Origin of the sequence: Oligoflexus sp., assembly GCF_035712445.1 — a bacterium.
GTDB lineage: Bacteria > Bdellovibrionota_B > Oligoflexia > Oligoflexales > Oligoflexaceae > Oligoflexus.
Genome location: NZ_DASTAT010000140.1, coordinates 1 through 57,671, shown reverse-complemented (window position 1 = coordinate 57,671; position 57,671 = coordinate 1). Strand labels below are relative to the sequence as shown.

At 53.4% G+C, this 57,671-nt stretch carries 53 protein-coding genes (1 of these 53 running past the window's edge); 24 read left to right on the top strand and 29 right to left on the bottom strand.

The genetic code is table 11. The annotated features are described in order from the left end of the window. On the top strand, positions 1–528 hold the 3' end of the coding sequence (locus tag VFO10_RS29280; RefSeq protein WP_325145577.1) for a DUF262 domain-containing protein. The gene continues 1,272 nt to the left of window position 1, outside the view; only the last 528 of its 1,800 coding nucleotides appear in the window; its start codon lies off the left edge, out of view; its stop codon occupies positions 526–528. Between the two features lie 328 nt (positions 529–856). Here the strand turns inward: VFO10_RS29280 and VFO10_RS29275 are convergent, their stop codons facing one another. Then, positions 857–1,693: a CPBP family intramembrane glutamic endopeptidase gene (locus tag VFO10_RS29275; protein WP_325145576.1), complete on the bottom strand. Its 837-nt coding sequence runs from the start codon at positions 1,691–1,693 to the stop codon at positions 857–859. A gap of 30 nt (positions 1,694–1,723) precedes the next feature. Beyond that, the gene (locus tag VFO10_RS29270) at positions 1,724–2,422 is read right to left on the bottom strand and encodes a hypothetical protein (protein WP_325145575.1); all 699 of its coding nucleotides are present in this window, start codon (positions 2,420–2,422) and stop codon (positions 1,724–1,726) included. A 294-nt stretch (positions 2,423–2,716) separates the two neighbouring features. Between VFO10_RS29270 and VFO10_RS29265 the strand changes: the two genes are divergently transcribed. The 3 genes from VFO10_RS29265 to VFO10_RS29255 all read left to right on the top strand — a co-directional run bounded on the left by VFO10_RS29265 (position 2,717) and on the right by VFO10_RS29255 (position 5,940). Then, positions 2,717–3,445 carry a hypothetical protein gene (locus tag VFO10_RS29265; RefSeq protein ID WP_325145574.1) on the top strand — a complete coding sequence of 243 codons (729 nt, stop codon included), beginning with the start codon at positions 2,717–2,719 and terminating at the stop codon, positions 3,443–3,445. A gap of 629 nt (positions 3,446–4,074) precedes the next feature. Next, positions 4,075–4,989 (top strand): hypothetical protein, encoded by a 915-nt coding sequence (locus VFO10_RS29260; RefSeq protein ID WP_325145573.1) that lies wholly within the window; start codon positions 4,075–4,077, stop codon positions 4,987–4,989. Positions 4,990–5,325: 336 nt separating this feature from the next. Then, positions 5,326–5,940, top strand: coding sequence for a glutathione S-transferase (locus VFO10_RS29255; protein WP_325145572.1), 615 nt, complete (start codon positions 5,326–5,328; stop codon positions 5,938–5,940). Positions 5,941–5,971: 31 nt separating this feature from the next. Here VFO10_RS29255 and VFO10_RS29250 read toward each other — a convergent pair whose 3' ends face one another. The 13 genes from VFO10_RS29250 to rpmH form a co-directional block, all read right to left on the bottom strand. Continuing rightward, a complete protein-coding gene (locus VFO10_RS29250; RefSeq protein WP_325145571.1) occupies positions 5,972–8,224 on the bottom strand; it encodes a xanthine dehydrogenase family protein molybdopterin-binding subunit in 2,253 nt (750 codons plus the stop codon). Between the two features lie 2 nt (positions 8,225–8,226). Further along, positions 8,227–9,219, bottom strand: a complete 993-nt coding sequence (locus VFO10_RS29245; RefSeq protein ID WP_325145570.1) for a xanthine dehydrogenase family protein subunit M — start codon at positions 9,217–9,219, stop codon at positions 8,227–8,229. Beyond that, positions 9,206–9,856 carry a (2Fe-2S)-binding protein gene (locus VFO10_RS31360; RefSeq protein ID WP_414697047.1) on the bottom strand — a complete coding sequence of 217 codons (651 nt, stop codon included), beginning with the start codon at positions 9,854–9,856 and terminating at the stop codon, positions 9,206–9,208. Before VFO10_RS31360 ends, VFO10_RS29245 begins: the two co-directional genes overlap by 14 nt. Before the next feature lie 638 nt (positions 9,857–10,494). Continuing rightward, positions 10,495–11,439, bottom strand: coding sequence for an SGNH/GDSL hydrolase family protein (locus tag VFO10_RS29235; protein ID WP_325145568.1), 945 nt, complete (start codon positions 11,437–11,439; stop codon positions 10,495–10,497). Positions 11,440–11,621: 182 nt separating this feature from the next. Further along, on the bottom strand, positions 11,622–12,494 hold the full coding sequence (locus VFO10_RS29230) for an outer membrane beta-barrel domain-containing protein (RefSeq protein ID WP_325145567.1): 873 nt from the start codon (positions 12,492–12,494) through the stop codon (positions 11,622–11,624). Positions 12,495–12,765: 271 nt separating this feature from the next. Beyond that, the gene (locus tag VFO10_RS29225) at positions 12,766–14,544 is read right to left on the bottom strand and encodes a phospho-sugar mutase (RefSeq protein WP_325145566.1); all 1,779 of its coding nucleotides are present in this window, start codon (positions 14,542–14,544) and stop codon (positions 12,766–12,768) included. A gap of 81 nt (positions 14,545–14,625) precedes the next feature. Continuing rightward, on the bottom strand, positions 14,626–16,158 hold the full coding sequence (locus tag VFO10_RS29220) for an aldehyde dehydrogenase family protein (protein ID WP_325145565.1): 1,533 nt from the start codon (positions 16,156–16,158) through the stop codon (positions 14,626–14,628). A gap of 178 nt (positions 16,159–16,336) precedes the next feature. Further along, positions 16,337–17,764 carry a tRNA uridine-5-carboxymethylaminomethyl(34) synthesis GTPase MnmE gene (gene mnmE, locus VFO10_RS29215; RefSeq protein ID WP_325145564.1) on the bottom strand — a complete coding sequence of 476 codons (1,428 nt, stop codon included), beginning with the start codon at positions 17,762–17,764 and terminating at the stop codon, positions 16,337–16,339. Continuing rightward, on the bottom strand, positions 17,754–18,503 hold the full coding sequence (locus VFO10_RS29210; RefSeq protein ID WP_325145563.1) for a R3H domain-containing nucleic acid-binding protein: 750 nt from the start codon (positions 18,501–18,503) through the stop codon (positions 17,754–17,756). The genes mnmE and VFO10_RS29210 overlap by 11 nt, the downstream gene beginning before the upstream one ends. 71 nt (positions 18,504–18,574) lie before the next feature. Beyond that, on the bottom strand, positions 18,575–20,248 hold the full coding sequence (gene yidC, locus VFO10_RS29205) for a membrane protein insertase YidC (protein WP_325145562.1): 1,674 nt from the start codon (positions 20,246–20,248) through the stop codon (positions 18,575–18,577). Beyond that, positions 20,245–20,454, bottom strand: coding sequence for a membrane protein insertion efficiency factor YidD (yidD, locus tag VFO10_RS31355; RefSeq protein ID WP_141730913.1), 210 nt, complete (start codon positions 20,452–20,454; stop codon positions 20,245–20,247). The genes yidC and yidD overlap by 4 nt, the downstream gene beginning before the upstream one ends. A 54-nt stretch (positions 20,455–20,508) precedes the next feature. Then, complete coding sequence (rnpA, locus tag VFO10_RS29200; protein WP_325145561.1) at positions 20,509–20,898, bottom strand: ribonuclease P protein component; 390 nt, start codon at positions 20,896–20,898, stop codon at positions 20,509–20,511. Between the two features lie 21 nt (positions 20,899–20,919). After that, complete coding sequence (gene rpmH, locus VFO10_RS29195; RefSeq protein ID WP_141730911.1) at positions 20,920–21,069, bottom strand: 50S ribosomal protein L34; 150 nt, start codon at positions 21,067–21,069, stop codon at positions 20,920–20,922. Between the two features lie 212 nt (positions 21,070–21,281). Between rpmH and VFO10_RS29190 the strand changes: the two genes are divergently transcribed. The 3 genes from VFO10_RS29190 to VFO10_RS29180 are packed head-to-tail and all read left to right on the top strand — an operon-like array spanning position 21,282 to position 24,001. Beyond that, entirely contained in the window at positions 21,282–22,466 is a 1,185-nt protein-coding gene (locus tag VFO10_RS29190; RefSeq protein ID WP_325145560.1) for a hypothetical protein, read from the top strand. 15 nt (positions 22,467–22,481) lie between these two features. Continuing rightward, entirely contained in the window at positions 22,482–23,609 is a 1,128-nt protein-coding gene (alr, locus tag VFO10_RS29185; protein WP_325145559.1) for an alanine racemase, read from the top strand. After that, complete coding sequence (locus VFO10_RS29180; RefSeq protein WP_325145558.1) at positions 23,606–24,001, top strand: hypothetical protein; 396 nt, start codon at positions 23,606–23,608, stop codon at positions 23,999–24,001. The genes alr and VFO10_RS29180 overlap by 4 nt, the downstream gene beginning before the upstream one ends. Here VFO10_RS29180 and VFO10_RS29175 read toward each other — a convergent pair. Beyond that, the gene (locus VFO10_RS29175; RefSeq protein WP_325145557.1) at positions 23,998–24,744 is read right to left on the bottom strand and encodes a HEAT repeat domain-containing protein; all 747 of its coding nucleotides are present in this window, start codon (positions 24,742–24,744) and stop codon (positions 23,998–24,000) included. The two genes, VFO10_RS29180 and VFO10_RS29175, sit on opposite strands and share 4 nt — an antisense overlap. Positions 24,745–24,775: 31 nt before the next feature. Continuing rightward, positions 24,776–25,201 (bottom strand): NifU family protein, encoded by a 426-nt coding sequence (locus VFO10_RS29170; protein ID WP_325145556.1) that lies wholly within the window; start codon positions 25,199–25,201, stop codon positions 24,776–24,778. Between the two features lie 170 nt (positions 25,202–25,371). Here VFO10_RS29170 and VFO10_RS29165 point away from each other — a divergent pair, with 170 nt between their 5' ends. The 5 genes from VFO10_RS29165 (at position 25,372) to VFO10_RS29145 (ending at position 31,946) form a co-directional block, all read left to right on the top strand. Beyond that, a complete protein-coding gene (locus VFO10_RS29165) occupies positions 25,372–26,409 on the top strand; it encodes an NTP transferase domain-containing protein (protein WP_325145555.1) in 1,038 nt (345 codons plus the stop codon). 22 nt (positions 26,410–26,431) lie between these two features. Then, positions 26,432–28,264: a glutamine--fructose-6-phosphate transaminase (isomerizing) gene (gene glmS / locus VFO10_RS29160; protein WP_325145554.1), complete on the top strand. Its 1,833-nt coding sequence runs from the start codon at positions 26,432–26,434 to the stop codon at positions 28,262–28,264. A gap of 4 nt (positions 28,265–28,268) precedes the next feature. Then, the gene (locus VFO10_RS29155; RefSeq protein WP_325145553.1) at positions 28,269–30,416 is read left to right on the top strand and encodes an ATP-dependent helicase; all 2,148 of its coding nucleotides are present in this window, start codon (positions 28,269–28,271) and stop codon (positions 30,414–30,416) included. 73 nt (positions 30,417–30,489) lie between these two features. Then, on the top strand, positions 30,490–30,756 hold the full coding sequence (locus VFO10_RS29150; protein WP_325145552.1) for a septum formation initiator family protein: 267 nt from the start codon (positions 30,490–30,492) through the stop codon (positions 30,754–30,756). 14 nt (positions 30,757–30,770) lie between these two features. Then, positions 30,771–31,946 carry a hypothetical protein gene (locus tag VFO10_RS29145; RefSeq protein ID WP_325145551.1) on the top strand — a complete coding sequence of 392 codons (1,176 nt, stop codon included), beginning with the start codon at positions 30,771–30,773 and terminating at the stop codon, positions 31,944–31,946. 54 nt (positions 31,947–32,000) lie between these two features. On the opposite strand, the gene VFO10_RS29140 is transcribed toward VFO10_RS29145, so the two are convergent. The 9 genes from VFO10_RS29140 to rplU form a co-directional block, all read right to left on the bottom strand. Then, a complete protein-coding gene (locus VFO10_RS29140; protein ID WP_325145550.1) occupies positions 32,001–32,426 on the bottom strand; it encodes a TraR/DksA family transcriptional regulator in 426 nt (141 codons plus the stop codon). Between the two features lie 100 nt (positions 32,427–32,526). Then, a complete protein-coding gene (mutS, locus tag VFO10_RS29135; RefSeq protein WP_325145549.1) occupies positions 32,527–35,232 on the bottom strand; it encodes a DNA mismatch repair protein MutS in 2,706 nt (901 codons plus the stop codon). Then, positions 35,226–35,891 carry a hypothetical protein gene (locus VFO10_RS29130; RefSeq protein WP_325145548.1) on the bottom strand — a complete coding sequence of 222 codons (666 nt, stop codon included), beginning with the start codon at positions 35,889–35,891 and terminating at the stop codon, positions 35,226–35,228. The genes mutS and VFO10_RS29130 overlap by 7 nt, the downstream gene beginning before the upstream one ends. Positions 35,892–36,022: 131 nt before the next feature. Next, the gene (locus tag VFO10_RS29125) at positions 36,023–36,481 is read right to left on the bottom strand and encodes a 23S rRNA (pseudouridine(1915)-N(3))-methyltransferase RlmH (RefSeq protein ID WP_325145547.1); all 459 of its coding nucleotides are present in this window, start codon (positions 36,479–36,481) and stop codon (positions 36,023–36,025) included. 6 nt (positions 36,482–36,487) lie between these two features. Next, a complete protein-coding gene (gene rsfS / locus VFO10_RS29120; protein WP_325145546.1) occupies positions 36,488–36,832 on the bottom strand; it encodes a ribosome silencing factor in 345 nt (114 codons plus the stop codon). Positions 36,833–36,841: 9 nt separating this feature from the next. Further along, a complete protein-coding gene (locus tag VFO10_RS29115; RefSeq protein ID WP_325145545.1) occupies positions 36,842–37,534 on the bottom strand; it encodes a nicotinate-nicotinamide nucleotide adenylyltransferase in 693 nt (230 codons plus the stop codon). After that, the gene (gene obgE / locus VFO10_RS29110) at positions 37,524–38,645 is read right to left on the bottom strand and encodes a GTPase ObgE (RefSeq protein WP_325145544.1); all 1,122 of its coding nucleotides are present in this window, start codon (positions 38,643–38,645) and stop codon (positions 37,524–37,526) included. The genes VFO10_RS29115 and obgE overlap by 11 nt, the downstream gene beginning before the upstream one ends. 178 nt (positions 38,646–38,823) lie before the next feature. Continuing rightward, complete coding sequence (rpmA, locus tag VFO10_RS29105; RefSeq protein ID WP_325145543.1) at positions 38,824–39,075, bottom strand: 50S ribosomal protein L27; 252 nt, start codon at positions 39,073–39,075, stop codon at positions 38,824–38,826. Positions 39,076–39,100: 25 nt separating this feature from the next. Next, entirely contained in the window at positions 39,101–39,412 is a 312-nt protein-coding gene (rplU, locus tag VFO10_RS29100; RefSeq protein WP_325145542.1) for a 50S ribosomal protein L21, read from the bottom strand. Between the two features lie 354 nt (positions 39,413–39,766). Between rplU and VFO10_RS29095 the strand changes: the two genes are divergently transcribed. The 4 genes from VFO10_RS29095 to VFO10_RS29080 are packed head-to-tail and all read left to right on the top strand — an operon-like array spanning position 39,767 to position 44,559. After that, positions 39,767–42,082: a flagellar hook-length control protein FliK gene (locus VFO10_RS29095; RefSeq protein ID WP_325145541.1), complete on the top strand. Its 2,316-nt coding sequence runs from the start codon at positions 39,767–39,769 to the stop codon at positions 42,080–42,082. Between the two features lie 3 nt (positions 42,083–42,085). Continuing rightward, positions 42,086–43,375 (top strand): flagellar hook assembly protein FlgD, encoded by a 1,290-nt coding sequence (locus tag VFO10_RS29090; RefSeq protein WP_325145540.1) that lies wholly within the window; start codon positions 42,086–42,088, stop codon positions 43,373–43,375. Positions 43,376–43,395: 20 nt separating this feature from the next. After that, positions 43,396–44,223: a hypothetical protein gene (locus VFO10_RS29085; RefSeq protein ID WP_325145539.1), complete on the top strand. Its 828-nt coding sequence runs from the start codon at positions 43,396–43,398 to the stop codon at positions 44,221–44,223. 12 nt (positions 44,224–44,235) lie between these two features. Further along, positions 44,236–44,559, top strand: a complete 324-nt coding sequence (locus VFO10_RS29080; RefSeq protein WP_325145538.1) for a hypothetical protein — start codon at positions 44,236–44,238, stop codon at positions 44,557–44,559. Here VFO10_RS29080 and VFO10_RS29075 read toward each other — a convergent pair whose 3' ends face one another. Genes VFO10_RS29075 through VFO10_RS29065 form a run of 3 tightly spaced genes read right to left on the bottom strand, consistent with a single transcriptional unit; the run spans position 44,560 to position 48,565 of the window. Next, positions 44,560–46,071: an Rne/Rng family ribonuclease gene (locus tag VFO10_RS29075; RefSeq protein ID WP_325145537.1), complete on the bottom strand. Its 1,512-nt coding sequence runs from the start codon at positions 46,069–46,071 to the stop codon at positions 44,560–44,562. Positions 46,072–46,107: 36 nt separating this feature from the next. Further along, positions 46,108–47,427 (bottom strand): 3-deoxy-D-manno-octulosonic acid transferase, encoded by a 1,320-nt coding sequence (locus tag VFO10_RS29070; RefSeq protein ID WP_325145536.1) that lies wholly within the window; start codon positions 47,425–47,427, stop codon positions 46,108–46,110. After that, entirely contained in the window at positions 47,414–48,565 is a 1,152-nt protein-coding gene (locus VFO10_RS29065; protein ID WP_325145535.1) for a glycosyltransferase family 9 protein, read from the bottom strand. The genes VFO10_RS29070 and VFO10_RS29065 overlap by 14 nt, the downstream gene beginning before the upstream one ends. A 243-nt stretch (positions 48,566–48,808) precedes the next feature. Here VFO10_RS29065 and VFO10_RS29060 point away from each other — a divergent pair, with 243 nt between their 5' ends. The 8 genes from VFO10_RS29060 to VFO10_RS29025 form a co-directional block, all read left to right on the top strand. Beyond that, complete coding sequence (locus tag VFO10_RS29060; protein ID WP_325145534.1) at positions 48,809–49,807, top strand: hypothetical protein; 999 nt, start codon at positions 48,809–48,811, stop codon at positions 49,805–49,807. A gap of 103 nt (positions 49,808–49,910) precedes the next feature. After that, a complete protein-coding gene (locus VFO10_RS29055) occupies positions 49,911–52,823 on the top strand; it encodes a PEGA domain-containing protein (protein WP_325145533.1) in 2,913 nt (970 codons plus the stop codon). 10 nt (positions 52,824–52,833) lie between these two features. Next, positions 52,834–53,730 (top strand): PilZ domain-containing protein, encoded by an 897-nt coding sequence (locus VFO10_RS29050; RefSeq protein WP_325145532.1) that lies wholly within the window; start codon positions 52,834–52,836, stop codon positions 53,728–53,730. Positions 53,731–53,868: 138 nt separating this feature from the next. Next, a complete protein-coding gene (locus tag VFO10_RS29045) occupies positions 53,869–54,849 on the top strand; it encodes a HAMP domain-containing sensor histidine kinase (RefSeq protein WP_325145531.1) in 981 nt (326 codons plus the stop codon). Between the two features lie 73 nt (positions 54,850–54,922). After that, positions 54,923–55,654 (top strand): response regulator transcription factor, encoded by a 732-nt coding sequence (locus VFO10_RS29040; RefSeq protein ID WP_325145530.1) that lies wholly within the window; start codon positions 54,923–54,925, stop codon positions 55,652–55,654. Further along, positions 55,654–56,604 (top strand): diaminopimelate epimerase, encoded by a 951-nt coding sequence (gene dapF, locus VFO10_RS29035; protein WP_325145529.1) that lies wholly within the window; start codon positions 55,654–55,656, stop codon positions 56,602–56,604. The genes VFO10_RS29040 and dapF overlap by 1 nt, the downstream gene beginning before the upstream one ends. A gap of 11 nt (positions 56,605–56,615) precedes the next feature. Further along, positions 56,616–57,347: a lysophospholipid acyltransferase family protein gene (locus VFO10_RS29030; RefSeq protein WP_325145528.1), complete on the top strand. Its 732-nt coding sequence runs from the start codon at positions 56,616–56,618 to the stop codon at positions 57,345–57,347. Between the two features lies 1 nt (position 57,348). Beyond that, positions 57,349–57,671: hypothetical protein (locus VFO10_RS29025; RefSeq protein ID WP_325145527.1), on the top strand; the 323-nt coding region annotated here is incomplete at its 3' end.

Genomic DNA, 57,671 nt, shown 5'->3' with positions numbered 1-57,671 from the left:
ACTGCCGCTTTTGAATGCAAACAAGGCATCGTCACTCTAGACAAGGCAAGAACTATCGAGACCGGCCTCCTGGACAGGATAGTAAATACCATTTGTGCAATCGCAAACATTGGTCCAGACTCTGAAGGAGCAATATTTTTGGGTGTCGCTGACAATGAAAAAGATAAAGAAAGGATCAAAGAGATTGATAGTGTTTCCGCATTAAACGTTGGACAAAGGTTTGTAGTTGGGATTGATCGTGAGGCTAAAATACTGGGCATAGACCTTGACGCATATAAGAAAAAAATAGTCTCTCACATTTACAACTCCAAGTTGAGTGAGCATTTGAAAACATCCGTACAATCTTCGGTAGACTGTATCAATTACAGAGGACATTCGGTCATTTGTATTTGGATTCCACCTCAAAAGGAGGCGTCTGAAGTAAACGACAAGCTATACATTCGTGTCGGGTCCGATACAGTTGTGGCTGAAGGGCTTGCTAAAATGCGGGCCGTAGAGGCACTATTTAAATCAAAGGAGAATAAGTAGCTAGGCCTATGGTCTAGACTATAGCGTAGACGACAACTTCAAAATGCCAAGCAAACCTTACAATCATATATAGGACAAAAAGGTTGCTGGGCAGACGGATAGCTTTGCCAGACGTTTGTTCTTTACAAATTTCTACAGTATGCGTCCATAAACGAGATTTTCGTTTTAATATTGCCACCTTGAGATACTATGCCACTTTTTATTGCAAACTACCGTTCTGATGAACGAGTCTTAAAGCAAGCACGTTAGCTTGGTCGCGCTCACGCGCGACAGGACTTACACAGAGGCCGCCTCCGGCGGCCAAAACCATGACCAAAGTCTGCAAGACTCACCTACACAGGAATAACCCTGGCTCCAGGCAAGATTTCGGTTTTGCAGCGTTTTTTCGAGTCAACCACAGAGTGGGTGGCAGCACGACAAACGTGACAAACACCGATCCCCACAAGATCCAATCTACAATAAAGTCATATTCATCGTAGGCAAATACACGGACCAGGTTTCCTACAAAATGTACGAACACCGAAGCCGGCAATCCGTACCAGATGAATGCAATGCCCGAGTAAACGCCAATTGCGAATGTCGGAAGCAAACGCATCAGACCCCACTCCAAATTCCCAAGCGCAATTGGAAAAACCAAGTGTATCGCCGCAAAGAACATGCTGGAAATAAATACCGCCTGTGGCCTCGAAAATGTCAAAAGTAAAGCACCCAGGACAATCCAGCGAAAGATAATTTCCTCTGACGTCACATCCATCAGCTCGTGCGCCACCCGCTTTGTTTGCGAAAGGGAATTGGCCTGATCTGGTGTCAATCGTGTTCCCAGAAGTTCATCGGTCCTGCCATGCTGTTCTTCATATGCGACTTTTGAAGAATCACCAGTATAAAAGTGACCAAACAATTGCCTCTGGGTCAGCTGCAAAAGTACGTTGGACGTCATGGAGCCGAGGAGCAGACTGATTGTGATAACCATGCCCCTAAAGCTTAAACTAGCTCGTAAATCTAGTTTCCTCTTAATGACTGTCTTTGAAACAATCAACGCCAGGATCACCAAAACCATCAGGTTCAAAAACGTCGGGCCTATGCCCAGCCAGTTCATCTTGAACCGCAGCAACATAACAGCAAGATCGAAAATAATAATTCCGAGAACAACAAGAATCTGCGGCATTAAATCATCTCCGTCCTTGAACCTCATTAATCAGCGAGCGGCAGCTACCTGAAGCAATTGCCAAGTAAGATCTTCCATCGTGTCGAAGATTAAAGATAGAGTCTGTTTATCAACAACCTCTGCATAATACCCGCTGGGTTCAGCTTCATAATGTATTGGATTATAACGAGCCTCGACAACAGAGAGGGTAAACACCCAACGTTCGACTCCGTCAGTTGGATCTGTGAAAAGCTCGATCTTTTGCTGTGTGCACTTAATTCCATTAGAAGCCAAAGGTCCACCGGGCTTGCATTCCTCGATTGTAACTTCATTCCCGTTTGAGTCTTTCTCTTTGGCCTGATAGCGCACACCAGTATCCATCGCCTGCCGCCAGGTTAAACCAAGCTCATGAATAAGTGTCTGCAGGACACCAGGATTTCCTTGCGTAACCTCTTGAAATTCGTTTGCCTGCTGCTGGGTCTCATCCTTTTTCTCATTAGCTTTGGACTTTTGCTCTGCAGCTTTTTTTGCAGCGGCTTTGAGCGCTGCGCCTTTCAACGTTGCCGAACCACCCGACGCAGCAGCACCAGCTGCACCAACCCAGCCGGTGAGCATTCCCAGGCTGCCTGGCAGCGGAGTTTGACAACATTCGTTTGGGGCCGCGACTTCCATGTATTCCTCATCGCCAGCAAAAGCTTGTGTCGATACGGACGTCAGAGCCAGAACTGCAATAACAGATTTGATAGACATAGAAAATCCTCTCGTGAAAGGCAAGGCTATAGGCCTTCTCTGCAAAGGGGTTCACTGATATGTGTTGGGTCTATTTTGTCGATTTGGCATGAAGTCATTTACTGATACAAAAAGGCACCGCAAAACCTTCTTCATGAAGCTTCTCCTTTGTGAATTCAATTGAAGTCCACAGCTGGAAATAAACTGTCACAACATGACTCCGCAAATGCTTATCTTGAGCTTTATTGAAGAAATTGATGATTGGTATTAGGATAACAACGATTGTTAATAGATATTTAATTTGGGGTACAGCATATGACGCTCCTGGACGAAGCGCGGGAACTGATCAGAAAGCATCTCTCTGAAAATCCCAATCTCTCGACCGCTTCACTCGCACGAGATTCCAAGCTGCCGTTCTCCACTGTAAGGTCCATTACTCAGGGCGAGGTTAAAAAGACGTCAGTAGAAAATATTACAGCTTTGCTCCAGGTATTTATGGAGTTCAAAGATATTCTCAATCTCATCAATAAGCACAAGGAAGAAGAAAAATTCTGGGCTGGCATTGTCGAAATCTGCTCCGAGAGAAACTCAAAATCCGCCAATCTTGGAGCATTCGACTGGCAGGACCCGGATCAGGAAATTGTTGCTCTCGCTTCATCATCAAACGGAATTTCACGGGAACGAATTCTTACCTTGTACGGGTCAGAGCACGGGGGAAGAAGACTCCAGGCTTTGTTAGATGCTGGGATTCTGAAGGAGATAAATAATCGAATCAAGCAATCCGAAGAATATGTCTGCTATTCAGTCGAGGACAGCAAAGAAAAAGCTGCGCTTCAATCTGCGAGATGGCATCGTGAGCACATGGATGAAGGTGGTTTCCTCTATCATATTACTCAGAACTATTCTGAAGCTGATCACGAGAGGGCCAAGGAAATCACAAGAAAATACATCCTCGATATAACCAATCTGGAAAAAAATTCCAGAGGTGGCGAAAAAGTTCTTATGCTATCGATCGTTGCAAACCTGCTTGACGGGGCAAAATAATGAAAAGACAAATTTTGCTTTCGATATGCTTTATGGCAGTTCCGGTAATATCCTATGCCGGAGGATCGATAGGCGGAGGCGGATTGGGCAAAACGCTTCTCAATGAAGCAATGAGGTCTCTCGTCATGCGAGCCATGCAACCAGATCTTGGTTTGCAAAAGATGGAGATTCCTTCTGATGATTTTCGTCGTGCGAGGCTACGCCTCTCAATCAGCGCAGAGACTACAATCAATCTGTCAGATGAATCACTGGTGGTTAAGGAGAAGGATGGGGGAATAACTGACCTCTCTGAGACTCGTCAGATCCTACCAAAGTAATAACATCCTGTCACACGATGCAAGATAGGAACGTATTGCCTCACTTTGATTCTGGAAAATAGCTTCGCAATAAATTTGAGGACAAGTAAGACACCCACTCTTAGGCAAAGTCGATGCTCATTCTCAGGCGAGGATTAGATAATGAACTTTTTGCTTCTGGAAGAAGCTGATTGATATCACAATAAATTTTGTAGTCTCGAATGAAAAGTAATCCCGTCGATACCCCATTGAAAAACATAAGTAATTTTGACCTTCCTTGAGTATAATAATGACCATAGGCATTCAAAAAACTTCTACTAAAGAGGACAGTCTGTGGGACGTCTACCTGTGCTATTAAATTCGATATGTTCGTCGCTTGATGGACTCACAGACTATAAGACCGATTACGGTCTCATTGTTGCTGCTTCATTTCTTTTATACTCTATAGCGAGGAATCAGAATAAAAAGTTAGCCTTTTCCCTCGCTTACTTTGCCATTGTCATAGCTGTTTATGATCGTGGCTGGTATGAGCAACGAGAAATCCGATTTCAAGGCCTAGTTTTTGGGAGCCTTGTATGCATTGTCCTTCTTTTCTTTTGCTATGAGAACATTCTTAAACTTCTGAACAAAAACTGTAAGTATATGGCCGGAAAAGTCTGGATTTTTCGTGACCACGAAGCCATGAATCATAAAAATTTCTATGGATTCTTGATTGAGGTAAAAGATTGGATATTTCTCGATGATGATCAATACAGAAACTTGACGTCAGTCAAGTTTAAAATATTGATGAGATCTCTTCACAACTTCACACTTCTTACATTATTAGCTTTTTTCAGCACATTTTTATTTAATCTTGGAAAAGTCGAATCATCTTCTATTGTCTATTTGGTTCCAATATTCTTTGTGATTTATCAGTACAATGCAAACCAACACTGGAATCAATGGAAATATTGCGTTGATCTTTATAACTCAATTAGAGCCGGAGATAAGGATTATGATGAAAGAAAATATGCACTTGCGTTAGATATGATTGTGCTAGATATGTGGCCCAACAGGACATTGTACGGATTTTTTAAAGGTGTCTTAGAAAGCGCTGCCGATGAACTAGGACAAACTGAAATTGATTTAACCAATATCAGCTCTATGGATACGTGGAACCTCCTGACCAAAGCCCATTTAAAGGCTGTCGAAAGAGCAAAGTTATCATCTAATTCATCCTCTACACAGACAGAACCATGCTGCTTGTGATTCATTAACTATGTTCTGTGAACTGTTGACTCGATGCTTCATAAATTCATTGTCAAGAATCAAAGCAATATTGAACGAAATAATCTAAGTCTAAAATCTAATTGAAAGGAAATTTTCACAATTCAACTGGAATTTTAGACTTTCCGAATGTATTCATCCAGAAATTAAAGGTTTTAGGATATGCTAAATTTTATGCAAAAGTTCGTTTTGAGAAATGCAAAACCGGCAAGAAGGGCGGTGGAACAACGACCCCCCTATCTTCGAGAAAGCACGCGGTGTTTCTCTTCAAGCAAAAACGAATTTGTACCGTTGGTGAATCACTGAGGAGTCCCCCACATGACATACAAACTCTACGCCGCCCGAGGCTGTGGCAGCGCCATCGTAGAAATCGTCCTGCAGCGCCTTGGAGTCCCCCACACTCTCGAATGGCTGCAATGGGGAAAATTCGGCGAAGGCAACTATCAACAGGCCAACCCACTCCTCCAGGTCCCCACTCTTCAAGTCGGCAATGAGCTCATGACGGAAAGCCTTGCGATCTGCCAGTGGCTGAATTCAAAACACAAAGGAAAGCTCGTCCCCGCGGCCGATGACCCTGCACTTTCCCTTTATTACCGCTGGTCCGTCTACCTCGTCGCCACCATATATCCCACATTCTTTTACGGAGACCATCCCGAACGCTGGGTCAGCTCCGAAGAAAGCCGCAAAGAGCTGCGCAAATCCACGGATGAAGCACGAAAAAAGATGTGGCTGCAGATGGAAAAAGCCGCGCAGGGAGAGAGATATTTCCTGGGCGACAAGGAAAGCCTCATCGACGCCTATATCGCCGTCATGCTCCGCTGGAGACCAGGCCGCGAGTGGTTTCAAACCAACACCCCGCGCCTGAACTCCGTTGCCGAGCATATGGCAGAGGATCCGAAATTAAACTCCATCTTCGCTCAATTTGAGTCCTAGGAAATATCGCCTCCCAACGGAGGCACCAGGTTCAAACCAAAAGCTTATCCGGCGTAATCGGCAGCTGTCGAATCCTTTTCCCCGTCGCATGATAAACCGCATTCGCCACAGCGGCCGCAGCCCCAACGATCGGAATCTCACCTAAACCCCGACTGCCCAACTCATTAAAATTCTTATCCGGCACATTGGTGAAGATCACCTCAATATTCTGAATATCAGCATTCACAGGCACATGGTAATCCGCAAGATTCCGCGTAATCATCCGCCCATTACGCGGATCCACAGCGGTTTCCTCCATCAAAGCCATACCAATCCCCATCACAATCCCACCCAGCCCCTGGCTGCGCGCCGTCTTCTCATTCAACACCCGACCCACATCATAAGCCCCCACAAAGCGGGTCACGCGCACCTGCATGCTGAGGGGATCCACCTCCACCTCCGCAAACTGCGCGCCGAAGGAATGATAGGAATAACACGAAGGATCCTGACTCTGATCCGGTCGGCAATGCTCCTTGGCATCGCCCATCACCATCGCCTGCGTGGATCCTTCCGCCTCCAGGCTCTCCAGATTCGCAGCGCGCAGAATATCCTGATAACTCTGCTTCGCACCCGCATTCTTCACACTCACAAGATGCCCATCCACAGCCTGGATCTGATCAAACGTCAGTTGATAAAGCGGCGAAGCCGCATCCTTGGCAGCAAGCCCCAGAAGCTTCATTTTCAAAGCATTCGCGGCCATCACCACGGCCGGCCCCACACTGGCTGCAGTCATGGATCCGCCAGTAACAGGAGCCTTGGGAAAAAGACTGGATCCCAATTCAAAGCGCACCCGTCCAGGATCCACACCCATCGCCTCCGCTGCGATCTGGGTCATGATCGTATACGTCCCTTGACCAATCTCATGAGTGGCGCTGGCTGCAACAATCGAGGCATCCCGATGAATCCGCATCCGCGCAGAAGCCGGCTGCTTATTCGCAGGATAGGTCGCTGTCGCCACACCCCAACCTACAAGGCGCCCGTTTCTCTGCATGGACTTCGGCGCAGCCTTCCTCTGACTCCAACCGAATAGCTCCGCTCCCTTTTCATAGCATTCCTTCAGCTGCTTCGCGGAAAAGACCTTTCCGCTATCCATATCCTTATCCGCATGATTGATCACCCGCAAAGCCAAAGGATCCATCTCAAGCTTCAAAGCCAGCTCATCCAGGGCGCACTCCAATGCGAAGCTTCCCGACGCCTCTCCCGGGGCCCGCATAAACGTGCTCGTGGGAAGATTCAAACGAGCCAGACGATGACTGAGCTCCAAGCCCGGATTCGCATAAAGCATTCGTGTCAGCAGTGAACTCGGTTCAATGAAATCCTGCAGAAGCGAGGTATGACTCTGCACAGCATGACGAATCGCAGAGATTTTCCCACTCTTATCCGCAGCAAGCGCCACATCCTGAATCGTGCGGGACCGATGCCCCACGCAGTTGCACATGTTCTGGCGCGAGAGCACAAGCTTCACCGGCCGCTGCACCACACGAGCCGCCATGGCCGCCATCACCGTCGGCTGCCAGGTCGATCCTTTCGAACCAAAACCTCCACCCACAAAGTTTGATATGACCTTCACCCGCTCCGGCTTTAAGGAAAAGCATTGAGCCAAACCATTCTGGGTTCCATTCACATACTGGGTCGTTTCATAAACCGTCAGCGCGCCGTCACTCCAGGCCGCAACCGTCGCATGAGGTTCCATCGGGTGATGATGCTCAAGCGGAGTCTCATAACGGGCTTCAACAGTCACAGACGCCTCGGAGAAGGCCGCATCCGGCTCGCCGCGCTTCCCCTGCAAGGGCTTACCGAAGCGATCCTTCGGCATGATCGAAGGCGCATCTTTATCTTCAAGATTTAAAAAGGCGGCGGCCTTTCCATAAGACACCTTGATCAGGGCCAAGGCCGCACGCGCCTCTTCCAAACTCTCCGCCACGACCAACCCAATGGGCTCGCCGTTGTAATGAATCTTGTTGCTCTGAAGAGCCAAATGCCCTTCACTGGTAATCCCGGAAGGCTCCTTCTCCGGCGCCTTGAGTTTAGGCGCATTGGTGCTCGTGATGATCGTCACAACACCAGGCGAGCGCATCGCTGCTCTCGTATCCATACTTTGAATGGTTCCGCTCGCAACGCTCGATTCGATCAGCACAGCATACGTCATGCGCGGCAGCATAATATCGCCCGTATAGCGCGCCCCGCCTGTCACCTTCAGCTTGCCTTCCACACGATCCAAAGGACGACCTAATGAATTTTTCATGTTCACCCCCAACGCTGGCCCGAACTGGCTTCCTGCAGCGCCCGACGCAGGGCTCGCTTGGCCAGATCTATTTTAAAAGCATTCATCTTCCGAGGCACAGCGCCCTGCATGGCGGCATCGGCCGCTTTCTGAAAGACAGCATCCTCAGCACGCCCTCCCTTCAGAATCGCTTCCGCCGAGCTTGCAGGCCAGGGGCGCGTCGCCACTCCTCCCAGAGCCACACGACTCTCGCGAATCGTCGACCCGTCCATGACAAGGACGGTGGCCGCGGATACGAGGGCAAAAGCATAGGAACTGCGATCACGGACCTTCACATAGCGCGAGGTCTGTCCTTTCAGAGGCTCCGCAAGCTCGACCCCCAGAATCAGTTCATCGCGATTCAAGACCGTCTCCTTCTGCGGCGTATCACCCGGTTCCAGATGAAAACTGCGAATCGGTATGCGTCGCTCCTGCGTCGGACCTTGAATCACAACTTCACCGTCCAATGCGTTCAACGCCACGGCCATATCCGAAGGATGTGTGGCAATGCAATGGGGGCTTGTTCCCAGGACAGCATGCTGTCGCGTCCATCCCTCCAGGGCGGAACAACCCGATCCGGGATTTCTTTTGTTGCAGGCAAACGTCGGATCATTGAAGTAAACACAGCGGGTCTTTTGCAGAAGATTCCCGCCCACCGTCGCCATATTGCGAAGCTGCGGAGACGCTCCGGCCAAAAGCGCTTCGGCCAGGAGCGGATAGTTACGCTGCACGGTTTCATTCTGGGCGACATCACTATTCAAAGCCAAGGCCCCGATGAAAAACCTCTTGTTCCGCATCTGCATGGTCCTAAGAGGCAAAGCATTGATATCAATCAAGACCTCGGGCTCCGCCACGTGAAGTTTCATAAGATCAAGAAGGTTGGTTCCACCGGCAATGAACATGGCTTTTTCATGCGCACGCATAAGATCCATGGCGCCCTGTACATCCTTGGGCTGGAAATATTTAAAGGCTTGCATGCTTTCCGCCTCCTGTCCGCACATCCTGAATCGCAGCGACAATGTTCGTGTAGCATCCACAGCGGCAAAGATTCCCGCTCATGGCCTCCCGAACATCCGCGTCCTCCGGCCCACAGCGTTCCTGCAGCAAGCCGGCCGCTGCCATGATCTGGCCCGAAGTGCAGTAGCCGCATTGAAAACCGTCATGCTTGATGAAGGCTTCCTGGATAGGGTGCAGAGTCTCCCCCTGAGCCAGGCCTTCAATGCTGGTGATCCGACGACCCTGATTCATGACGGCCAGGGTCAAACAGGAATTGATGCGCCGCCCATCCACGAGAACCGTGCAGGCGCCGCACTGTCCATGATCACAGCCTTTCTTCGATCCCGTCAGATTCAAATGATTGCGCAAAGCATCCAGCAGCGTCACGCGCAGATCCAAATTCAAACTATGAACAACGCCGTTGACCTGCAGCTTCATCGGCGTCCCGATCGCAGGTCCTGGCTCCTGAGCGGGGGAATTGCCTGCATTCTGGCTGAACCCCGAATCATTCCAACCCAAAGCCGCGAGACTTGCCAGGGCCAAACCGGTCAAGACAAAATGCCGACGATTCAGATCCAGGAATGAAGAGGTCTGGTTTTGATTCTCGGCTTTCTTCAAAAACGCAAGAGATGAGGTCAGAAACTCAGGCGTCGGTGAGACACCGGGATGGTTCAGATAACGCCAACGGATGACGCCGTCAGCATCCACCACAAAAATCGCTTCCTTGCCTTCAACACCAAATGCCTTCGTAAGAAGACTATGAGCCCGCTTTTCGGTGACTATGGGAAAATGCAGATGTCCCGCGCGGTCTTCCAGGTCGCACGAAAGCCCCTTCGATTGCAGCGTGAGCAGCCGCGCATCGGGTCCAAAAATCTCCACAAGGATATCCTGATAAGACTCCAGCGCTTCCCTGCGAAAAGGATCCCAGCCCGACGATGGAAAGACCAGAAGAAGAGGCTGTCCCAGCAAATCATGCAAAGGTCGCCGCTCTCCATCATACTCGATCAGCACATTCGGAATTCGATCGCCTATGTATAAAATCGACATTTTTCTTTTGCTCCCTGAACATATGCCGTTGGCAAAATCGTTCGCGAATTTTCGCGGAGCCGACTTTGCGCGTCCAGGTGAAAAGCATTCTTTGCCGGGAAAATAAGGATTTATTGACGATGAAGGTCTGCACCTACACGTGAAAGGACGAAAGGATCCCCGACTCAAGCCTAATGAAAGACTGAAGCGGGAATCCTGAACCTCATACTTTACTGTAGTGCTTCCAGAATACGATCAGCAACCTGCTTATGGATGCGCGTGCTGGGATGAAAGTTGTCGAAATAGAAGTAATCAAACGAAGCAGCGACTGAACATCCGTTGACATAACCATCAGCCTGGGACCAGCAGGTATCCGTCCGATTGGTAAAACCTGCAGCAAAGGACGTGGCCTGGATCACATGCGCCTCGTGATAGATATCGAAGAATCTCACCTGACCGGAACCCTGCAGTTCGAGTTCACGCACAAGTTTTTCAAACTGAGTATTAAAACGTTTCGTCAGCTCCTTGACCTGCTTTTTCGCTGAAGGATGGATCTGAGCCATGAGTTCCTGAATATAAGGTGAAGCCTCCAGCTCCGGTGCATTCACCAGCAGCCAATTCCTGGCTCCCAGACTCCGCAGGAAACCCAGCTGCTGCCGCACCGAGGCAATCGCCTGATCAATCTGCTGTTCGGCATCTGCCATATTCTGAGTAACCGCAACAGTCTCAATCGCCGAACGAATATCATTCGCCCCGATCATCACCGTTACCAGATCACTTTCCTGCAGCCCCGCTCCACTCGCCTGCAGCTTCCCAGCTAAAGCATAAACCTGAGCCGGGAAATCAAAAGGAAAGGCATCATGATCCATCTGAGCCTTGGCTCCGATAAACGCATAATTCGTTCCCCCTAAAAAAGAAGGCAGCGCCTGCAATCCCAGCTGATTCGCCACATACTCCATCGCGACGGGACCATTGCTCGCCCGTCCGAGGGGAATGGGATAAAAGCTCTTGGAATATTCTCCCGGCAGGCCGCCGATTCCCTGCTGCAAAAGTGCAATATGCAGGTTACCAGCATCGGACAGACTGTCCCCAAAAACATAGAGGCGGCTGAAATCACCTGCATAACCCTGAGTTGACAAAAAAATGCCCAGCACACCTGATAGGAGTCTTTTCATCAGTGTTCTCTCTATTTGTTGCAGATTTTTAAGAAGATAAATGTTTTATCGGGTTCAGGTCACCGGGAGATAAAGGCGGGCAAAGGAAGACCATCACTCTCATAACTTGCCCCAGCAATTTAAGATTGCCAGGGCATCCATCATTCAAAAATTGTGCGCATAAATTTTCGAATCACGAAACATCAGAAGCGAAACCCAATCCCACCGTAAAGCGCAAACAGGTTTTCAAAACCCTGGTCAGTCGCCAGCAAAGTCATGTTCCGCACATAGATCTTCACATGAAACATCCGACCAAAGTGAAACTTCTGACCCAAACCTAAATTCAAAAGCGGGTTGCTGTCATCCCGAGCCGTAGGCCGACCAGCCTTCCCGTAAAATTGCGGAGTATCCGGCAGCGCCCCGATCTGATTATTATTCTCAGCCGCTTTCACCGGATCGTTAGCCGGATCCGTCGGATCGATATAAACTCCACGCGGCCGTTTCCCGTTCTTGAGAACCTCCTGCTTTTTATAAAACTTCGACTGGGCCAACCCCACGCCCAGCTCCAGGAATAGATCGAAATAACTCGTCGTCCCGCCCAAACTGAAAAGCTGCTTGCCATAAACCGGCGTCCAGATCGCATTCGCCATCAGGATCTGCTGGATCTCGCGAATGGGCACATAAGCGGGTCCAAAGCGCGGAAACTGGTCGTTATTCTTATCCGCCGCCTTCAGGTTATCATTCCCGCAGGCCACGCCCACTTCATTGCTGGGGTCGTAATAGAAGTTCTCGATACAGGTCCGCTCGGCCTTGTCCTGATTCACGCCAGTATTCACGACAAAGGAAAAACCAAGGGTTTCATTCAAAAAATACGAGGCGTCCGCCCCAAGGAGGAAGGTATTCACATAGGACTGGTTCATCACAAAACCAACCGCGGGGAGCCCGAGCTCAAAGCGTTCGGACTTCGGGTAGAGCTTGTTCATCACCACATCGCGGCCTTCGGTGGCTTTTCTATAATCGGCCGATGCGTGGGTTGCCGCACAGAGTAAACCGATTCCAAGCAAAAGTTTTTTCATGAAGGCCTTCCTTGTCAGGGACGCAAAGCCGCGAGGGCTGGGCACTATTTCTTATCCGCGACGCAAAACCACACAGGCGGGGCGCGATCAGACGCCTGATGCCTGCTGAAGCAGGGCGCGACCAAACGCGTGTCACCTGCTTATTGTACCATGGCTAACGCGGACGAGGGATAGGGCTCGCCAGGAACCCGAGGCGGGGTCCCGGCTTTCGATTTGGGGCCTATCGGAAAAAAACGAAAAAACTTGAGCCTTGCCGTAAGAGTCCGCCGCCTCAGGACCGGGCCATCGCGTTGAACGCAGCTTCAAGCTCCGTCAAACGTTTGGCACAACCGGCCTTGGCTGATGATAGCTCAGCCGGCGATGCGGTCTTGCTCAGATTTTCATGAACCGAGAAATAAAATTTGATCTTGGGCTCGGTACCCGAAGGTCGGGCGCTGACTTTGGAGCCATCCGCCAGCACAAACTGCAGAACGTTGGAACGCGGCTGATCGTAAACCTTGGTCGTGGCCTTGCCCTTCTCAAAGCTGATCTCCTTTTGCGCGTCCACATCACGAAGGATGCGAACTTCCGAACCCGCGATCTCACGCGGCGGATCCGAACGCAGCCGTTCCATCATCTGCCGAATGCGATCGGCACCCTCTTTTCCAGGCAGGGTCAGAGTCGCGAGCGACTCCAGATAAACACCATGGCGCAGATAGAGTTCATCGAGCACCATGCTCAGGGTTTTACCCTTGGATTTATAATAGGACACCATCTCGGCCGCGATACAGCACGCGCTCACGGCATCCTTATCCCGCACGAAAGTTCCGGCAAGGAACCCGTAGCTCTCTTCGCCGCCGCACACATACTGGCGATAGGGCTTGCTGCGGCCCTTTTCGATATCATCCACCAGCTGGCAAATCCATTTGAATCCCGTCAGGGTCTCTTCACAGGTCGCACCATAATAATGCGCGATATCCGCCTGCTGATCGGTGGTCACGATCGTTTTGATCACCAAAGGATTGGCCGGCATACGACCGGAATCCTTCATACCGGACAGATAAAAATCAACCAGGAGCGAACCGATCTGATTGCCGTTGAACACCCGATAATCATCGCCTTCCCGCACGACGATACCGATACGGTCCGTATCCGGGTCCGTCCCCAAAACAAGATCGGCCTTCAGCTTCTTGCCAAGTTCAATGGCCATATGCATCGCTTCAGGCTCTTCCGGATTCGGATACTTCACGGTGGGAAAGTTGCCATCCGGTTTCGCTTGCTCGGGCACCACGGTCACATCCTTGAAGCCCCAACGTTTCAAAGCTTCGGTCACGGGATACGCGCCTGTTCCATGCAAAGGCGAATAAACGATCTTGAAGCCTTCCCGTCCCTCTTTGCGAACGGAAAGCTTATCGACTTCCTTGAAGTAAATTTCATCGAATTCCGCGCCGACCTCATGAATCAAACCCTTTTTCACACCTTCCGCAAAGGGCATGAAGCGAATGGATTCATAATTCGTAAGGGCCGAATAGCGCCGAATCACCGCTTCATCATGCGGTGGCACGATCTGCCCGCCAGTTTCCCAGTAAACTTTGTAACCATTGTATTCAGGCGGGTTGTGGCTGGCCGTCACGCAAACGCCACCCTTGCATTTATAATGGCGAACCATAAAGGAAAGCATCGGCGTCGGCCGCAGTTCCTTTGTGATATAAGCATGAATGCCATTGGCCGCCATTACACCGGCCGTGGCTTCCGCAAACTCGCGCGAGAAATGCCGCGAGTCATAGGAAATCGCAATCGCCTTCTGCTCGGGCCCCTTGAAAAAGGCATTCAGCTCATCCGCAAAAGCCTGAGTCGCCTTGCGGACGTTATAAATGTTCATCCGAGCCGTGCCGGCACCGAGGATGCCACGCATCCCGCCTGTACCAAACTCCAGATCCCGGTAGAACCGTTCGGTAAGTTCTTTTTCATTGTTGCTTTGGAGTAGCCCGGCGATTTCCGTGCGGGTCTTTTCGTCGAAAACCTGGGAAGTGGACCAATATTGAGCGAGTCTCTGAATATTGTCTTGCAAGGGGGCACCTCTTTTGCGCTTCGTTGGATCGGTGCTCAACGCACACAAAGCCATAGAAGCACAAAAGGATGCCCGGCTCAATCAGTCTAATTGCGGCCAGGCGGCAAATTCTGACAACTCACGCGCACTGGACTGACACGCTTGTGGATAGGCGAGCAGGTAAGCAATACCTAAGCCATTGAGGCGGTAATCACCACAAAGCTTGCGGCCCGCGACCGGCAGGTTCACATCCATCCCGACAGTCGGCAGATTCAGAAGCACATTCGGCGCCCGAAGCTGACTGACCCAGGGCTTGGTGCGATCAACCGGACCGATCAGCGAAGTGACAAGCGATGCATCTGTATTATTGGCAGCCTGAATGGCCTGATCGACGTCACGATAGGCATAGATCGCCACGTCCGGGCACATCAGCACATTGCTTTGATAGGAACTGCTCGAATCCATATCAGCAAAGAAATGCACGCCCGGCGTTACAAAATAGCCCGCAGTGCCCGCATTGTAGACCTTGCCCCAGACCCAGGTATCGGAAGCTTCGCGCTTTGCCATGGTCTGATAGCGAAGGAACTTATCCACGGCCTTCTGTGCATAAAGAGGACCGAGGTGGGGATTGTCCGTCCCATCGGTTGGACCGATCTTGAGCGCCCGCACCGCACGAACCATTTCCTTTTTGAATTCCTCGATCTGGGATTCATGAATATAAACCCGACTGGTCGAGGTATTCAGCTGACCAGCGTTCTTGATCACGCCATACATCACGCAGCGCACGGATTCTTTGATGTCCGCTTCGCTGTCGATAATCACCGCGTTCTTGCCACCTGACTGCAGCAGCAGTGCCCGCGTAATCTGTCCCATGTAATCACGACGAATCGTATCACAATGTTCCCGTGATCCCGAATAGATCACTGCCTGGATTCTCTTATCCTGCAAGGTCTTCACAAAGGTCTGGTAGTTACCGAAGACAAGGTTCACCGCACCCCTGGGCAGTTCCAGCTGATTCACCACACAACCAAAGAGCACGCCCGACAGCACAGCATGGGATGAAGGCATGGCGAGCAGGGGTGAACCTGCGATCATGGCTCCGGCAAAGCTCTGCACAAAGGTGGCAAGGGGTGTGGAGAAGGGCAGGAACGCAACGGTTATGCCGTTGGACTGCAGGTTGAACTCGGTATCCGGCCAGGCCAGCTGCACAGGGCCGAGCAGCGATTCGCGAATCCGGCCGCTTTCCGCCAAAACCGCATCCAGCTGCTGGCAGGCACTATGAAAGTCGGCCTGGGCCTCCCAGCGCGGTTTCCCGGCCTCAATGCAAAGAGCATCCACGATCAGGCTCTGGTAGTCCGTAATCACCTGCCTGAGGCGTTTCAGATACTCGACGCGCTTTTCCATAGGCAGGGCGGACAGCTCCTTCTGAGCTAAATCTGCCGCGTCTATAGCGGATTCCACAATTTTCTTGCTGACTAAGACTTTGACGATGGCGTCACCGCGGGAGGGATTGAAAGATCCCTGTAATACCTCAGACTTGGAGTCGAGGCTCCATTCGCCACCGATAAAATGCCCCGGAAAATCCAGGGGAAATCGCCGTTCCTGGAGCGCCTGAAAGAAAGCTTCAAAGCCCATGGTCTCCCCCTTATGATTGGCGATTCTGGGCCCCGCGTTTCGAGAAAGGTCGACTGCACGCGTGCCCGACGCCTTTTACGTTTTCGACTTTTTTGCGGAAAATCTCGACTCTCCTCAATTGTATGGGGAGAGCCCATTGAAGTCTAAGCTATTTTTGGCCGGAAAGCATAAGGTCGTTTTATTTCCCGACGCAAAAATCTCGAAAGATTTTATCCAATACGTCCTCGACATCAATGGTGCCAAGGATACTGCTCAAGGCCCGGGCCGCATTTTGCAGCTCAAAGGCCAAAAGCTCATCGTAATGGCCCGCCTCCTCGGCAGTAAAATACGCGATAAGATCCGCCTTGGCGGTTTGCAATGCAGCAAGATGACGAGCGGAACTCACGAAGGGTTCTTCGCTGAGTTTTCCCACAAAACCGTCAACTCTTTTTACAATCTCTTGTTCCAGTTGTTCAAGTCCCCGTTCGGCCTTGCAGGAAATGGTCACATAATTGTTGGCCCACGCGGGAACGCCAAGGTCGGATTTCGTGAGAACGCGCACACAGCGCTCCTGGCCCAGCTCTGACTCCAAACGGTCGGTTTCCGCACGATCTTCGGGCCCGGCATCGGCTGCATTCAAAAGAAGAATAAGATCCGACTCCTGGGCCAGCTCAAGTCCGCGGGCGATACCCACCTTCTCGACCGCATCCTTGGCATCACGCACACCAGCGGTATCCACCAAACGAATCAAGCGGCCTTTGATACGACAAGGCTCTTCCAGGTAATCGCGGGTGGTGCCGGCATGTTCCGTAACGATCGCCCGCTCTTTTCCCAGCAGCGTATTCATCAGCGTGGATTTGCCCATATTCGGTCGGCCCAAAATGGTCACCATCAGGCCCTGCGCGGCCACGCGCCCACTGCCGTAACTCTCTTCGAGCTTTTGAATGCGCTTCATGACTTTTTCCACGCGTTCATGCACCATGGAAAGGTCCACGTCCTGCGTATCGCCCTCATCCGGAAAATCAATGCGCGCTGCGAGATAGGCCATGGATTCCACAAGGCTCGCCCTCAGGTCTTCAATCGTGCGCGCGAAACGTCCGGTCGCCAGCTGCCGCGCCGCGAGCCACTGCTGCTCCGTCTGGGCTTCGACCAGCTGCTTGATGCCTTCCGCCGAACTCAGGTCCATTTTTCCGTGAAGGAAGGCGCGGCGCGTGAATTCCCCAGGTTCCGCCGGACGGAAACCATGGCTATAGAGGATCTTGAGAATGCGGCCCACAATGTAAGGCCCGCCGTGACAGTAAAGCTCCGCCGAGTCCTCGCCGGTAAACGATGCCGGACCATGAAAGACCGCGGTCATCAGCTCATCCACCACGGTTTGCTGCTCAGGATCCATGAAGTGAGCCATCATCATCATACGAGGCGCAGGGGCGGCTTTCGCACGACGGCGCAGAAGTTTTTCCAGAAGGGGAAGACAGCCCTCACCGCTCATGCGGATCAAGGCAACGGCTGAAGCACCAGGGGTGGTGGCCAGTGCAGCGATCGGTTCGCCCACAAAGCGAAGCCCGGCAGATGCCGGGCTTGCAGTTGGCGACGATGTTTCTGACCTTTTCGGATCGTTAGCGTTCATCACCATACTCGGGTTCATCTTTTTTGCGAATCGGCAGGATCATCAACTTGCGGTTGGGACCCGTACCGATGGATTTCGTATAGACGCGATCGTCTTTATCCAGAGCCATATGAATGATCTTGCGATCATACGAGCTTTTGTAATTCAAAACGATAGGGCGCTTGTTTTCGTGCACTTTCTCGGAAAGATCACGAGCCAGCTCCACCAGATCAGTCTCACGCTTGCGGCGCACGCCCTGCACGTCCACGAAAATGCGGAAAGGCAGTTCGCGTTTGATATGCCGGGGTTTTTTGCGCAGGATATGTTCCAGGGCTTCGGCCAGCTTGCTGTTCTTCATCATCTGACCAGCAAGGTATTCATCATCACAATCAAGGATCAGGCGGTTGCCATCGAGTTCCGCTTTCACCGTCACGGGCTTATTGCTGATGGCGCTGCAAATATCCTGACAGAATTTTTGCAGATCGCGCTTCAGAGCATCGACTTCCTCCGGGCTCAAGGCTTCCACTTCGCCTTCGCTTTCCTGACCGTCGTCGGTCATCAGCTCGTCGATGTCGAGATCCTTCTTCCAGGCGGCGATCTCTATTTTTTTGGCAAGAAAGGAGAAAAGGCCCCCGCTTCCCTGCGATACCACTCTGTAATCGAGTTGATTCTGGTCCACTTGCAAACGAGTCGCGGCCTCGGAAAGAGCTTGATCCAAGGTTTTTGCAGTCACGCGAACTTCATTGCCCTTATTCTGCATCGAGTACTCCTCTGTGTTGGGCCCCGGACAGCGGTGGTACGCTGCTCCGGGCCGCATCCGCCCCTCTCGGCTCAACTAAACTGCTTGGCCAACTTCCTATTGAGCCACTGCTGCTGAATGATCGATACCATTGTATTGGTGATCATATACAGTACCATACCCGCTGGCAGCGACAGCATCATCACGCCGAAAATTACTGGCATCATTAACATGATCTTTTCTTGATTCTTATCCATACCGGGGTTGGGAGTCAATTTTTGTTGCAAAAACATACCCACGGCCAGCAGGATGGGGGTGATGTAATAAGGATCGCGAGACGCCAGATCCGTTATCCAGCCGAAGAAAGGCGCGTGCCGCAGCTCGATAGTCTGTGACAGCAGGTTATAGAAGGCAATGAAGACCGGAATCTGAGGCAGGATCGGCAAACAACCTTTAAATGGGTTCACCTTATTCTGTGACATGAATGCCATCAGTTCCCGTTGCTGACGTTGCGGGTCATCCTTGAACTTTTCACGGATAGCCGTCATCTGCGGCTGCAGCTTCTGCATTTTTTTCATCGATACGGCGGCCGACTTTGTCAATGGATAAAACAAAATCTTGAGCAGAATGGTGATGACAATAATCGCAAGGCCCCAGTTGTGAAGAAGTTTATGCAATTCCTTCAGAACGGCCATAAGCGGATGCGCAAAAAACGAAAACCAGCCGAGTTTGATGCTGTGTGTGAGCGCAGGATCGTGCGCCGCGAGAATGTCCCTTTGCTTTGGTCCGAAATATCCCGTGAGGTCGACGGAAACCGTGGATCCTGCATCGACCAGACCGAATTTCTGCCAGGCCAGGATCGTGGTCGGGCAGAAAAGGGCATTGGCTTCCGCTGAGCGCTGCAAGAGATAATTCATCGGCTGACCTTTCGCCCACAAGAACGAAAGGAAGTAGTGACGATCGATTCCGATGTAATCAAGCTTCTCGCCGCTCAGGTTGAAAGCCGTGGGATCCGCATCTTCCTTGCAAAGGTCATGAACCAGCATGTCATGCGTCTTGCCGTTCAGGCTGTACACATAACTCGTGGCGCTGGCGGGATTGCCTCCGAAAAGTCCACCAAAAAAACCGCCGGCCTTGGGAGGCTGAGCCACGTTTTCCTGGATCAGAGCGCCACCGGAAAGTTCCTGGGGAACCGCGGCCGTGTTCTTGAAATTCACCTTCACCTGCATACCATAGCCATCATCGGGAATGGTGAAGATCTGCTCGATGGCCCAGTTATTTTCCGCGCGACTGAAGGTGATGGTATTGCCTTCACGTTTCGCGGCGAAACCTTTGTTTCCGAGTTTATCCTGAATGTTGGTCGTGCCCTGCACCACCAGCGGACTGTCGAGCATTTCCACCTGGTAGCCGGATTTTTGATCCTGAGCGTAATCCTTCAACTGAATGCTGCTGACAGCGCCAAGGTTCTGATCGAAACGAATCACCCGGGTCTTGGTGTCGAAGGTCAGCTCCTGGGGAGTCAGCGCCGCAACTTGAGCCGGAGCCAGTGCAGCAGCCGCTTCCGGAGTCGATGCTGCCGGAGTCGCAGGCGCCGCTGCGTTCGGTGCAGGTGTCGTCGGCGTTGGAGCCGGCACAGGTTCTTCGACTACCTCACCGCGATTGCCCGCGTAAAAGTCGGGATACTTGCTCTGCAGATAGGTCATGTAACCCATAAACAGAAGCGTACAGATAAACACAGCGACAATAGACTTCTTATCCCAATTCATGGAAGGTCCACTCCTCCTGGGTGCCACGGATGACACTTAAGTATGCGACAACAGATTTTCTTGATGGCTACGGAAAAGGGGTCCTTTTCCAGACAAGCAACGGCGTAGCGGGAGCAGCTCGGATAAAACCGGCAGCGTGGTCCCAGGAGCGGCGCCAGGCAAATCTGGTAGATTCTGATGGGCACGATGAAGATACGCCCAATCATGCACAACGCTCCCCGATGTGGCGTGAAAAGATAAAAGCAGGGGGCTGGCATCAATCAAGACAGCGGCTGAACGGGACTCAGCATCTTTCCACCCGCCGGACGCTGCAGTCGATTCTGCAAACGGTCCAGTGCCGAATGAAAAGAACGCGCGACCTCGTCAAAGTCAGCTTCCGCCGCCAAACCACGTGCGATCACGACAAGGTCGAGACCCTCAGGTTTGTGCAGCCGTGTCCGATAGATTTCGCGGAGGCGCCGCTTCACCAGGTTTCTGATGACAGCACTCCCGACTTTCTTCGACACGATAAAGCCGATTTTCGACAAAGTCTCATCATTGCGTCGACCGATCAAGACCAGATGCGGGGTCACCACTTTGGTGCCAGCATCCATCGTCCTGGTAAACTCGGCTCGGCGCAGCAGTCTTTGCTGTTTTGAAAACTCCAGCATGAATTTCTCTGGAGCGTCAGGTTACTTTTGATAGATCGTTGGAACGAGGCGTTTGCGGCCTTTGGCGCGGCGACGACGCAGAACTTCACGTCCACCAGGGGATTCCATACGGGCACGGAAACCGTGAGTACGTTTACGTTTCAGATTGCTCGGTTGAAAAGTGCGTTTCATTATTTACTCCTTAATAGCAACTGCCCCACGACTCACACATTTTGAATAATGCGCCCTGGAAGAGGCGCTTTACGTTGAGACAGCCGCGAGACTGTATCAGAACCCCTAAGGCATGGCAAGTTCTCTGAAAACCCTGAGGCCCATCATTTTCCACTTGAAATAAGTCAAAAAAGCTACTAAACATAGCCAAAACGACATTGGAGTGTGCCACCATGGTAAGAGCACTGGCGTATTTTGTGATATTTTTCAGCATGTTACAAACGCGCTTCGCATCGTTGGATGCTGCTCCCTATGCCCTGGAACTGGAACCTGTTCGCATTCAAGCGGATCTCGATGGAACCGTTAAAGTTGCTTACCTTGAGCCCTGCGGTGCCGAGTTCGCCGGCTTTGCTTATCGGGTCGAGTCAGGCAATGAGCTCAAGGTGGCCATTGTGCTGCGTCGCTATCACGCACGATGCATGGGATTGCTCGGAATGCAGGAGACCACGCTCCCGCTGATTAACGCAGCCAACTATGCCGGCATCACGCCCATGAATCCTAGTCAGGAGCCTTTGATCCTCGCTGCGGCTCCGATTCAAAATCTGCATTTCACGCGCAATTCCAAACAAGATCTCATGGCCACGGGTCATGCCGTCTATACCTCGCAGTGCGGCGAGGCTCGCGCCCTCTTCGTCATGCCGGAAGCCACCGGAATGCGCTTTGGGATCCTGGAAAGCAGCACGACGCGCCCCTCAGCCTGTAACCGCACCACCCAGGTTTATTCCCTGGCTGGCCTTGATACAGCCCAGCTCGGCAGCTTCCAGCTGATGCAGACGCCCACGGCTGAAAAAAGCCCCGACTATACGCTGCGCCGCGTTCCTGTTCAGCTCCTGAGCACCAATGCCGTCGAACCCCTGACCAAACGCTACGAAGTTTACTATCTGCGCCGCTGTAACGAGGCTCCCATCGGACTCGTCCAGCAGAACGACAAGAATAAACTTCAGGTTTCCATGCTGGTCGCTCATTACCCTGACATGAGCTGCTCCGATGATGTTCCGAAAAAAATCTGGACGGCCTTTGAGCCCGGCCTCACGGTGCCAAGCCCCAAGGTGGCCCAGGGCCTGAGACAGAGTCCCCAGGAGGACCTTACTCTGGTGCGCCCCACAAGCTTTCGCTGGAATGAAACGAAAACTGTCAGCGGTCGCGCGAATTTGGAAATTTTCACACTGAGCACCTGCAATCGCGATCTGGGTTTGGTCAGCCGTCCCAATGAGGCCGGATTGGCCGTTGGCATCCTCCAGCTGCAGAGTGCCGAACCGTGCAATTCACCGCTGAAAAAGGTAAGCTACGCGTATGACCTGGAACTTCGTCCTGAGGCCAGTCGCGATGTGAAACCTTTGCAGCTGCTTGGGACCTGATGCAAAGGAAAGTCTGTGCGCTGCTGGATCGAACTCAATGCCGCCGCTCTGAAACGTAACATCGCAGTCTTCCACAAACTCGCCGGCACAGCCATCATGGTGCCGGTGGTCAAGTCCAACGCTTACGGCCATGGCCTCAAGGAAACTTACGATATACTCGCGAGCACGCAGCCCGAATGGTTCGGCGTGAATTACTTAAGCGAAGCGGCCACGCTGAGGCAGCTCGGCTATAAAAATCGCATCCTCGTCGTGGGACCCATTCATCCCAAAGCCTGCGCGGAAGCCTTTGAGCTGGACGCTGATATTTTCCTGGGCGAGGAAAGCACACTCCAGGAGTGGATTCAAACTCCCGCCGCCCAAAAACCCCGCGGCCACCTTAAGATTGATACCGGCATGTCCCGCCAGGGTTTTCTTCCGGATCAGGCTACGTCCTTGATCGCACGTCTTTCACCTCACAAGGAAAAACTCGTGGGCATCTGCAGTCACTTCTCGAACGTCGAGGACGTTTTGGAACAGACCTATGCCAATCAACAGATGGATGCCTTCACCAGCGTCGTGCATCAGTTCCGCGCGGCCGGCTTTCAGCTGCTTTCCCACATAGCCGCGAGTTCCTCGGCTCTGATCATGCAGGCCAGCCGCTTCGATCTTGTGCGGGTCGGTATTTCAATTTACGGCCTTTGGCCCAGTCGCGCGACGCAGCTGTCCTTTCTGCAAAGCTTCGGCAAGCTCGTCGATCTGGAGCCGGTTTTGAGTTGGAAAACGGAAGTGGCCATCGTCAAAGGCGTGCACGCCGGCCAGTTCATTGGCTACGGCTGTACCTATAAAGCTCTGCGCGACATGACCATTGCCGTCCTGCCCGTGGGTTACTATGAAGGCTATCCGCGGCTCGCCAGCAATCGCGGTCATGTGCTGATTCACGGTCAGCGCTGCCCGATCGTGGGCCGCATCTGTATGAATATGATGATGGTCGACATCTCCCATGTCTCGCATGTGAAGACCGGCGAGCCTGTGACGCTGATCGGCAGCGATGGCCCTGAGCATATCGAAGCCGCGCACATCGGGGAGTGGGCCGACACCATTCATTATGAAATCGTCACGCAATTGAATCCAGCCATTCCACGTCGTGTTGTGAGTTCATCATGATCCATCCGCACCGTCTTTGCCAGCTGGAGCTGCATTCGGAAAATATTCGGGCCTCGATCGACTTCTTTGCTGAAATCTTCGGCTGGCCTGCGGTTCCGATCGCGATTCATGAATACACCGTGCTGGCCGTGCCGGACGATTGCCGCTTCGGCATCAGCATCGTCGGTCATCTGCCGCAGGAACATCACCCTTATAGTTCGGGCGTGGTGCCTTATTTTGAAGTGGATGGTGATCTGCCCGGAATTTTGGAAAAGGTCGAGCAGTTGGGCGGCAAGCAGGTCTGGGGCCCACGCCCCATGCCGGGTTACGGTCAGCTCTACTGCGTGGAGGATCCGGGCGGGATTCGCATTGGAATCTATGCGCGCGAGGACAAGGCCGCGCCCCCTGATTAGGCGCGAATTTCGAGCATGCCGCGGGAGTTCACGCGAACGCCATCGGCAACATAACCGTCGGCAAATTCCTGGGGATTATCCACGGTCCAGTTGCGATCCACGTAGGCTTGAATGACAGCCTGACGGACGCGGCGGTTTTCCGACGAATCGTCTTTCAGGAATTTTGTGATCTTCGGTTTGATGGCGTCGGTTTTCTGCGCGATCAAAAATTCCGCAGCTGCGAAGCGCACGCGCTCATCAGGATCGTTCAAGAAGTGAGCAATCTGATCCACAGAATCCGGCACCTGGTATTCACGCAGGTAGCAGAGGATGTCGTAATTTTTATCCACGGCTCCCTGATCAAACGCCACATCGTTATAATCCAAGGCCGCTTTCAGGGATTCGACAACCAGCGACTCTTTGCCAAGGGCTTTGAGGCATTTGATGGGCCAGGCAATCCGAGTGGTTTTCTTCAACCAGTCCTGCAGGAAGGGAAGAGCGGCTTCACCGAAGCGGGCAACGCCTTCCTGAGCCAGTTCCTTCTCACGGGTATCGTTGATACCGTGCTCCAGACTGTATTCAAAGCGGTGCAGAAGCAGAGGAACAGCCTGATCAGGCTCCTTCACTTCCCTGGCCAGATATTCCAGGGCAGCCCAGCGATCTTCCCGAATGGCTTTGGCATTGCGTACCAACTTGCCGGCGCGATCAATACGCTTGGTTTTACGGGATGCGAAATATTCCTTGATGCCATCAAAAAGTGCCATGGTTCCTGTCCCTCGTTTGGATCACCAGCCTCTAGTCTAATACTGGAAATACATCCAGCAAGACGTCTTCACCAAATTTATCTTGCAGATCGCGCTTGACGCCGTTCATCAAGGTCAGTCTGGACGAGGGACAACCCTCACATCCACCACCGAGCCTGACCTGGGCAATGCCGTCCTGATAGGCTTCGAGCCGTGCATAACCGGAATGCAGCGCCAGCATATCGGACACAGGACCTTCCAGATAAATTGCAATCTCCTGGGCGATTCCTTCAAAACGATCAGACGTGAAAGGCTCCAGGCTACGACCCGTTGCATCCATGCCCAAAAGCTCTTTCATGGCGGCCAGGACCTCGTCCTCGTTCGTACCTTCGGTGATACGTCCCGATGGTTCATGCACGGCGCGCCAGTGCCCTGGGCTTTCCTGATCGACGGTGACTGCGGGAAGAGAGTTGGTCATGAAACATAATCCTCGAACGAAACGACTCAGGCGGCAAATCCGCCGTTTTATCATACCTTATCTACACCAGCATGGGGCATGGATCAAGGAGACTCTCAAGGATAAAGACTTTTTGAGCCCAGGGCTCTCGGATATAAAGGAGCTTTCAACACTGACCAGGAGTTTGTCTGATGCGTGCTGAATCCCGCCAACTCGCTGCTATTGTTTTGGCCGCAGGCAAAGGGACCCGAATGAAGAGTCAGCTCCCCAAGGTCCTGCATCCTTTGGCTGGCGTCCCTATGGTGGGGCGGGTGGTTTCCACCTTAAATAGCATAGGCATCCAGGACATTTGCGCCGTCATTGGCGGCGAACTGGAGCAGCTCAGTGCCTGCCTGGAAAACTATCAGCCTTTGACCCTGACCGTACAAACCGATCGCCTGGGAACCGGAGAAGCGGTCGCCTGTGCGGGCTTCGGTTTCAATAACACCCCTGTTCCTAATTACGCCAAAGGCTACTGGTGGAGCGGCACGAAACTGGATTGCAAACATGTGCTCATCTGCGCCGGCGACACGCCCGCGCTGGATGGTCAGGTTCTGCGTTCCTTTTTGGATTCCTGCTTTTCCAGGGATAGCCGCCTCGCCGTCCTTGCCATGCGCCATCCCCAGCCGCGCGGCTATGGTCGCATCCTCACCGATGATCAGGGGCAATTGCAGGCTATCGTCGAGGAAAAGGATGCCACCGCAAGCGAGAAAAAAATCGACATCTGCAATTCGGGGGTGATCTTTGCGGAAAAGGATCTCCTCTTTTCTTTGCTGGGCCGTCTCACGACAGCCAATGCGCAGAAGGAATATTATCTGACCGATTGCTTTGCCCTCGCCAGAAAGCAGGGCATCGGCGCGGACGTTTGGGTCACCGATCATTACGAAGCCTTCGATGGCGTCAACGATCGCCGCCAACTGGCTGATTTGGAACAAAGAATTCTGCGCCGCATTCGGGAAAACTGGATGCTGCAGGGCGTCACCTTTCAGCTGGCCGAGAGCACGTATATCGAAGACACTGTCCTCATCGGCGAGGATTCCGTGATCGGACCGCACTGTTCCCTTTTGGGCCGCACGCGAATCGGCAAATCGTGCGAGATCGGTAGCCATGTCTGCTTGAAAGATGTAATCATTCCAGATGGCACGAAGGTTCCCCCTGGAACCATTCAATCCTCTACCACTGCTTCCTGACCCTGTTTGAGGAGTTCCTAAAATGTGCGGAATTATCGGTTATATCGGCTCGCGGAGCTGTTTGGACATCGTTTTTGATGGGCTAAAGCGCCTGGAATATCGCGGTTATGATTCCGCCGGAATTGCAGTGTTGCACGATAGCCACATCTCCATCACCAAGGAAGCAGGAAAGATCGACAACCTGAAACCTGTGCTGACCCAACTTCCGGCCGCCGCACAGATCGGGATCGGTCATACCCGTTGGGCCACGCATGGAACGCCGACCAAGGAAAACGCGCATCCGCATCTTTCCGATCGTCTGGCCCTGATTCATAACGGGATCATTGAAAACTACCGCGAGCTGAAAGAGGAGCTGCAGAAGAAAGGCGTGATCTTCCGCTCGGAAACCGATACGGAAGTGGTCGCGCATCTTTTGGGTCAGGAGCTGAAGGCCGGCACGCATCCGCGTGATGCCCTTATGCGCGTGATCAAACGTCTGGAAGGCGCTTTTTCCCTGGCTTTGATCACCGATCAGGATGATCAGCACATTTATCTCGCAAAGCAGGGTTCGCCGCTTGTGATCGGCCTCGGTCAGGGCGAGAATTTCTTCGGCAGCGACATCACCGCCTTTGTCAGCTACACGCAAAAAGCCGTGTTTCTGCATGATGGTGAATGCGCCTCGGTGGGGCGCAATGAAGTGAAGCTTTGGGACCGCGAAGGTCAGGAGCTTCCTTTGAAAACGACTTTCCTTCAATGGTCGCCAGGCAGCGCGGACAAGCAGGGTTATCGTCATTACATGCTGAAGGAAATCCATGAGCAGCCCCGCGTGATTTCCAAAACCACCCAGGCTTTCGCGCACGAGGGTGTTTTGAATCATGAGGCCCTCGGCGTGAATAGTATTCAGCTGGACAAGGTGAAGAGCATTCATATCGTGGCCTGCGGTACCGCGTATTATGCGGGTATGGTGGCCAAATATTTTATGGAACCGGCGCTCGGCATTCCTGTGAACGTGGAACTCGCGAGTGAATTCCGCTACCGTGATCCCCTACTGATGGGTCAGGGCCAAACGCTGGTGATGGCGATTTCCCAGTCCGGTGAAACGGCTGATACTTTGGCTTCATTGAAACTGGCCAAGGAAAAAGGCTGCCAGATCTTTAGCATCTGTAACGTCGCCTATTCCTCGATTGTACGTGAAAGTCACGGCAGCATTCTGATGCATGCCGGCCCGGAAATCGGCGTGGCTTCGACCAAGGCTTTCACCTCGCAGGTTCTTTGCGCCTATCTTTGGAGCATGGCCGCTGCGGAAAAACTGGGTCGTCTGAGCGCTCAGGAGAAGGAAAAACAGCTGGCGGAACTCAAAAGCCTTCCCCTCTATATGGACCAGGCTTTGAATGCCGAGGAACATATCGCAGAGTTGGCGAACGCACTTTACGAATATCCAAACTTCCTTTTCGTCGGTCGTGGGCCTAATTCCATCATCGCCCTGGAAGGCGCTTTGAAGCTGAAAGAGATCTCCTATATTCATGCCGAAGGCTACGCCGCTGGCGAGCTGAAGCATGGACCGATCGCTTTGATCGACAAGCACATGCCGATCGTCGCGATCGCTCCACATGATTCCTATTATGAGAAAACGCTGAGCAACATCGAAGAGATTCGCGCGCGTGAAGGTCTTGTGATTGGAATCGGTGATGAAAAGGATCAGCGTCTGCGCGCCCTGAGCCAGATGTATATTCCCACACCGAAAATGCAGAATCCTTATTTCCAAGCTATTTTGGCAACGGTTGCCGTTCAGTTCCTCGCCTATTATATTGCAATCAAGCGCGGGACTGATGTGGATCAGCCACGCAACCTGGCCAAATCTGTGACCGTTGAGTGAGTGAATGAGTCTTCTTCTCGAGTCCTTGAATCAAGTGCAGAAAGCGGCCTGTCTCCATCGGGACGGGCCTTTGGTTGTATTCGCAGGAGCCGGCAGCGGCAAGACCCGCATCATCACCACGCGGATTGCGTGGCTGATCGAGCAGGGCGTCCTGCCCTGGGAAATCCTGGCTGTAACCTTCACCAACAAGGCCGCCGAGGAGATGAAACACCGGGCCGAGGCTTTGACGCCCGAAGCCCGGCGCTGTCTTGTCACAACCTTTCACTCCGCCTGTGCCCGCTGGCTTCGCGAGTTCGCGCCCGAGCTGGGCTTTGATTCCAACTTCAGTATTTACGACGATGCCGACAGCAGCAAGGCTCTGAAGAATATTCTGAAGGAAATGGTGCCCAAGGGCGATCTGCCGACGCTGGTGAATGAAATGAAAAGCTTCATTCACTATGCGAAGACCGCCGGTCTTTTTCCACACGAAGCCGAGCAGCTCGCCATTCAGAATCCGACGCTGGTTCCAACCGGCGGCGTCCAGGTTTACCGGCGCTATCAGGAGTATCTGCAGCAGAGCAACGCCATGGACTTTGGCGATCTTCTTCTCAACCTGCTTTTGCTTCTCCGCACCAACAAAAAAGTGCGCGGCGTTTTGAGTCAGCGTTACCGTTACATCATGGTCGATGAGTTTCAGGATACCAACCGCACACAGTTTGAAATCATCCAGATCCTGAGCGAGCAGCATCGAAACCTCATGGTTGTCGGTGATGACGATCAGTCCATCTACAGCTGGCGCGGCGCGACGCCGTCGAATATCATCGACTTTCATCAGACCTATCCGGAAGCCAAACGCGTGGCCTTGGAGCAAAACTACCGCTGCACTGGCAACATTGTAAACGCGGCGAGCAAGCTCGTGGCCAACAACAAACGCCGGGCACCCAAGACTCTTTTCACCGAGGCGGAAGCGGGCGAGCCGATCGAAGTGCATCTGGAAGCCGATGGGGAAATGGAAGCCTATTGGATCGCCGATCGCATCCAGAGCGAAAGGCGTCAGTTTCCTTACGATGACATTGCCATCTTCTATCGCACCAACAGTCAGTCGCGTTCGCTTGAAGAAGCTCTACGGCGGCATAAGATTCCATACACCATCTTCGGCGCCGTGGAATTCTATGAGCGTCTTGAGATCAAGGATCTGCTCGCGTATCTGCGTCTTCTTTTGAACGACAGTGACAACATGAGCTTCCTTCGCGTCATCAATGTCCCGACGCGGGGCGTGGGTGACAAGGCCGTGGAACAGATCGAGCAGTATGCACGCGCGAATAACCTGACTCTGATGCAGGCCGCACGCATGCTGGCCACCACACCCAAGGTCGGTCCCAAGTTGAAATACTTTGTGGATCTGATCGCGGCTCTGCGCATTGATATTCTGAATGCACCCCTGAAGGATGCGATTAAAATTCTTTTGGAAGCGCTCGAATATCCCGACTATCTGAAAAAGAAGTACCCCGATCAGTATCTCGACAAGATCGACAACATTCAGGAATTGGCGGCTGCGCTTGCGGAATTTCAAAAGAAAAACCCCGAAGCCAAGCTTGATGACTGGATGCAGACCATTTCCCTTGTTCGCGAGGATCCCAACGAACAGGACGTCGTCGGGGTTTCCATGATGACCCTTCACATGGCCAAAGGTCTGGAATTTCCCCGGGTCTATATCGCGGGCCTTGAGGATGGGCTGCTGCCGCACAAAAATAGTGCGGACGATCACACCATGGTCGAAGAGGAGCGCCGCCTTCTTTATGTGGGGATTACGCGGGCCAAGGTGAAACTGTCCCTCTCCTGTGCCAAGCGTCGGCGCACGTATAACGCCGAAACCATGAATCCACCTTCACGCTTTTTGCAGGAAATCCCAAAAGAGTATGTGAAGTTCTCCATGAAGGCCGAGGAGGCGTTCAACCCCCAGCCAGCCGCAGGCGCCTATTCCTACGATTACGAGGATGCGGGCGAACCCATTCTGAAGGGCAGCAAGGTCTATCACCCCACCTACGGGCATGGTGTGGTGGAAGGCTTTGACCAGCATCTGGGCCAGAACAAGGCCATCGTCCGTTTCCGCGAGTTTGGGTTCCGCAAAATCCGTCCCAGTCAGCTGCAGAGTCTGGGCGAGCAGGACTGAATCCCAGGGGGCGTACCGCCCCTTTCCCCCTTTATGATACAATAGGCTCATCGCTCTTCATCCCGAGGTTCGCATGGGCGTTCGTATCGTCTTTTGCCTGACGCTGACTGTGCTCATGATCGGCACGCTGCGCGGCGAAGTCTCGATCATGGATTACTTCAAGCTTCGAAAAAGTCTGACTGTTCTGGAAGGAACTGTGGATAAGCTCAAAGCCGACAATCTGGATTTGAGCGAAGAAATCCGGAAGATCAAAAGCTCGCCCGCTTACGCGCGGAAGGTCCTGCGCGATAAATATCATGTCACAGACGCGAACGAGAAGATCATCTTCTTCGCTGATTGAACGGAGGTCCGGAAATGCAAAGGATTGCGACCTTGATGGGTTCCGCCTGGCTCTTGACAGCCTGTGGTGGTACAAACTTCAACGCTTTCTTTACCTCGGAAGAGCAGAAGAAAGCCCAGGACCAGCTGCGCATTGAGGCTCAATACGAGTACGATCAAGGCAACAACGACAAGGCCCTTGAAATCACCGGTCAGATCCTGAAGATGAATCCTTATGAAGAAAAAACCCTGATCCTCCGCTCCTATGCGTTCCTGAGCAAGGCGGGTCTGGATGCTTTCAGCCTTTCCAAAAACCTGATTGATCAGGCCGATAATAAAGACACGAGCAGCACCACGGGTGACAAGACCTCAGACAACCTGAATCAGCTCGCAGACGTCATTGGCCTCAGCGACGCTGATTTCGACGAGCTGGGTACGAAAAACACCAGCACGCTCACGACTCTTTATTATCCGAAGACCCGGGCTGCAGCGCGTGAATCCCTGAGCGAAATCATCTCAAATATTGGCAATGCGGTGGATACGCTGTGCCCCATTATTCAGGCCGGCGCTCCCAAGGATTCCACCAAGGATCCTCGGCATGAATGTGAGGCCAGCCCTCTTGAACTGCAGGGCCGCGCACAGTCGCACTTCGCCTGGGCGCTTGCGCATCTGGGTGAAGCGATCGCATTCTATTCGGTTGTGCTCTATGATGACGGGACCGTTGGTGCGGACGGAAAACCACTGGGCGCCAATCTTCAGCGAGTGTCTGCGAGCCTGAATCCAAACGGTGATGTGAACACGTTCCTGACAGAGCTTACCGCTTTGACGAACGCCATCAATGCCATCTTCCCTACGGGTGATGCGGCAGCTGCCGATTCCATGCTGAACGCCATGTTCAACGACATGAAGGTCACCAGTCTTTCATTTGCAGCGATGGGCGGCGTGCCTGATTCCGTGACGAAATCCATCGACGAATCCATCACCAACCTGGAAGCGAAAATCGCGAAGATATCGTCGTCCACAGATAGCGGTGCAACGTCGGATGCCGCGAAGCAGAATGCAGCTGTGCGGAACGCTTTGACAACGCAGATGGCCGATCAGCTGAATACCAAGATCACGGCTTTGCCTCCGGAACAGAAAACCCAGGCCTGCGAACTTTATAAGTCGATCAACTCGGATCCCGCGAAAAGGCCTACAGGCTGTCCCCCCTAAGCGGACAACGGGAGAACCAACAAAAAAGCCGGGTTGCCCCGGCTTTTTTCGTTTCTACAGTTCGTCCTCGTCACCGACACCACGGCCGGTCTTTTTCATTCGCTCCAGCTGCTCTTTGTATTTCACACTGTGGCGACACCAGGGGCGCACTTCGAGACGACGCTTGGGAATGGGTTCACCCGTTCCTTCGCAGTAGCCATATTCGCCGGTTTTGATTTTTTCCAGCGCATGATCGATTTCACCGAGGAGTTTCCGGTCACGATCAAGGAGTTTGAATGTCAAATTCTGTTCGGTGGTGGCGGAAGCCAAATCCACTTCGTCCAGCATTTCATTCTTATCCAGCTCTATATTTCCAGCCTTCACGAGTTGAGCGGATTTCTCAAGGAGTTTGCCTCTTTCTTCCAGCAACAAGGCGCGGAAGCGTTCGAGCTCCTCTCGTGACAGGAATTCGTGATTGTCTATTGGGTCGTGCGTGGCCATTCACATCATTCCTTTTTCTGAGCGGTCAAAGTCGATGTCTTCTACCGAAGCCCAAACTAGATAACAAATAGTAATTTCTTTGATTCAGGAATTCAAGACATTAGCACAGGTTCGGCGCTTCGGGGAAGAGCGAACCCTGATCTTTTTGTTCCAAATAACCCTTCAATTCATCGAGTATCGTCAACGCCTGGATTGGCGTGGTCTTAAGGATATTCGTACGTTCGAGCCGTTCCAGAATACGCTGCAGAGCGACGCCATGAGCGTGAGAAGGCGGCGCCTTAACGTCCTCAAAGGCAAGCTCCAACGGCGGCAGGGACGGGACTTTCGTGTCAGGAAGGCGCTTTTTCGGCGCTTCCTTCTCCGACCAAAGCTCGGGTTCCGTCATAAGCTGCCTGGCCCGTGCAATAATACTCGCAGGTATTCCGGCTATTTTTGCCACATCCACACCAAACGAACTGCCGCTGGCACCATCTATCAAACGATGTGTGAAGCAAATCGCATCCTCCTCCTCCTGCACCTCAACCTGAGCGATTTTCAGGCTCGGAAATTCAGCGGAGAACGGCACCAGCTCATGGTAGTGGGTTGCGAAGAGAGTATAACAGTGGACTTTCTTTGCAATGTGTTCCAGGATCGCGGCCGCTATGGCCAGACCATCCTGCGTCGAAGTTCCACGACCCACCTCATCCAAAATGACGAGACTACGATCGGTGGCCTGCCGCAGAATGGTGGCCGCTTCCGACATCTCAACCATAAAGGTTGATTGTCCACGCGACAGGTCATCCGCAGCACCCACCCGGGTGAATATTCTATCAAAGAGCGGTAAACTGGCTTCGGCAGCCGGTACAAAACTGCCGATTTGATGCAAAATCGCGGCCAATGCCGTCTGCCGCATGACAGTCGATTTACCCGCCATGTTTGGGCCGGTAATCAGCATCTGTCTCTGCTGATTCGTAAGCTGGACATCGTTCGGCATGAAAGCCTGGGTTCCTACCCAGCGCTCCACAACAGGATGACGACAGGCCTTCAAACGTAAAGACCCATCTTTAGCCATTTTTGGGCGTACATAATTATCCTGAAGAGCCTTCCGCGCAAAGCTTTGATAGACATCAAGTCGCGCCAGTCCTTCCGCGACCCTTCGCAACTCTTCCTGCTGTCCGGCGAGTTTATGCAAAAATTCCTGATAGAGTTTTTGCTCGCGATGAACAGCTTCTTCGGTCGCAGCAGCCAGCGTTTCACCAAGAGCTTCCAGCTCCAGGGTCACGAATCTCTCGTTGTTTACCATAGTCTGGCGCCGAATAAAACCCGTAGGAACCTTGGCTAGATTGGCCTTGGTGATTTCAATCAGAAGTCCATACGACTTGTGCTCTTTAATTTTAAGACTGCTGATACCGGTTTCCTGCCTAAGCTTCTGCTCGTAGGCATCAATCTGCTCCTGCCCGTGCCGGGACAGCCCGCGCAGTCTATCCAGTTCAGCGTCGTATCCTTCCACAAACACGTCCAAACTTCCAAGCGCCGCCGGGAGCGGTGCCAGAGCAGCTTCCATATCTCTGGTAAATGTGGCAGCCAGTTCGAGGTTGCGCTTGATATCACCCCATTCGAGGCCCTTCAAATTCATCGCAAGATCGGCCAGCTGTAAACTCGCCTCCAAACTTTTTTGAATTTGAAGGAGGTCAGGCGGCTGCGCTTTTCCAGACAGCACGCGGGTTGTAAGACGGTCCAGGTCACTGCAGTTTTTCAAAAGCACCTGCATGATGCCCAAGGTTTCCGCGCCCGACTGCAGAAGACTTTGCACTGCTTCCTGACGTTCATGAATCATGACAGGATTCAAAAAGGGTCGCGCCAGGTCATGACGCAAAAGCCGGGCACCCATCGGCGTGCGGGTTGCGTTGATCTCTTTGAAAAGGCTGCCCTCGGTATCCCGACGCCGTGCTGTTTCAAAAAGCTCCAGATCGCGCCGCACGGTTTCATCCAGCTGCATACGATCCGCTTCGCGCAAAGGCCGAATGACGAGAAACTGTACCGTTCTTTTATGCAGATCATGTAAATACTGCAAAACCGAGGCAACCAAGGCCTCGCCTCCGGGCACGGTCCCGCACGGGAGGGTCGTAAGATCGTTCGTGGCGAACTGATCGTGAATGAGTTTCAGCTGAGCGCCTTTGTCTCTCAACAAGGCTTCCGAAAGCTGACCGAAACTGAGGGGCCCGCGCGACATATAATTGCGGATACGTTCCTTCAGTTCATCCTGCATGAAGCGCCGGCATACAAGTTCCTTCGGCTGCAGAATATCCAGCCAGCCGCTCAATTCATCGGGCTGAACCGCACCCAGTCGGAATTCGCCGGTGGAAATATCCAGAGCGGCCAAGGCCCACTGTTTGTCGCTCGGATTTTCATGAAGAGCGACAAGGTAGTTGGGTTGATCCGCTTCCAGACCTTCGAGTTCGTCGATGGATCCGGGTGTCATGACCTGGGAAATATCACGCCGTACAAGGCCCTTGGCTTCCGCAGGATCTTCCATCTGATCGGCGATAGCCACGCGATAGCCGAGCTTCAAAAGCTTCAGCCAGTAGCCTTTTACCGAATGATGGGGCACCCCACAGAAAGGTATGCGTTGTTTATCACCACGCTCCCGACTCGTTAAAACAAGGTCAAGGATCGGTGCGACTTCTTCCGCATCTTCACCAAAAACCTCGTAAAAATCACCCATCCGGAAAAAGAGGATGGCATCCGCTGCTTTCTGCTTCAGTTCAAAGACCTGGCGCATCATCGGCGTCAGTTGTTGCAACTCTTCAGCGGTGATATTCAGCATGCAGGGTCCTTTCCAGGGCGAAAAGCCGAAGCCAGGGTATAAAATTCAACCTCAACCTGCGGAAAGCAGGCCGCCAGTTCACTCAGGGTGTGCCCGGTGGTGACAACGTCATCCACGATCAGCACTTTCAACCTGGCGCTCCGCAAAGGAGTCGGTCTATACGGTTCAAAATACGAAGCATCATAAAGTTTTTGCCGGCTTCTGAATACCCCTCGTCTTTGCGAATGCGTGCGCAAAGCCTGCTTCCGCCAACGAAAGCTGAGCGCCCGAGGGGGCGGGCAAACCAAAAGGCCGGCGTGACGGGCGAGACCCTCCGCCAGCATGGAAGCCAGATCCAGACTGCCGCGCCAACGGCTCCAGAGGCTCGATGGTGCCGGCATGATGACATCGGAGCGGCCCAGGGCTTCCTGCAGCAGTGGGCAGCGCAAACTACGTCTGACCAGCGCTGGCCCTATGCGACGAAAACCCTGACTTTTGCAGGCCAAAACGCAGTCCCGTCCAATGCCACGATAAGCATAGGAACTCAAAACGATACCGTTCGTCGAGGGTAATTTACAAAAACGCCGCTCGCCCACAAGCTCCGCCTCGCGCAGAGCCTCGTCACAAACCGCACAGAAATCCGAGCGACACACGCGGAAACACAGAACGCAAAAATTCACGGCCCACCCCCTGGCCTCTCCTTTACGGAAAGTTGAAGGGTGGGTCCAGGGACATGAGCTTTCGCCAGGTCGGAGTCCTAGCCGGCGTCATCTCGTGCGAGACAGCAGCCCTGAGACTTCAACCCCACTCATTATTCGTGATGATAAGGCGTCCCGCGCAGAATGCTCGCCGCCCGATAAATCTGTTCCCAGACCATGACCCAGGCCAGGTCACTGGGAAAAACGCCTTTTGACAGGCGCCAGACAAAATCCGCCTGCTGGCGCAAGTCGTCAGAAATGCCATAAGGACCACCAATCACAAAACTCAGGGATTTCGTGTGGCCAAGGTCCATTTTGCTTTGAATGAATTGAGCGAGTTCAGGCGAGCTGAGATCCTTGCCGCGCTCATCCAGAACCACCACAGCCTGGTGCGGATCTTCCGTCATTCCCAGCTTGCTCTGCAGTTCCTTGCCGGCCCTCTCGGATCCGGCGGCGCGTACGATGTGCTCCTCGATCTTCCAAATGGGCTTCAGACGTTTGGCGAACATTTCCGCCAGCTCTTCATAGGCGGCATGAGCCGGCTTGCCCACTTTGATGATCTGGATCTTCATGATGCTTCAATCGAAAAAGGTGGTTTCCGCATTGGGCCACAGGCGTTCCAGCGCATAGTAATCACGGATCGAATCCAAAAAGATGTGGACCATGGTGTGACCATAATCCATCAGGATCCAGTGACCGGTTTGCTTGCCTTCAATGGCCAGGGGTTTTCCGGCGTTTTTGGTCCGCAAAACTTCTTCGATATGTCCGGCGATCGCCTGGGTCTGGCGCTCATTGCTGCCCGAGCAGATCACCTGAAAATCGCAAAGACTCGACTTGCCTTCGATCTTCTGCACCGCGATGCGGGTGGCTTTTTTATCGGCGGCAGCGCCTGCGATTAATTTAATGACGTCCATGGATTCCATAGTGGCCTCTCACTTTGTATAAATCCCGTGCCGCTGTATATAACTGGCAACTTCGGGAACCAACCAGTCTTTTTTCATAAAAGCAGCGGAATCTTTGCGTACATCACGACTGGCAGCTTCGGATACACTGCCAGCCAAAAGATAAATATGGGTCCCCAGTTCCCGGAAACGAAGACGCTCAGGTCCCACGGGATCCAGATGCAAACCAAGCCGGGACGCCAGCATTTCAAGGGCATCTTTCAACGAACGGTCCTGGCCGCGACTCACCACGACAAGGTCAGCGAGCTTTAGGATATCCTGGGGCTCCCGCCAGTCCGCAAACTGCTCCAGCTGATCCTGTCCAATCAAAAGCGCCCAGGTTTTCCCGGGAAATTTCTCATGACAGGCGCGCAGAGTCTGAACGGTATAATTCGGGGCGGGCAGGCGTGTTTCAATATCGGTGAGAACGGCCGCTCCGCTCTGCAAATCCTCCGCAAAATTCAGCTGACACATCTCCAGCCGCTGGGCAAACGATGCGCCCGGCGCCTTATGCTTATTCGCCGCTCCCGCCGGAGCCGGAGCCACGGAAATCCAAACCTGACTGCCTGGAAACAGCGCGCGCGTGCGTCCCACGAGCCGTTGATGTCCGACATGCGGGGGATCAAAGGTGCCGCCGTAAAAAATCACCGACGGCGGGGAACGCTCCTGGGCCTCAGATACCAAAATCCTGATCCTCGCTTGCGCGTGACATCCAGACATAGCCTTCATCTTCAGCGCGCTTGGGGGCTGTTGGTGTTTCGACGACTTCCACCTTCTGCCTTTCTTCCTGCACCAGATTCCAAACACGGCGTTTGAAATCATTGACGCCGTCGCGGGCCACTGCGGAAAGACGGAGAACTTCGAGGCCGCGCTCTTTCAAAGGCGCTTCCACCGTGTCCCAATCAAAGTCCTCGGGCGCGATATCGCTCTTCGTCAGAGCGATCAGATGCTTTTTATTGGCAAGGCTTTCACTGAAAGAGCGCAGCTCATTTTCCAGCGTTTCATAGGCATCAAGAGGAGGCATTTCATCCAGGGCGAAAGGATCGATCACATAGACAACGACCTTCGTGCGCTCCAGATGCCGCAGAAATTCATGACCCAGGCCCTTGCCTTCGCTTGCGCCTTCGATCAAACCGGGAATATCCGCGGCCACAAAACTCGCGTTGCCCCATTCATCCATTTCGGGAACGGCCACAACACCAAGCTGGGGAATCAAAGTCGTAAAGGGATAATCCGCGATCTTGGGACGAGCCGCACTGATGCTGCTCAGAAGCGTGGATTTTCCCGCGTTGGGAAAGCCGGCAAAACCCACATCCGCAATCAGCTTCAATTCCAGGCGCAATTCCATCTCGACGCCTTCACCACCATTGGTGCTTTCGTGCGGAGCCTGGTGCGTTGCGGAAAGAAAGCGAATGTTGCCAAGACCACGCTTGCCGCCCGGTGCGAGACAAATTCTTTGTCCGTCTTCGAGTACTTCTGCGACGAGCTTGCCTGTCTCGGCATTGTAAGCCTGCGTTCCGACCGGAACGGGAATCTCAAGATCCTCACCGTTACGACCCGTGCAGTTATTGGTGCCGCCTTTGGCTCCATTTTCCGCTGCGTAACGCCGCCGATAGTAGAGTCCACTCAGACTGTTCAGCTGAGCTTTGCCCACGAGATAAACGCTGCCGCCGAAGCCGCCATCACCACCATCGGGTCCAAGTTTGGGCGCATTTTTGGCCGACTTAAAGCTGACCATACCCGGTCCGCCATCGCCAGAACGCACGGTTATTTCTGTTTCATCAACGAATGCCACAACTTGGCCCTCCGCATAGGGGGATACTTTTCAGGCTTGATTCCAATTGCAGGCGTGAAGGTGGGGAAGAATCAACAATCATCCTGCTCTGGCTCGTGCTTATACCGCTGAAGCCGAGAGAGGTCAAATTCGAACGTGTCAGAAGGTGAGAAATAACACGTTCGAATTTCGCTTAATCTCAGACTGGAACGACGCTGACTCTTTTGCGTTTCGAAGAGGTGTTGAATTCAACTTTGCCATCAACGAGAGCAAACAGAGTGTAGTCCTTGCCAGTTCCCACGTTGTTACCAGCGTGGAACGTACTGCCAACCTGACGGACGATAATGCTACCGGCCGTGATGGTTTCGCCGCCGTATACTTTTACGCCGCGATATTGGGGATTGGAGTCGCGGCCGTTCTTTGTACTACCGCCAGCTTTCTTGTGAGCCATGACGTTTACTCCTTGTTAGGGTCGCTTAGGATTTGATGCCGCTGATTTCAAGAACCGTAACCGGTTGCTTGTGACCGCGGGTGCGCTTGTAGTCTTTACGGCGTTTGAATTTACCGATCAGAACCTTCTTATTGAAAGTCTGGGTTTTCACCACAGCTTCAATGCTCGCACCGCTAACGAAAGGAGCGCCAAGCTTGGTCTTGTCTCCACCTACCAGCAAAATGTTAGAAAAGCTGACTTTGTCGCCTTCTTTTTTGCCTTCCAGAAAATCGACGGTAATTTGATCGCCTTGGCTAACACGGTACTGATGGCCGCCAGCTTGGAAAACGGCAAACATGAATATCTCCTTCCGATTCATCCGGGTTTGAACCACCCGAAAAGGTCTATCTATCGAGCTTAAACCTATTCAAAGAATAGGGATCCTAGCGAACTGAGGCTAGAGAGCGTCACATAATCTTAAATCAGCCCCTCGCTGTCAATAACAATTCACCTGAAATCCGCATGTGCGAAGCCCGCGGCGCATCCGCCACCAGGCAAATAGCGCCGTCTAAAAGGCTATAACTGCCGAGTCAGGAGAATCTCTTCGCTCTAACCCATGAATTTAAGTGAGTCGTATTTATGGCATGGTATGTGCTGATGAGTCATGGAAAGCCAAAACGGTGTATCGGCATGCGAGAAGGAAACTTGAGTCGTGACAAATATCAATAACAATAGTTTCACGAAAAGTTCGCGCGGATCGGATACCTGGACTGACAATTTGACAGTCAATGAATCCACGAACCCTCGCGCCGCACCTTCTGCGGACCCTGGACGCTCTTCACAGAAAAGCCAATTCGCGGAGCACCTCACTGCTCAGGCGCCCAAGACTGGCGCCGTGGCGCGTCCTGCCCAGCAGCCTCCCGTGAGGCCGCAAAGCCCGCGTCCGGCCGCTCCCCTCAAGGCTCAGCCCGTCCAGCAGGAGCAGGCTACGCCAAGACAGCCCGCCCCAACCCCGCGTCGCATGCAAAAATCGGAACCGACTGAGGCTCCATGGAATCGGTCCGCACCCGACACGACAAAAACCTTGGAAGCCGCCGTTCGCACGCCCGGCCCACGCCCGGAAAATGCTAAAGAGACCATAGCAGCAAAACCCAGTCTCAACATGGGTCAGACGCCTGTCCGTGCGCCAGCCGCCGAGGCCTCGGCACCGCTTGTGACGGCCACAGCTTCCATCATAACAAATACTGTGAGCGAGGTCCCGACCGAGGCTATGCCTGAGGCTTTGGAAGACTGGCAGCTGCGTCTTCAAGAGATGCTGGCCACAGGCAATCCTGAACTTTTCATGCAGCAAAATCCCGCTCTCGCGCTTCTCGCGGGACGCCTTGAATTCGTGGAACCCGCGCAAATCCCTGGCCTTGTCGCGCAAAGTCCACTCCTGCAATCCATCCTGAGTCAAACGCAAACGGCCGATGTTTTGCAGGTGGCCATGCCTCTTGAACAAAACCTGCAGCTGCTTGGCCTCGCCCCTCAAGCGCTCCAGGCAAAAAATGCCGGTCCTATTTCCCTCGCAGGAATCGAAGCTCCAACGCAGGAGCCCCTTGTCACTCTGGGCGAGACGCTTCAGGCCCTGGGCTTTGACACAAGACGCATCATGCAGGAAGGCGATCTTCTTAAAGACAATCTGGGCCTTGATGGTCTTCAAAGCTATATGCAGCGCGCGGAACGCATGCAATCCTCGCTCGGTCTTCCCGTGCAATGGCCCACGCTTTCCCCAGACCAAACCGTAATCACGGTGCCGCAGAAAACCCAAATCAACCCGGCGGCTCCTCAGGCCTTGGATCCCGCGTTGATGGCTCAGCTGTCGCGCCTTGATCCCAAAGGCCCCTCGCCTTTGGAACCTGTTCAGCTTTGGACTCAGGATCCGGAAACTGCCGAGCTGATGCCTTTGACTGTTCTCGATGACGGCAGCGCCCCTTTCTTCATCAATCCTATGGAAGCCGGAGTCGAAACCTGGGATCCTTTCGCGGCAACGACAGAACCCAAGGTCGATGCGACCTTGACAGCGGCACCGACCATGGACGAAGTGCCTTTGGTGATGAATGTCCTTCCGCGCGTTCCGACCGCACCTCAGGATCCTTTTATGGTCATGGCGCAGCGCTGGAATACCGAGACTCTTCAAACCCTGCGACCTGAAGATTTTGTGAGTCGCGAATCCAAAGAGATCGCCGTCGATCCCAAAACAGCAGCCGCACAGCCGCTGCGCTCACTCGATGATCTTCTGAACTCTCAATTTATCCAAGCCCCCGATTTTGCCAATCGGATGGATGCCTCCAATCTTCCCGCACCCGATGCCAGTCCGTTTGATTTGAGCGCCTTGGGACTGGCCTTCCAGGAGGCGGGATCCACCGGGGATGATAAAGGCGGTGACCTTTCCGGCCGCAATCAAAACCAGTCCTTCCTGAATCAGGATAATAATTCGATGTTCACGCCAGGCACCAGTCCGGCCGCAGCATCCAATAAAGCCTTCAGCATAGAAACGGCAGCCGCGCCTCAGGCCCCCTCAGTTCCCGTTTCCCATCAGCAGCTCCAGGATATACTCGATAAATCCTCGATGCTGATCAAGGACGGCGGCGGCTCCATTCGACTCGATCTGGGCAGCAAGGAAATGGGTCCACTCGACCTCGCCCTTGATATCAAGGACAAAACCGTCGAAATTCGCATCGTGACCCATTCGGATCAGGCCCGTGAGGCTTTGGTTCAGGAACTGCCGAAACTCCGCGAATCCCTTCAGAACCAAAATCTGAATCTCGAAAAAGTCGAGATCGGCCTGAGCTACAGTTCGGCCTGGTCGCAATCCTCCGGCAACGGTCAGCAGAACCGCGAACAATTCTTTGAAAATTCGAGCGAGAGCAACTCGCGTGGACCGAATGGCATTCGCAGCACATCGCGCAGCTATCGTCAGTCCTTCGTTTCCGCACCGGAAACGCGCGTTCCCTTGCACAATGGTCTTATTCAAGTGAGGGTTTAACCGATGTCAACCGCATCCGTTCAAAACATGATCGCCCCTCCTGTCGCGCGCAACAATATGCAGGATTTCAGTCAGGCGCAGGTGGAGGACCCGAGAGCCCCTGTCGAGAGTCCTAAAGATAAAACAGACTTCCGCACCCTGATCACCAACTCGATGGACGAAGTAATCAAGGAACGCAAGGCCAAGGAAAACGGCGATCTTTCTTCCGCAAAAACGGATGCCGAATTCCTCGAAAAACTCTCCGACCAGACCAAAGAAAAGCGCGTTCCTAAAAACGAACTCGGCAAGGACGATTTTTTGAAACTTTTCGTCACGCAGCTGCAAAACCAAAACCCTCTGAATCCGGAAGCGGATACCGAGATGGCGGCCAAGCTCGCCCAGTTCAACGGGCTGGAGCAGATGCTGAACGTGAATAAATCCCTCGAAAAAATGCTGGCCGAGCAGAACACAACGCGTAACCTGCAGCTCGTCAATTACGTCGGTCGCGACGTCATCGTCGATGGCGGCCGCACGCGCATCACCGAGGGCAAGCCCACACCGACCGAATACAAGGTCGAAAACGATGCCGCCCAGTCCGTGCTCGAGGTTCGCAACAGCTCGGGCATCCTCGTGCATCAGATCGATCTCGGCCCCGTGAATGCCGGGACGCATCAACTGAAGTGGGACGGCAAGACCACCGACGGCAAGGCCATTCCCGATGGAACCTATACCCTGAACATGACCGCGCGGAATCTCGATGGCAAGCCTGTGCCTGTGAATCTGACAAGCCGCGTGAAAGTCACCGGCATTGATATCAACAGCAAGGACGGTGGACTCTTCTCCGAATTCGGTAAAATCAAATTCGATCAGATCAAATCGGTGGGCTTGAACGGCTATGATGCGAACATGGCTGATGCTCCGATCGCAGCCGCACCAGCTCCTGCTGAAGCCGAGGCTCCAGCCGCTGCAGCACCTGGCAGCCCGGCAGCCATGATGAAAGCAATGTCCGGCCTCGCGAATCCCGCTGGAGAACCTGAAGGCCAAGTAAATGCCAAGTCACAAAACGCACAGGCCTTGAATAACAGGAGCGCCGCCGAGGATTTGGACCGCATGATGGCCGAGGGCAAGCTCAAGCTGCCAGGAAAGTCTGATGAGGCTTCCAGCAAGGGCGCTTCAGCAGATTCTGCGAAAAAATCCATTGACCAACAAAGGACCGCATCCGCTAAACTGGATAGGGAAACCCCAGAAAAAGCCCCCAAATCCAAGCCGGCACCTGCCAAGGATCTGCCAGAGTCCGCAGCTGCCGTGCCCTGAAAGGCAGGAGCGGACTGCATATGGTTCGGATCAGTTCCTTGTTTCTAATGATTTCTCTTCTGCCCGCGTGTAGTACGAGTTCCACACCCACGAGCCTCGCTGCGGCGAAGGCTCCCGATCTGACTCCGCCCGCCCCGGTTCAAACCGAAGCGCCGCTGATGGACTGTCAAAATTTAAAAGCCGATTGCCCCGTCGAAGAACGAAAACTTCCCTATCAATGCGTCGCCTATCGACTGGCCGGAAAATTGCTTTGGCAGGAGGAGCGGGTTTACGCCTGGGGACCGAGTCTCTGCCAGGCGCGACACAGTCTTCGGGTTGAGGCCTGCGAGCGGAAGATAGACCTGGCGGCTTTGGGAGATGTGCACTGCGGACCCGACTCGACAGGAGAAGCCTGTCCCCAGGTTCGTAAGAATTGCCCGACCCAGGGCATCGCTTCCCGCTGCGTCGCGAAACGCTATAAAAACCAGGAGATACCCTGGAGCGAGCAGCCGATGGCCTGGGGCATCAACGAATGCAAGGCGCGGGACATGATGCTGGCCTCCGCCTGTCAGCGTGGTTTGAATCCCAATGATTTGGGTGACATCACCTGCATCGCGGATCCCAAGCCGGGTTCCTGTCCGCCGACCGCACCGTCCTGTGATGATACCGCAGGCGTGCCAACTGTCTGTCAGGTGAGCACGATCGGTGACATTACCTTCAAAAAGCCCTGGACGGCGGAAGGTGCCACGGCCTGCGAAGCCCAATACAGGCTGAAGCAACTGGCCTGTCGCTTTGCTGACGGATCAAACAAGTTGACTCCCGAGCAGCTCGGAAGTATGCAATGTCGAAGTCTTATGGATCAGCCCTGACGGGAGAAAATCATGCGTCGCATGTTGTGCCTCATACTCTTTTGTTCGCAGACCCTCTTGGCCCAGGGAAAAGCTTTGATCGTCTTTGAAAAAGGCGAGGTCTCACCCGGTGTGGCGAGTTCGGTGGAAAAAGCCGGGCAGGGTCAATACAAACTCAAAATTCCTGGAAAGCCTGGGGTTCCCAGTCCCGAGAAAATTCGTCAGCAGCTGGAAAAGGAGCTGAAAACGTTTCCCGGGCTCAAGGTCAGCGCTCAGGCCGACCAGGTGACCATTCATTATCAAGGTCCCGACACGCCGCTGCTTCAGGCTTTGTCGCGGATTGAAGTGCAGCCCTGATCAGCCGATCACTTCATAGGGCGATTCTTTCAGCATGGAGCTGCGCAGCGTGGTGGGCTCCATGATCAACTCAATATCATATTTTTCCTGCAGTACGTTAAAGAGCGGCCGCTCTTCATTCAAAAGCATATCCTGAACATCATCCCGCACGCGCACGCGTATGGATTTTTGCCCTGTGCGGATATGAAAGCGCTCGACATCCCGCACCATTTCATAAACCAAAGATTCACGGCTCTGCGTGCGTCCCCAGCCATCACAGTGCGCGCAGTCAACCGTCAGAACGCGCTCCAAGGATTCCCGCGTTCTTTTCCGCGTCATCTGCACAAGGCCCAGCTCATTGATGGCCAGCACGTTGGTGCGGGATTTATCGGCTTTCAAGGCTTCCTGCAGCGCTTCATTGACCTTCTGCTGATCGGCGTAACTTTCCATATCAATGAAGTCAATGACGATAATACCTCCGAGGTTACGGATGCGGAGCTGATGCACAACCTCCTCGATGGCCTCGAGGTTGGTTTTCAGGATGGTATCCTGCGCGTTCAGCGAACCCACGAATTTCCCGGTATTCACATCAAACGAGGTCAAGGCTTCCGTCTGATCGATCACGAGGTACCCACCCGACGGCAGCCAGACCTTCCGTGACAGGGCCGTGGCGATTTCCATCTCCAGTCCGAAATGATCGAAGATCAAATCCGGGCCCTGGAAAAGTTTCAGCTTGTCATGCGCCGAGGGAATGGAATCCTGCAGAAAATGCCGCAGCTGCTCGTAAACCTGCACATCATCGACAACGATTTCCGCAACATCGTCGCTATAAAGATCGCGGGTCGTTTTCAGAACCAGATCCGGTTCCTGATAGAGAAGCGCAGGCGCCGAACTTTTCATCCGGCGCTCGCCCACGCCCTCCCAGACCTTCAGAAGATAATCGAGGTCCTTTTTTAAATGCTCAGGCGGGGCTTCCAAAGCCGCCGTGCGGATGATCAAACCCATCTCGGGTGGCCTCATGGCTTCCACTTCCGCCAGAAGCTTCGCCCGCACGGCTTCATCTTCTATGCGTCGTGAAATGCCAAGGCTATTGAATTCAGGCATCAGAACCAGATAGCGCCCGGGAATGGTCGCCACCATCGTAACCCTCGGCCCTTTGGTGCCCAGGGGCTCTTTGGCAACCTGGACGATGATCTCCTGACCTTCGCGCAGAACTTTTTCGATCGGTGTACGGTTGTTGCTTTCGCGGGGATCCTGACCCTGATTCTGACTCTTCACTGCGGCAATATATTCGGGATCAACCACATCACCGCCGTAAAGAAAGGCCGAGCGGTCCGCGCCAATATTCACGAAAGCCGACTGCATGCCGGGCAGCACCCGACTGACCTTGGCCTTATAGATATTGCCGACCATGCCGCGTTTATGCGTTCGTTCCACATAAAGTTCGGCCAGACGATCCCCCTCGACCAGTCCGACACGGGTTTCAGAAACACTGCTGTTGATGATCAGCCTTTTGGGCGTTTGATTGCGCATATATCGTATCTTCCCGAGGCCTGGGCCCCTGAATTGTTAGCGGCGTCTATTCCGTGCGTCGGCTTGAATCGCTTTCAGAATGCGCTCCGTGGCACCCCGATGCCGGATTATGGCTTCATAAAGCCGTCGATGCGGAGGATGCCCCTCCCAACGCAGCCCCTGGACCCACTCCAGAAAATCCTTTCCGGATGTGATGACCGTCACAAGTCCTTCCGCCACAAGCTGACGGGCTTCCTGACTTGTATGGTAAAGCGGGCCAAAGCAGACAAAAAGTCCCTGACAGGCTGGCTCCAACACATTGTGGACGCGATGATGCAGAGCACCTCCAACCCAGGCTATATCAGCCAGTGCGTATAGTTCGGGAAGGACTCCGATCATGTCAACGAGAAGAACATTATCACCTGCTCCTGCTGCCGCCAAGCCTGCCGCCTGGGCGCGACAAACCTGAAGGTGCATGGCTTCCAGTCGCTGCTGCATCTTCTCCACCATGGCAGGACTGATATCATGAGGTGCCACAATGAGTTTAATGTGCGGAAAATGGGCCTGAAGCGCGGGATAGACTTCAAGCAAGGCCTCAAGATCCTCAGGCCAGGCGCTGCCGAGAATAATCAAAGGTCCTTCATTCAAAAATGAATGGAGCTGTTCACGAAGCTGTAGTCTTTTCTCTTCTCTTTGCTCCAGCCTCTCCAGCACACGGTCGTACTTGGTATCTCCAACCTGCGGGATCGAGGCCGCCGGTCTTTGCAAAAGGCTCGCATAAAACGCCTGGTCCTCGACTCCGACCACAAAAACTTCGCGGCAGAGCTTCACCAATCCCGCGCGCAAATTGCGGGATAATCCTGGTTTCATAAGTCCTGGCGATTGCACCGCATCAATCAAATAAACCGGAGCATGCGCCCGCGCCTTGAAAAGAAACCCGGGCCAGAGTTCATACCGCACAACCACAAAGGCATCCGGCCGCAGGACCTGAAAAAGCTTTTCCCAGGCCGACGGTCGATCCCAGGGCGCCATGATAAAGGGAACAGTCTCCTGCTGGGCCAATGCAAACCGTTTTCCTGAATACGAAACCAGAATAAGAAAGACATAGGTATCGCCCTGCTTTTGAAGACGATCCATCAGCGGCTTGGCCTGCTCATATTCTCCGGCGGACGAACAGAAAAACACCATGGAATGCGGGAAACGCTGCCTTTCCTGGGCTATGCTTTGCAGCTGCTCGACCGTAAGAGTTCGTCCATCCAGCTGAGGACGCAGGGAGGAAATTCCTTTTAAAAGAGGCGCAAGCACGCCCCCCAGAAACCACCACAGCAGCTCGTATAGACCGAGGGCGCATTTTTGTAAGATCTCAGTTCTGGCCATTCCCGACATTTCGCTTCAGCAGTGTTTTCAAATGATCGACGATTTGCGGCGGTTGAATCAGGCCAAAACAAAGTTTGTCACCGTAACGGCAATCCGCCGCGCCATGCTTCGAGCAGGGACGGCAGCCCAGGAGCGAGGAAAAGGCTTTGCTCTCCGGCCTCCACGGAGGAAAGCCAAAGGCTTCCACAGTCGGACCAAAAAGCGCCGCGACCGGCGTTCCCACCGCTTCGGCTATATGCAGAAGGCCGGAATCATTGCAAAGAAGCCCATCGGTATCCTTCAAAGCCAGCGCGGTTTCCCAAAGACTGAGCTTGCCGGCCAGATTCAAAATCGGCCCGGGCCAGTCGATGCTGTCGAGTATACTCAGCGCGCAGTCGCGATCCTTGTCGTTTCCGACAAAGCAAAGTCCGATCGTCTGGTCCCGCATGGCCGGATCCTGACGTAGATGCCGGTTCAAAAGTTCGAGCGTATCGCGCAGAAGGTTGAGCGGCGCTTTCTTGGCTTCATGCGCGGCACCTGGAGCCACCGCCAGCCAGTGTCCGAATTTCAGCTCCTTTTGCCAGGGTTTTTGCCCAGGATCATGAGCGGTTGGCAGAAGGGGTCGGGCGTTGATCTTATCCAGGCCATCGCGCACTTCCACCGGCAAATGCACTTCCAAAGCCTGTTTCAGGGTCTGGGTCATCATATCGAACTGATGCTGGGTGGTGGACACATAGGATTCAGGCAAGGGCCGCCGACGTCCCCGCAAACGGGAACTGATGGTCATAGTCCCGCGATCTATCGTTCTTTTGTGGCAAATGTAACTCGGGATCTTATAGTCACGCTTCAGGGACCGGCAGAGCAGCTGCGAACGCAGATTGGTCTGCAGATCCACAAGGAAGTGAATATCCCTCAGTTCGTGAAGCACCTTCTCCTGATAGTTGGTGAGATCGGGATCGACTTCCACGATTTTCATTTCAGGAAAAGCGCTGCCAATAAGCTGCAAGGCGGGCTTGCGGCCCACCCAGGTAATCTGAACAGGTGTCGGAATCTGACGCAAAAGATCCACGCACGCGGTGGCAAGCACCACATCCCCAATACTTGTGGAGCGGTAGATGGCAAGCTTCATGACGGGCGATGTGGCCGACGGAGTAAACACGGCATCCCCTTCTTACTGGATCAACTTCAAGGCGCACGTTCGCCAAGGATCGGCAAGATACCAGATACTGCGCTTTCATTCTAACCCGTAAATCAAGCGTACAGCATGTAAAAACGCTTACTTCCGCAAATGTTCCCAACGCTCGGCGGATTTTTCCCAGCCCTGCCATTTGTCAGAGAAAGTCAAAGTGGTATAATGAAGCAGAGGTAGACATCAATCCGTCCGCAGTTTGGGGGGTCTTACGTGACTCAAAAAAGCCTGGACGTAAAAGAGAAAGCAGGTAACCGGCCGCGCAGCGAGCGGAAGCGTTATCTCAATATCATCTACTTCATTGATTCGAAGCGGACCCGGACGCTCAAGTTCAGCATCAAAAAAGGTTACCTGACGGTCGGCACCCTTTGCCTTTTGGTCAGCTGGTCGCTGATCGCCAGTCTGCTGCTGATTCGGGAGAATGGTCTTAATAACGAACTTCGGACCCGCAGTCGCAATCTGCTTTCGGTCATCTTCAATTATCAGACCCGTTATGATCAGGTCTATGAGAAGGCCTATCCGAATGATGGCAATCCGCTGCTTCCCGGCGGAGCCACGGTCGAGGAACGCCTGGCCGCGCTGCCTGCAATCAAGCCTGATGATGCGGACGACGAAAAACCCGCAGTCCCTCCCCAGGTTGTGGTTCGTCCTGCCCCGCCCACCCTGGCGGCCAAAGCTTTGCCTCCGGCTCCTGAGCCCGAAAAGGCCCTTGCAGTTCCGGATCCCAAGGAAAAAGTCATAGCGAACGCGATTGAACAACTTCCGAACAATGAACCGACCATCGCGATCGAGAATTTTTCAAGCGCGGTTCATGATGAAACCCTGACCATCCGCTTCTCGCTCAAGAATACCAACAAAGGGAGCAAGGCTTCCGGCACTGTCACGGCGCAGGCCCGCTTCTTTGAAAGTGGCAAGGACGGCGTCTGGCTCGACACGCAATCGGAAGGTTCGGAAAGCGCGGTCGATACCGGCGATCAGGACGATCCCAGCTCGGATGAGCACTTCAACATTCGATACTACAAGAATAAAGTCTTTCATTTCGCAAGTCCGACCAAGGGCGCAGGTCTTTTCACGGCGGTTCGCATCACTGTGAAAGACGAACAGGGTCGCAGCAAGGAATTTGCGTTCCCCTTGACCAAGGAACCTAAAGTCCAGCAGACGCATCTCGGCTCGGAAACGCTTGATTCCGAAAGCCATTCCACCGCTCAGTAACGAAGCCGATCCCGCCCCCTTGCGACGAGCGTCAGCCCCTCGTCGGTCTCTGTCCCCTCTGCTACAATGAAAGAAGCAATTTTTTCCTGATGAGGGGGTTTCCATGAGTCGGTTCATCCGCACTCTTTGTCTTTTATTCAGCCTTGGGATCCTCGCCCTGGCGGTCCAAAGCTGCCGTTTCTTCAAAGCCGAAGCCACATTCAGAATCCGCGTGACCGATGGCTCCGGAGATCCCATCCCTGGAGCCCAGATTTCCATACAAAAGCAGCCCGTCGGGCAGACCAATGATCAGGGCCAGGCCCGGATCACCATGGAATTGCCACTTGATGAAGGTGTTTTGATTGAAATCAATAAACCGAGCACGCAGCTCTTCTATGCGCCCTACTTCGAAACCATCCGGGTCAACAAAGGCGACCTGAATCATTTCAATGTTCAGGCCACGCTTTATGCGGTTCCCAAAAACATCGCAGAAAACCAGGCCCTGCCGACCGAACCTGCGGAACAGAAACCTGTGGAAGCACCTCAGCCCGCAGCAGCCACGGCGATCGAAGACAATAAAGAGCAGGAGGAATCCGATCCCGGCCTGATCGCAGCGCTGCAGGCCGTGAATACGGAAGGGCAGTCCACTCCTCAGGATATGGAGCCTTTCGATCCTGAGCTCTCCGCACAGAAAGCAGCCAATACGCTTTTGGAAAATGGCGACAACACGTCCCGTCTCATCACGTTTTATGCTGCGAGCGGTCGGGATAATGTCAGCGACGCCCACGTTCTTTACGGAGACCCGGAGCAGGGTCAATGGCTCGAAGGCTGTACCACCAATGCCCGGGGTCGCTGCACACTGACTTTGCCTGCCAGCTTCGCGACCGACAATGTCCATATTCTGGTGCGCGCTCCGAACTATCAACCGCAGACGAAAATCATTTCGTTGGCTCATGGCGACAAGGTGCGCATTGATTTGATCCGCGGTCAGTCGATTGAAGTGTTCGCGCTGCAAAAAACTTATAAATCCATTCGCGGTCTGCATGATGTCGCCATCAAACTCGACAGCAAGGAACTCGGCCGCACCGATAGCTTCGGCTATTTCTCCTACCATTTCCCGCAGAAACCAGGCGAAAGCACCAGCATCACCTTGGAAGCCGCAGGCCAGCTTCCCGCCCGTTCGTCCCACATTCTGAGCGGTGGAGGCCCCTGGACCATCGTTCAGGGTTTTTCCAGTAAATCACCGGCGCGGGCCCGTCTTCTCCTTTTACCGCTCAAGATCCAAAATTCCGGCAGTGAAACGCCCGATCCGAATGCGATAACAAGCTGGGATCGCAGTATTCAGGATGGCCTCAGACAAAACCTCATCAACCAGCCGCCCTTCATCGAAGCCGATTGGGAACGCGTCTCGCAGATTCTGGATCGCAATGGCCTGAGCCTTCAGCAAATCGGGCGGCAGGGTTGGAATCAACCGGACCTTCTTGCAGAGTTCGAATGGGCTCTGCGTCCCACTCTGATCCTTGGACCGGCCTCTTCTCTTGAATTGAGTCTTATCAATGCCGACGGCCGCGTTATCGGAGCCTCGCTCCAGCGCCTTACCATGAAACCAGACGCAAGGTCGACGCGCGCCATGTTCCAGCAGGCCAGCCGCGAACTGAGCAGCTGGCTTCCCTTTGAAGGGAGCCTTGTCGAAGCCGATAAGGAAGGCTTCCGCATGAATCTTGGGCAGCAGTCCGGCCATAGTCTTAAAGTCGGAGAAACCCTTCGTCTGCATGGTCTGCAGGCGGAAAGCGGTTCCAATCCCGGTTGGACCGATATCGGTTCGGCGCAAATCACAGACCTTGGCGAAGGCCTGAGCCGCGTGCGCGTCACCGAACTGAAACCGCGCGCGACAGCTCAGGTGGGCCATATCGTGGCTCTTCAGCGTCAGCCCGAAGGCGGTGACAAATACATAACAGTCACAGATGTCGCTGACAAAAGACCCTTGGCTCAGGTGAACCTCTATCTTCAGGATCGCTGGATCGGCACGACCGACCGCCAGGGCATCGCTCGTTTGAGTCGCGTTGCCACCAGTCGTCGCGGGGTTCTTACTGCGGTGCGCACCGGCTATCGCCTGCATCAGGATGATTTCCTGTGGGTCGAAGGCAAGGATAAGGCCATTGCCCTTCAGCGTTCCTCCATTCCGATTCGCATTGAAACCGATCCCAGCAATGCCCAGGTGAAACTGAACGGTCGCCTGATCGGCCGCAGCCCAATTTATCAGAGCATCGACCTTCCCGGTCCGACGGCCCAGATTGAAATCATCCTGAATGATGAATACAAAAATCTGAACCAGGTTGTGAGTTTCGATGAAGAAGGCCTCGACTGGAGCGGTCCCCGCGCGGTTCGTCTGGAGCGTGATCTGCGGCGCGAGGCGCGACTTTTGATTCAGGCGGGCCGATTGAATGAAGCCATCAATCTTTTGGAGGCCCTGCCGCAGACCCATCCTGATTATCTTCTGGTGCAGCATGAGCTCGGCGATATTTATCTGAATCAGAGCCAGGATCCGATCAAAGCCGCCGCCGCTTTCCATCGCGTGACAAGCCGGCCCGAGGTCGCAAACTTTGTCGACAAACGCTTTATCGGCACCCAGATCAACGAAGCGATTGCCATCTATCATATCGGTGAAAAACTCAAAGACTCCGACCAGGCGGCCGCCATAAGCTCCTGGCAGAAAACCAAAGCCCTGCTCGATCTTTGCGAAGGTCAGCTGCGTTTTATTCCCGAAGAGCAATACACCCAGGCCGTGCACAGCGTGTCCTACTACCGCGCGCTCAGTCTGCACCGCATCTGGGGCCTTACCCAGCGCGGCGAGGATTTGAAAACCGCACATGAGCACTGGAAAAAATATATCGAATCCACAGCGCTCGCCACACCGGCTGACAAGCACTATGGCCTTTTGAAAAAAGCTGAAGTCTTCTATCGGCAAACGCAGGGTCTGAGTGAGCCGACCGAACAGGCGAAGTCCGACCGGTCCTTACCCGCCAAGACCATGTGAAGGGGCGACCATGAGCGAAACGGCAGAAAAGAAAAAGTCCGATACCATCGAAGACAAAACCGCGGCGAAGATCGAGGCCTATCTTCAAGGTCCGCGCAAAAAGCGCAAAAACTATGTGATCTTTGCCTTGGGGGACCGCTTCGACAAGGATCTCATTTTCGCGATGGAAAGCTTCGTGAAGAAGGACTATCCGCAGCTCGCCATTTCTTCCCCGCGCACGCCCGACGAGCTGACCAGGCAATTCGGCCGGAATATTTCCCTGCTCGTGATCAACGATGAGTTCACGGAAAAAACCGGCGTGATGAACCTTATCCGGGCTCTGAAAGAAAAGCGCCGCAACGAAACCATTCCAGTGCTCTTTCTTACGCGTGACGCCGATGACCTTGTCCGCGTCTATCATAAGGAGCTGCTGCTCTATCATGAATCCGACGAGTACATCGTCTATCCCGGCAACCCTCGCCAGCAGATCATGGCGCGCATCAAGGCCGGCATCGACAATCAGAATCACCGTCGCAGCCGGCGCTATAACGTGAACCTTTACGCCACCATTTTCCATCTGAACAAAGACACCATGCTCGAAGGCCGGATTGTGGATCTCAGCATGCACGGCGCTCTGGTCACAGCGGAAAAGGACGTCATCTTCCGTCCTGGCGATCAGGTGAAGATCAGCATCCCCATTCACGAATACATTCAATATAGCTATGGCGACTTCATCAAGATCTCCGCCAAAGTCCGACGGGTTTTCATCTCCGGCAACAAGGTCGCCATTTCCTTCGAGCACGTCACCGAAAGTCAGGGTCATTTGATCGGTCAGCTCCTCCTTGCTATTGTGAGTAAACAATTTGCACGGCAGACCGCCCGCATGAAGGCTCAATTCGCAGCACAGAATGGTGAGAAGCGTCGATAATAGGGAATCATCACTTTCCCTACTGAAACACTTATCTGGACAGACCGGAGAATACCCATTAATCCGGATGTGGGCTTTCTCCGCGCGCCCATTTCCGATGTCAGGCAACAAGGCACTTTACCCATGCAAACCCGGCAGATGAAAACGATTCTGGTTAAGCTTCTTCGCTGGCTGACGCACCCCATATTCGTGTTTGTCGCCCTGCAGATCGTCTGGTTGACTATGATTATCCTCTGGGTCGTCTGGTTTATGAGCCAGCAGGAAACCCTGAGCAAACTCAGCAGCATCATCGGCTCGACCTCCACCATCAGTCCGACTACGGGTATTTTTACGCTGGTTATCGGCTGCGTGCTCCTCGGCATCTTTTTGGTGGGAACGGTTGTGCTCTTTGTTTTCACGCAGATCCAAAGCAGCCTGATTTCCCAGCAGAAGTCCTTTGTCTCCAGCGTGACTCATGAGCTACGCTCGCCTCTTTCGAGCCTTCAGCTGAGCTTTGAAACGCTGCAGAGGCATCAACTCCCGGCCGCTGTCCGCGACAAGATCTTCTCGATGGTCGAGAAGGATTTGGAACGTCTTTCGCAGCTTGTGGAACGGATTCTGATCGCGGGTCGCCTGGATCGCGGCATTATTGATTACAAAAATCAGCAGGATGAGATTCCTCTGCGCGAGCTGATCCAACATGTCGCAGAGCAGCAACGTCATATGGATGACAGCCTGCTGCAAAGGTTGAAAATTGATTGCAGCCCCGATCTGGTTATCGGCGCGTCGCGTCTGGCTCTGAGCATCGTGCTCGGGAACCTTTTGGAAAATGCCGTGAAATATTCGCCGGCCGGGGCCCCGATCAGGGTGCAGGTCACGATTCAGGAATACGAGCTCTGGATCAGCGTCGAAGATGCTGGTATCGGCCTCACGTCCTCGGAACAGCGAAAAATATTCCGCATGTTCCACCGCTCACCCAGGGCGCAGAAGGCCGCCGTCCCGGGGACAGGACTTGGACTTTACATTGTCAAATCCATCGTTAATTCCATGGGTGGACGCATTTGGGTCCAAAGCGAAGGAGTGAGCAAAGGATCGCGCTTTACCTTTGCGCTCTCCCGCGAATGCATCTTGGCTTCCTGATTCGCAGGGATTAAGGTGGACCCCTGCGCACATGGGGTATGGGTTTAATACGTCGAAAGGACGCTTTAGCAGCATGATGACGGGACAAAAACATATCCTTCTGGTCGAAGACGAACCGCATCTCGCTTTCAATATGGAGCTGAATCTCCAGGCCGAAGGCTATCGGATCACGCTGGCGAAGGATGGCCGTGAGGCCGTTGAAAAATACAGCAAGGAAGGCCCCTTTGCGCTCGTGATCCTGGATGTGATGCTGCCCGAGATGAATGGTTTCGAAGTGGCCAGCTATATCCGTGAGCGCGATAAAATCACCGGCATTCTGATGCTGACCGCGCGCGCCTCTGAAAACGATGTCCTGCAGGGCCTGGAAACCGGGGCCGATGATTACATGACCAAACCCTTCAGCCTGCAGGAACTTTTTCTGCGGGTGAAACGGATGGCCGATCGCAGCGATCTCTTCAGTCCCCTGCGGACCGGCAAGCAAACGGCGCTGATTCAATTTCGTGAAGTCACCTGGAATCCGCAGACCTTCGAACTCAAAGGCCCCCAGGGAAGCTTTGTCCTGACCGCTCTTGAGGCCAAGGTTCTCACGGAATTCCTGGAGCATCCGCAGGAAGTCCTGAGCAGAAAGCATCTGCTCGGTCGCGTCTGGGGCGTGCACGGCAATGTGGAAACGCGCACGGTCGATAACTTCATCATGCGCCTGCGCAAATACTTTGAAAAAGACCCTTCGCAACCCGAGATCTTGCAGAGCGTGCGGGGACGCGGTTATAAATTCTGTGCTGACATCAAAGAGGTATCCGGCTGATGGAACTCGAATTCGAGAAATGGCATGGCAATAAAAACGATTTTATTCTCACCTGGTTCAATCATGACCAGATCACCTTTGATTCCTTGCGTCGTCAAGCGCCCGCTCTTTGCGCGCGTGATGGCAGCGGAATCGGCGCTGATGGCATTTTGGTTTTGCATACAAAAACTGCGCGCGATCTGATGCCCCACAAACTTTCCATCATCAATAGCGATGGCTCGCTGGCCCAAACCTGTGGCAACGGCATTCGCTGCGCCGCCCTTAGTATTTTGACCCATCATCTCCATGCCGATCAGAAGGTCGATATCCCCGACACCATTCCGCTGCAGCTCGAAAGCAGTGCCGTGGATATTCGTTTTCTTGGCCGCCTGGCTGCGAGTCGCACCGGCCAGCTGCCCTTGGTGGCGGTGGAAATGGGCCATCCGCAGGTGAACAAGGAGAATGCCGATTACGCTGCGGTGAAGGATTTCGTCACACGCAAAGCGCAGGAACTCGGCATGCCTGAATTAACAAAAGATTGGCATCTTGTGTCCATCAGCAATCGCCATCTCTGTTTCTTCCTCGACTCTGTGAACCGTGATATGATCCGAAAAGTTGGTCCCGCATTGCAAGTTTCGACTCTTTGGGATGGCATCAATGTTCATCTTTGCGCCAGTAAAAAGGTGCAGGATGAAGACCGCAGAATCTCATCACAGGTTCTGGGCCGTCCGATTGATGAACTCTATGAAGTTTTCGTCTGGGAGCGCGGAGCCGGGGAAACCCAGGCCTGCGGCAGCGGAGCTTCGGCGATTGGGGCTTCGGCTTTTGCCTCGGGCCTGACCGATCGTCGCAACTGGCTGGGAATTGATATGCCGGGTGGCCGACTTTATATTAAACAGGAAAATACCGCGGATTCCGTCACGCTTGCCGGTCCGGCTCAAATGGTCTATCGTGGTCGCCTCGTCATTTAACAGGCAAATCTATGGATGAAGAATTCGCGCTCAAACTCCTGCCGATGGTCAATGCTCTCAGGACATACCATCGGCACGAGGTGCATGGTCTGGAAAATATTCCCAAGCGTGGTCCGGTGATTGTGGCCTGTAATCACAGTCTCGCCACCTACGATATGCTGATGCTCATGGCTGCAGTTTACTGTTACAACGGCCGTATTCCACGTTCGCTGATTGATCGGGCGTTTTATGTCTTCCCGGGTCTCGGTGAGGTCATGGAAAAGCTCGGTGGCATCGTGGGATCCCAGGAAGCGGCCAGCAGTCTCCTTGGCAACGGTGAAATCATTTATCTTGCCCCCGGCGGCATGCGGGAATCCCTGCGTCCTTACACAGAGCGCTATCAAATCCTTTGGAATCGGCGTCGTGGATTTGCGCGCCTTTCCCTGGAAACTGGCGCTCCCATCGTGCTGGCAGCCTGTCCTCGCGCGGATGACATCTATAAGGTCTATGAAAATTCCCTGACCAAGCTCGTTTACAAAAAGCTTCGTCTGCCCTTCTTCCTGGCCCGTGGGCTCGGTCCCACAGCCATTCCCCGGCCTGTGAAACTGGAGCACTTTTTAAGCCAGCCTATCTATCCGCCCAAGGCGTCGGATGATCCGGCGAGCTTTAAGCGTCAGCTCTACAATTATCATAAAAAACTGATGGAAAAGATGAACGCCATGATCGCAGAAGGCCTTGTCCCTTCGCAGAAATCGCTCTTCTGATATGAGTCGTCTCTGGGAAAAATTTTGTGCCTTTCTCCTCGGCGTTCTGGCTGGATTCACCGTCCTGATGCTCGCCTATCCGCCGAGCCGTCAATGGCCGGCCGACCTTATCATTCGTCATGATGAGGACGTGAAGTCCGCCGACGCCATCGTCATGCTTATGGGCAGTGTTGTCGATCGCACGCCTCACTGCGCACGTCTTCTTAAAAAGGGTCTGGCACCCAAAATCGTTTTTGTGGAAGCCGAAAAGGATGAACTCAATAGGCTCGGTCTTCGTCTGCCTGATGGTGAAGCCAGCCTGAAATATCTACAAAAACTCGGTAT

Excerpts from the sequence above, each read along its gene's own strand:
- VFO10_RS29190 (WP_325145560.1), top strand. The coding sequence starts at position 21,282 with ATGGTAAGAGCACTGGCGTATTTTGTGATATTTTTCAGCATGTTACAA.
- VFO10_RS29250 (WP_325145571.1), bottom strand. The coding sequence starts at position 8,224 with ATGAAAAATTCATTAGGTCGTCCTTTGGATCGTGTGGAAGGCAAGCTG.
- VFO10_RS29175 (WP_325145557.1), bottom strand. The coding sequence starts at position 24,744 with ATGGCACTTTTTGATGGCATCAAGGAATATTTCGCATCCCGTAAAACC.
- VFO10_RS29230 (WP_325145567.1), bottom strand. The coding sequence starts at position 12,494 with ATGAAAAAACTTTTGCTTGGAATCGGTTTACTCTGTGCGGCAACCCAC.
- mnmE (WP_325145564.1), bottom strand. The coding sequence starts at position 17,764 with ATGAACGCTAACGATCCGAAAAGGTCAGAAACATCGTCGCCAACTGCA.
- VFO10_RS29030 (WP_325145528.1), top strand. The coding sequence starts at position 56,616 with ATGGATGAAGAATTCGCGCTCAAACTCCTGCCGATGGTCAATGCTCTC.
- VFO10_RS29045 (WP_325145531.1), top strand. The coding sequence starts at position 53,869 with ATGAAAACGATTCTGGTTAAGCTTCTTCGCTGGCTGACGCACCCCATA.
- VFO10_RS29050 (WP_325145532.1), top strand. The coding sequence starts at position 52,834 with ATGAGCGAAACGGCAGAAAAGAAAAAGTCCGATACCATCGAAGACAAA.
- VFO10_RS29245 (WP_325145570.1), bottom strand. The coding sequence starts at position 9,219 with ATGCAAGCCTTTAAATATTTCCAGCCCAAGGATGTACAGGGCGCCATG.
- VFO10_RS29040 (WP_325145530.1), top strand. The coding sequence starts at position 54,923 with ATGATGACGGGACAAAAACATATCCTTCTGGTCGAAGACGAACCGCAT.
- VFO10_RS29155 (WP_325145553.1), top strand. The coding sequence starts at position 28,269 with ATGAGTCTTCTTCTCGAGTCCTTGAATCAAGTGCAGAAAGCGGCCTGT.
- VFO10_RS29275 (WP_325145576.1), bottom strand. The coding sequence starts at position 1,693 with ATGCCGCAGATTCTTGTTGTTCTCGGAATTATTATTTTCGATCTTGCT.
- VFO10_RS29055 (WP_325145533.1), top strand. The coding sequence starts at position 49,911 with ATGAGTCGGTTCATCCGCACTCTTTGTCTTTTATTCAGCCTTGGGATC.
- VFO10_RS29255 (WP_325145572.1), top strand. The coding sequence starts at position 5,326 with ATGACATACAAACTCTACGCCGCCCGAGGCTGTGGCAGCGCCATCGTA.
- yidD (WP_141730913.1), bottom strand. The coding sequence starts at position 20,454 with ATGATTGGGCGTATCTTCATCGTGCCCATCAGAATCTACCAGATTTGC.
- rsfS (WP_325145546.1), bottom strand. The coding sequence starts at position 36,832 with ATGGAATCCATGGACGTCATTAAATTAATCGCAGGCGCTGCCGCCGAT.
- VFO10_RS29170 (WP_325145556.1), bottom strand. The coding sequence starts at position 25,201 with ATGACCAACTCTCTTCCCGCAGTCACCGTCGATCAGGAAAGCCCAGGG.
- rpmH (WP_141730911.1), bottom strand. The coding sequence starts at position 21,069 with ATGAAACGCACTTTTCAACCGAGCAATCTGAAACGTAAACGTACTCAC.
- VFO10_RS29165 (WP_325145555.1), top strand. The coding sequence starts at position 25,372 with ATGCGTGCTGAATCCCGCCAACTCGCTGCTATTGTTTTGGCCGCAGGC.
- rnpA (WP_325145561.1), bottom strand. The coding sequence starts at position 20,898 with ATGCTGGAGTTTTCAAAACAGCAAAGACTGCTGCGCCGAGCCGAGTTT.
- VFO10_RS29180 (WP_325145558.1), top strand. The coding sequence starts at position 23,606 with ATGATCCATCCGCACCGTCTTTGCCAGCTGGAGCTGCATTCGGAAAAT.
- VFO10_RS29075 (WP_325145537.1), bottom strand. The coding sequence starts at position 46,071 with ATGCGCAATCAAACGCCCAAAAGGCTGATCATCAACAGCAGTGTTTCT.
- VFO10_RS29145 (WP_325145551.1), top strand. The coding sequence starts at position 30,771 with ATGCAAAGGATTGCGACCTTGATGGGTTCCGCCTGGCTCTTGACAGCC.
- rplU (WP_325145542.1), bottom strand. The coding sequence starts at position 39,412 with ATGTTTGCCGTTTTCCAAGCTGGCGGCCATCAGTACCGTGTTAGCCAA.
- mutS (WP_325145549.1), bottom strand. The coding sequence starts at position 35,232 with ATGCTGAATATCACCGCTGAAGAGTTGCAACAACTGACGCCGATGATG.
- VFO10_RS29210 (WP_325145563.1), bottom strand. The coding sequence starts at position 18,503 with ATGCAGAATAAGGGCAATGAAGTTCGCGTGACTGCAAAAACCTTGGAT.
- yidC (WP_325145562.1), bottom strand. The coding sequence starts at position 20,248 with ATGAATTGGGATAAGAAGTCTATTGTCGCTGTGTTTATCTGTACGCTT.
- VFO10_RS29270 (WP_325145575.1), bottom strand. The coding sequence starts at position 2,422 with ATGTCTATCAAATCTGTTATTGCAGTTCTGGCTCTGACGTCCGTATCG.
- VFO10_RS29235 (WP_325145568.1), bottom strand. The coding sequence starts at position 11,439 with ATGAAAAGACTCCTATCAGGTGTGCTGGGCATTTTTTTGTCAACTCAG.
- VFO10_RS29090 (WP_325145540.1), top strand. The coding sequence starts at position 42,086 with ATGTCAACCGCATCCGTTCAAAACATGATCGCCCCTCCTGTCGCGCGC.
- VFO10_RS29125 (WP_325145547.1), bottom strand. The coding sequence starts at position 36,481 with ATGAAGATCCAGATCATCAAAGTGGGCAAGCCGGCTCATGCCGCCTAT.
- glmS (WP_325145554.1), top strand. The coding sequence starts at position 26,432 with ATGTGCGGAATTATCGGTTATATCGGCTCGCGGAGCTGTTTGGACATC.
- VFO10_RS29085 (WP_325145539.1), top strand. The coding sequence starts at position 43,396 with ATGGTTCGGATCAGTTCCTTGTTTCTAATGATTTCTCTTCTGCCCGCG.
- VFO10_RS29220 (WP_325145565.1), bottom strand. The coding sequence starts at position 16,158 with ATGGGCTTTGAAGCTTTCTTTCAGGCGCTCCAGGAACGGCGATTTCCC.
- VFO10_RS29265 (WP_325145574.1), top strand. The coding sequence starts at position 2,717 with ATGACGCTCCTGGACGAAGCGCGGGAACTGATCAGAAAGCATCTCTCT.
- VFO10_RS29070 (WP_325145536.1), bottom strand. The coding sequence starts at position 47,427 with ATGGCCAGAACTGAGATCTTACAAAAATGCGCCCTCGGTCTATACGAG.
- rpmA (WP_325145543.1), bottom strand. The coding sequence starts at position 39,075 with ATGGCTCACAAGAAAGCTGGCGGTAGTACAAAGAACGGCCGCGACTCC.
- VFO10_RS29140 (WP_325145550.1), bottom strand. The coding sequence starts at position 32,426 with ATGGCCACGCACGACCCAATAGACAATCACGAATTCCTGTCACGAGAG.
- VFO10_RS29150 (WP_325145552.1), top strand. The coding sequence starts at position 30,490 with ATGGGCGTTCGTATCGTCTTTTGCCTGACGCTGACTGTGCTCATGATC.
- VFO10_RS29080 (WP_325145538.1), top strand. The coding sequence starts at position 44,236 with ATGCGTCGCATGTTGTGCCTCATACTCTTTTGTTCGCAGACCCTCTTG.
- dapF (WP_325145529.1), top strand. The coding sequence starts at position 55,654 with ATGGAACTCGAATTCGAGAAATGGCATGGCAATAAAAACGATTTTATT.